The sequence below is a fragment of the Stappia sp. WLB 29 genome (genome assembly GCF_023507705.1).
In the GTDB taxonomy this organism is placed as follows: Bacteria; Pseudomonadota; Alphaproteobacteria; order Rhizobiales; family Stappiaceae; genus Stappia.
The window spans coordinates 280535-336458 of sequence record NZ_JALBGD010000003.1 but is presented as its reverse complement, the minus strand read 5'-3'; the positions used below and the strand labels follow the sequence as shown (position 1 = coordinate 336458).

Genomic DNA, 55924 nt, shown 5'->3' with positions numbered 1-55924 from the left:
CCGCACAGGGCGACGCCTTCATCGCCGCCATCATCGGCGCCTGGCCGCCGCCCGGCGACACGGCGGCAACGCGCCTCTTCGCCCGCCTGACGAAAGGCGAGGCAGCCCTTGCGCGCGGGGGGTGGACCTATGCGCTGGCGCTTGCAGCTTCCGCCGCCGCCTGGGGCCTGCCGGCCGGGCCGGTCGCCACCGCCTTCCTGCATGCCTTTGCCGCCAACCTCGTCTCGGCGGCCGTGCGCGCCGTGCCGCTCGGCCAGACCGACGGCCAGCGGGTCGTCAACGGCCTGGGGACGGACGTCGTCGCCCTTGCCGCCACCGCGCTTCAAGCCCCGCTGGACGATGTCGGCGGCTGCGCCTTTGCCGCCGACATCGCCTCCATGAAGCACGAAACCCAGTACACCCGGCTGTTCCGCTCTTGAGCGGCCTTTCGAAGGAGATCCCCATGCCCTCCCCCAACGGCCCCCTGCGCATCGGCATCGGCGGCCCCGTCGGTTCCGGCAAGACGGCCCTGATGGACGCCCTGTGCAAGCGGCTGCGCGACACCTACGACATCGCCGCCATCACCAACGACATCTACACCCGCGAGGACGCCGAGTTCCTGACCCGCTCCGGCGCGCTGGCGCCCGAGCGCATCCGCGGCGTGGAGACCGGCGGCTGCCCGCACACCGCGATCCGCGAGGACGCCTCGATCAACCTTGCCGCCGTCGCCGAGCTGGAGGCGGCCTTTCCCGCCCTCGACCTGATCCTGATCGAATCGGGCGGCGACAATCTCGCCGCCACCTTCTCGCCGGAGCTCGCCGACCTGACGATCTACGTCATAGATGTCTCCGCCGGCGACAAGATCCCGCGCAAGGGCGGGCCCGGCATCACCCGCTCGGACCTTCTCGTCATCAACAAGACGGATCTCGCGCCGCTGGTCGGCGCCTCACTGGAGGTGATGGACCGGGACTCCCGCCTGATGCGCAAGGAGCGGCCCTTCGTCTTCACCAATGTCAAGGAAGGAAAGGGCGTTTCCGACGTGCTCGACTTCATCGTCGCGCGCGGCGGACTGGCAGCCTCGGCGGTCGCTTGAGGCGGCCGCTCAGCCGGCGGAGAGCTGTGGAGCCATCGACTGGCGCAGGTGCTTGCCCAGCGCTTCCAGCCCATGGTCGCGGATGCCGATCTGCGACAGGTGGTCGACCGTGTTGAGCACATAGTCGGGATTGGCGCCGGACTGGCCGACGGCCCCGCTCACCAGCTCCAGCTGGCGCTCCAGCGACAGCACGCCGGCATATTGCGGATGGCTCCGGTCGACCACATAGGTCAGCGCCGTCACCTGCCGGTCGGCGCGCCCCTCGAGCCGCACCCGGCGATGCGCCTCGCGGTAGACCATGGTCGCCTGCTCGCGCTCGCGCAGATAGGCGATCACCTCGTCCCGCCGGCGGGCGGCAACGCGAAAGGCCAAGCCCCGGCAGGCCCCGCCCCGGTCGAGGCCGAGCACCAGGCCGGGCCGCGTCTCGGTGCCGCGATGGACCCAGGAATAGATGCAGAGCGAACGGTGGGCCCCGTGCAGCACCGCCTGCATTGCCTCCTCGTACTCGAAGCCCGGCCGCCACATCAGCGACCCGTATCCGAACACCCAAAGATCCTGCCTGTCCTGCATGCAACCCTTCCCGTCCCGTCGGGTCAAACGACCTAGCAACAGCGGCCGTCGCTGGCAACTGTGGCGAACGGCCTTGAATCCGCCTCCGACCCGTGCTTTCAGGCATCACGGCGCCCGTTCGGGGCGCAAAACCGCAGGACAGCTGACATGACCGACGACACGCCCCGCTCCCCGCTTACCCCAGGCACGCCTGCGCGCAAGGCTGGGTCGCGGCGCGGCTACATCCTGCTGGCGACGCTGGTGGTGCTGGTGATCGCCCTGTGGAGCGGCTACTGGACGGTTGCCCGCGGCATGGTCTCGGACCTCTTCACCACCATGCGTCTGGCGGCACAGGCGGAAGGCGGCGAGATCGCCTGCACCGACCAGGACCTCGGCGGCTTTCCGTTCCGCTTCGAGCTGTCCTGCCAGCCGCTGAGCGTCGCGGGCCTTCGCGGCGAGCGCGCCAGCTTCGAGGGCTTCCGCGCCGTCGCCCTCGCCTACAATCCCTGGCATGTGATCGTCGACGCCGACAGCCCGGCCAATGTGGAAGCGGAAGGACTCGTCCCCGGCCTCAAGGCCGCCTGGACCACCGCCCGCGCCAGCCTGCGCCTCGGCAACAGCGACCTTAACCGCGGCGATGTGGAGATCGTCGCCCCCCGGTTCAGCCTCGCCGACGACAGCCTCTCGGCCTCCGCCGGCCTTGCCAACCTGCACCTGCGCAAGTCGCCGGACATGGACGGCGCGGCCGACGCCGCCCTGCGGCTCGACGCGCTCGCCCTGCCGGGAACGGCGGCGCCTGTCGATGTTCTGGCCGATGTGCGGCTCGCCGGCGGCGCGGCGCTGCTCGCCCCGCGCGGGGCAGACCTGATCGCGCTGCTGAAGGATGAGGGCGCGCTCAGCATCCGCGAGCTGCGCCTCGCCTCGGGCGGGGTCACCCTGTCGGCCAGCGGCAGCCTCTGGCTGGACGAGGCCGGACGGCTCAACGGCACGCTGCCGCTCACCGTTGCCGGGGCCGCCGGCCTGCCGCCGCTGCTCGCCCCGTTCTTCCCTGAAGGCTCCAACGTGCCGACCAGCCTCGCCGGGGCGCTCGCCGCCTTCGGTCAGCCGGCCACCCTCGACGGAGAGCCCGCCGTCGCCGTGCCGCTCGCCTTTGCCGGCGGCACCGCACGCGTCGGCTTCATTCCCGTCGGCACGCTGCCGCCGATGCGCTGAGGCTGCGAGCAGGCGCGATGTCGGAGGACCGTGGGCCTCAGTTGCTGCCGCGGTCGATGGCCAGGATATAGCCCTTCCAGTCCGCCGGCTCGGCGATCTGGTCGTAGAGCGCCACGGCCGGGGCATTCTTGCCCGGCACGATCCAGCGCAGTTCGTACCAGCCGCGCTGTCCGCCCTCGCCCACCAGCCACTCGATCATCCGCCGCGCCACGCCGTTGTTGCGGGCGTCCGGATGCACGTAGATCTCGTCCAGCTGGCCGGTGCGCAGGCCGGAAATGATCTCCGGCAGGTCGAAATAGATGGCAAAGCCCACCAGGCGCCCCTCGAACTCGGCGCCGATCACTTCCGCCGTCCGGTCGCCGAGGATGCGCTCGGCGTAAAACTGGTCGGGCCGGCGCGGTGCGCCGCGCTTCAGCGCCTGCGCATATTCGGCGATCAGCGGGGCCAGTGCCGGCGCGTCGTCCGGGCCGAGCTTCTTGATGGCGATGGTGCTCATGAACACTCCGAGACAATTCAGGACTTGCCGGACGATGCCGGACCGGGTCGCCACCTTGCCCCGAATGACGCGGCGATTTCAACTGCCTGATGCGCCGCAGGGCAACAACCCGTACGCGCGCGATTGACGCCGCCGCACCCGGCTGCGAATAGTCGTCGACCTGCCGTCTTCCATCCGGAACCCGCCCGATGTCCGAGCCCAGCCTCGCCGCCTCCGGTCGCCTGCGCGCCACCCTGATCGGCCTCACCGCCGTGTTGATGTGGTCGACCCTCGGCCTGTTCGGCGCCGCCTCCGGCAAGGTGCCGCCCTTCCTGCTCAACGCCCTGTGCTTCGGCCTGTCCGGCCTTGCCGCGATGGTCTGGCTGGGCCTGACCGGCCGCCTCGCGCGGATCCGCCAGCCCCTCGGGGTCATGGCCTTCGGCACGCTCGGCCTCTTCGGCTTCCACTTCTTCTACTTCACCGCCATCCGCAACGCCCCGCCGGTCGACGCCAATCTGATCAACTACACCTGGCCGCTGCTGATCGTCGTGTTCTCGGCGCTGCTGCCGGGGGAAAAGCTGAAGGCCCACCACGTCCTCGGCACGCTGCTCGGCCTTTCCGGCGCCGCGCTGCTGGTCACCGGCGGCAAGGGCCTGACGCTCGACCCCGCCCATGTGCCGGGTTATCTCGCCGCCTGCGCCTCGGCCCTGTTCTGGTCGAGCTACTCGGTGCTCTCCCGCCGCCTCGGCAAGGTGCCGACGGAAGCCGTCGCCGGCTTCTGCCTCGGTACCTCGGCCCTATCGCTCGCCGCCCATCTCGCCTTCGAGACCACCGTCTGGCCGGCGAGTGCCGGCGAATGGGGCGCGGTGCTGGCGCTCGCCGCCTTTCCCGTCGGCCTTGCCTTCTTCGTCTGGGACATCGGCGTCAAGCACGGCGACATCCAGGTGCTGGGCGCCGGTGCCTATGCCGCGCCGGTCCTGTCGACGCTGCTGCTGATCGCCTTCGGCTTCGGCGCCTTCACCCTGGTGGTGGCGCTCGCCTGCGGTCTCGTCACCGTCGGCGCGCTGGTCGCGGCAAAGGACATGATCTTCCGTTCTCCGACGAAAAGACGGCTGGCGGAGAACGAGCCGAGCGCCTAGACGAAAGGCTCGCCCCGGACACCTACAGCAGACGAGGCCCCGATGACCGCACCCGCCACGATCCGCCCCCGCCGCAGCGTCCTCTACATGCCCGGCTCCAACGCCCGCGCGCTGGAAAAGGCCCGCAGCCTCGACGTCGATGCGCTGATCCTGGATCTCGAGGACGCGGTCGCGCCCGACGCCAAGGAGACCGGACGCGAACAGATCCGCGCGGCGCTGACCCAGGGCGGCTACGGCCACCGCGAGGTGGTGATCCGCATCAACGGCCTGTCGACGCCCTGGGGGCCGGCCGATCTCGACATGGCGATCGCCGCTCGGCCGGATGCGATCCTGCTGCCCAAGGTGTCCTCCCCGGCAGATCTGGAGCGGGTCGCGCACAAGCTCAACGCGGCGCGCGTGCCAGCAAGCGTCCGGCTCTGGGCGATGATGGAAACCCCGCTCGCCATGCTGAACGCCGCCGCCATCGCCGCCGCGGCCGCAAATCCCGAGACGCGCCTTGCCTGCTTCGTCATGGGCACCAACGATCTCGCCAAGGAAACCCGCGCCGCCTTGGTGCCGGGCCGCGCGCCGATGCGCCCCTGGCTGATGACCTGCGTCGCCGCCGCCAGGGCCTATGGCATCGACATCGTCGACGGCGTCTACAACACGCTCGACGACGACGCCGGCTTTGCCGCCGAATGCCGCGAGGGCGCGGAAATGGGCATGGACGGCAAGACGCTGATCCACCCGAAGCAGGCCGCCCCCTGCAATGCCGCCTTCACCCCGGCGGAGGCCGACATCGCCTGGGCCCGCCGCATCATCGCCGAGTTCGAACGGCCGGAAAACGCCGCCAAGGGCGCGATCCAGGTCGAGGGCCGCATGGTCGAGCGGCTCCACGCCGAAATGGGCGCCCGCCTCGTCGCCATCGCCGACGCCATCGCCGCGCGCGCTTCCTGATCCAGCAGCAAGGAACACCCCCATGAAACTCTACCGCTTCATCACCGGCCCCGACGACAGCGCCTTCTGCCACCGGGTCACCGCCGCCCTCAACAAGGGCTGGCAGCTTCAGGGCTCGCCGCAGCTTTCCTTCGACGCGGTGCGCGGCCTGACGATCTGCGGCCAGGCCGTGGTCAAGGAGGTCGAGGGCGTCGACTACGAGCCGGACATGAAGCTCGGCGACTACTGAGTCCTGCCGCTCTCGCAAGACTATCTTTGCAAATCCCGTGTACCGATGAGGCGCCCATAAGAGGCCTCATCGGGGACCGGATATCATGCAGCTTGCCCGCCTGTTGCCCTGCCGCGCGCTCGCCGTCCTGGCGTTCGTGCTCGGCAGTGCCCTTGCCGCACCCAGCGTCGGCGCCCAGCAATCGGCGGCCGCGCCGCTCGAACCTCCCGTCGAGATCAGCTCCACCGTCAGCTACCAGCTGGTCGGCCGGCTCGACACGGACGCGCTCAACACCATCCTGACGGTCGACACGCCGAAATTCTTCGGCGTCGACGTCGCCTACACGCCGGCGACCAACGCCGTGCGTCTCTACCGGATCACCTATGGCTCGGTCATCCCCGAACAGGGCAACCGTCCGACCCTCGCCAGCGGCCTGCTGGCGGTGCCGGAGGTCGAGGCGACCCGCCTGCCGCTGGTCTCCTACCAGCACGGCACGGTCTACGGAAAGGAGCAGGTGCCCTCCTTCGCCGACCAGTCGCCGGAAACCCAGTTGATGATCGCCCAGTTCGCCGGTCAGGGCTATCTGTTGATCGGCGCGGATTATTTCGGCCTCGGCACCTCGGCCGAGCCGGAAGGCTACATGGTCAAGGCCAGCCACCAGCAGGCGACCCAGGACATGCTGACCGCCGCCCGCGCGGTGATCGCCCATCTCGGCCTTGCCGACGACGGGCTCTATCTCGGCGGCTGGTCGCAGGGCGGCTTCGTCACCCTCGCCATGCTGGAGCGGCTGGAGCAGTCCGGCACCTTGGTCGAGGCGACCGCCACCGCCAGCGCGCCGATCGACGTCTTCGCCGCGCTCAACGGCTTCCTCAGCTATCCGCGCGCCAACGATGCCGACTGGGTCAACAGCCTGTTCATCCTCTCCGCCTTTTCCTTCGAGAACTATTACGGCGTGCCGGGCCTTGCCCGTTCGCTGATCAAGGACGAACATTACGAGTTGGCGCGCAAGGCCTATGCCCGCGAGCCCGTCGATCCGTCGAAGATCCCGACCGACTTGCACGAACTGCTGAACGCGGACTATTTCGATGCCCGCTTCTTCGCCGCCTCGGCCTATGGCCGGCTGGTCGCGGAAACGCAGGTCTATCGCTGGCTCTACCAGACGCCGGTGCGCACCTATTACGGCGAGGCGGACGAGGCCATCGCGACCGGTCTCGGCCGGCTGGCGATGACCTATCAGCAGGCGATGGGCGCCGGCAATGCCAACGTGGAGGCAGTCACCACAGGCCCCACCTCGCATCGCGGCACCTTCGCCAGCGCGGTGCCGGAATGGAAGATCTGGTTCGACAGCCTGAACTGACGGCGGACGAGGCCGCCGCCGGCGTTTTCAGCCGGCGCGGTCCGTGTCGTCCTCCAGCGTGTGACGCTGGATCAGCGGCAGCTGGAACAGGGTGAAGGCGATGGTGATCGGCATCACGCCGAACACCTTGAACGACACCCAAAAGTCGGTGGAAAAGCTTCGCCAGACCACTTCGTTGAGGGCAGCCAGGAAGAAGAAGAACACGCCCCAGCGGAAGGTCAGCTTGCGCCAGCCCTCGTCGTCGAGGTGGAACACGCTGTCGAACACGTAGCCAAGCAGCGACTTGCCGAACAGCAGCCCGCCGAGCAGCACCGAGCCGAACAGCGCATTGACGATGGTCGGCTTGAGCTTGATGAACAGCTCGTCGTGCAGCCACAGGGTCAGCGCGCCGAACACCAGCACCACGATGCCGGAGACGACCGGCATCACCGGCAGGCGCCGCGTCAGCACATAGGAGACGGCGAGCGAGGCGGTGATCGCCACCATGAACACGGCGGTGGCGAGAAAGATCGGATCGCCCAGCGCCGCCAGCCCGGGAAACAGGTCGTAGAGCACGTCCCCGCGCGCATTGGCGAAGAAGAAGAGGCCCAGCGGACCCAGTTCGAGCACCAGCTTGAGGAGCGGCGACAGCTCCTTGCGGTCCGGCGCGTTGGGTCCCTGTTCGAATTCCATCAGTGCTCCGTATGCTTTCCGGCAATGGCGGAGGCAAAGTCCTCCGCGGTGAACGGCTCGAGGTCGTCGATGCCCTCGCCGACGCCGATGAAATGCACCGGCAGGGCGTGCTTGGCGGCGATGGCGACGAGAATGCCGCCGCGCGCGGTCCCGTCGAGCTTGGTCATCACGAGGCCGGTGACCCCGGCCGTGCGACCGAAGATCTCGACCTGGTTCATGGCGTTCTGGCCGGTGGTCGCGTCGAGCGTCAGCAGCACGCTGTGCGGGGCGGAGGGATCGTGCTTGCGGATCACCCGCACCACCTTCTCCAGCTCGGCCATCAGCTCGGCGCGGTTCTGCAGCCGTCCGGCCGTGTCGATCAAGAGCACGTCGCTGCCCGCGTCGCGCGCCGCCTGCATGGCGTCGAACACGAGGCCGGCCGCATCCGCGCCGGTGTCGCGGGCAACCACCGGCGCGCCGGTGCGCGCGCCCCAGATCTTCAGCTGCTCCACCGCCGCGGCGCGGAACGTGTCGCCGGCCGCCAGCATCACCTTGCGCCCCTCGGCCGACAGTTTCGCCGCCAGCTTGCCGATGGTCGTGGTCTTGCCGGTGCCGTTGACGCCGACCACCAGCACCACATGCGGCTTGTGCCCGGTGTCGAGCACGAGCGGCTGCGCCACCGGCGCCAGCACCTTGGTCACTTCCTCGGCCAGGATCCGGCGCACCTCGTCCGGCGAGATCTGCTTGTTGAACCGCCCTTCGGCAATGCGCTCGGTGATCGCCATCGCCGTCTCGACGCCGAGATCGGCCTGGATCAGAAGGTCCTCCAGCTCTTCCAGCGTCGCCGCATCGAGCTTGCGCTTGGTGAAGAGCGAGGAAATGCCGCCGGTCAGCGAGGCGGAGGAGCGCGACAGGCCCGCCGTCAGCCGCGACAGCCAGGAGCGGCGCGGCGCCTCCTCGGAGGAGGTCTCTTCCGGCCCCCCTGCAACGGGCTCCTCGACCGGCTCTGCGACCCGCTCTTCAGCAAGGTCTTCGGAAGACTGTTCGACGGAGGCCTCTGCCGCCGGCGCCGGATCAGGCTCGGAAACAGGGACTTCGGTCAGCTTCGCTTCCACGGTCTCGGGCGCCGTCGGCTCCACGGACAGGCTAGAGACCTCTTCCGGCACCGAGGTCTCGGCCGTCTCGCCGGAAGGCTCTGCCTCGACGGGCTCGCGCGCAGTCGGTTCGCCCTGCGGCGCGCCGCTGCCCGCAGCATCCGTATCCCGGGCGTCCGTTTCCGGCGCGTGGGTCTCCGGCGTTTCTTGCGTCGTCTCGGGCGTTTCCGGCGTCTCGGGACGCGCCGGGGCCTGCCGGCCCCCGAACAGGCGTCCGAGGAATCCGCGTTTTTGCTCGCTCATGCCGTCATGCCGCCTGTCGACCGGTGGTTACGCCCAGTAGGTGCCGCCCGGTATGCCCGGCAATGCGCAGCGTGACAAGGTCGCCGGCCTCCTTGCCGGCCGCGGCCTCGGGCGAGAACTCCACCTGGGTGAACTGTTCGCTGCGTCCCAGGCCCTCGCGCTCGATCAGCACCTGCCGCTCGCGGCCCTGCTCGGCTTCCAGATGCGCCAGCAGCGCCGCCTCGCCCTTTTCGCGCAGCCGCGCGGCGCGTTCCTTCACCACCTGGCGCGGCAGCTGCGGCATGCGCGCCGCCGGCGTGCCCTTGCGCGGCGAGAAGGGGAAGACATGCAGATGCGTCAGTCCGCAATCGTCGACGATGGCGAGCGAGTTGGCGAACATCGCCTCGGTCTCGGTCGGGAAGCCGGCGATGATGTCGGCGCCGAACACCACGTCCGGGCGCAGCCGGCGCACCTCCTCGCAAAAGCCGATCGTGTCGGCGCGCAGATGCCGCCGCTTCATCCGCTTGAGGATCATGTCGTCGCCGGCCTGCAGCGACAGGTGCAGATGCGGCATCAAGCGCTCTTCCTCGGCGATTGCGCGCATCAAGGCCGGGTCCGCCTCGATGGAATCGATGGAGGACAGCCGCAGCCGGTCGAGCCCCGGCACCAGCTTGAGGATCTTGGCGACGAGGTCGCCGAGCTTCGGCGCGCCCGGCAGGTCCGCGCCGTAGCTGGTGATGTCGACGCCGGTCAGCACCACTTCCCGGTAGCCGTTGTCGGCAAGCCTTGCGATCTGGTCGACCACGACGCCCATCGGCACCGAGCGCGAATTGCCGCGTCCGAACGGGATGATGCAGAAGGTGCAGCGATGGTCGCAGCCGTTCTGCACCTGCACGAAGGCGCGGGCACGGCCCTCCAGCCCGTCGATCAGGTGCTCGGCCGTCTCGCGCACGCTCATGATGTCGTTGACGCGAATCTTCTCGCTGTCGTCGAGGCCGAACTGCGCGACGCGGCCGTAGGAGGCACGCTCCAGCTTCTCCGAATTGCCGAGGACGAGGTCGACCTCCTCCATCCCGGCGAAGGTCTCCGCCTCGGTCTGGGCGGCGCAGCCGGTGACGATGATGCGCGCGCCCGGATTGTCGCGCCGCGCCTTGCGGATCGACTGGCGCGCCTGGCGCACCGCTTCCGCCGTCACCGCGCAGGTGTTGATCAGGATCGCGTCCTTGAGGCCGGCGGCCTCCGCCTCGCGCTTCATCACCTCGGATTCGTAGGCGTTGAGGCGGCAGCCGAATGTGACGACGTCGATGCTCACCGGACCACCTCGAGGATCGGCCGGTCGCCGGGCGCGGTCTTCTCGAAGGTCAGCGTCTCCGGGTCCAGCAGCCCCTCGAACTCCACCTCGGTGTCGCCGGTCATCAGGATGTGGTCGTCGCTCTCGCGCCACTCGATGTCGAGCGGCCCGCCCGGCAGGTGCACCCGTACCTTGCGCCCCGTGCGCCGGTCGCGCGCGGCGGCGACGCCGACGGCGCAGGCCGCCGTGCCGCAGGCCTGCGTCAGCCCGACGCCGCGCTCCCACACCCGGACCTCGACCTCGTCGCCCGACAGGACATGGGCGAGCGAGATGTTCGCCCGCTCCGGGAACATCGGATGGTTCTCCAGCATCGGCCCGATGCGCGAAAGGTCGTAGGCGTCGAGATCGCGCACCCAGAAGATCGCATGCGGATTGCCGACATTGACCACCGAGGGCGTATGCAGGATCGGTGCATCGATCGGCCCGATCTGCAGCTCGATCGCCCGCGTGTCGTGGAACTCCTCGGCCAGCGGGATCTCGTTCCAGGCAAAGCGCGGGCGGCCCATGTCCACCGTGACCCGGCGCGCATCCCCCGTCGCCGAGGCCTTCAGCAGCCCCGCATTGGTCTCGATGGTCGCCGCCGCGTTGCCGCTTTCCTCCATCAGGAGCCGACCGATGCAACGCGTGGCGTTGCCGCAGGCATCCACCTCGCCGCCGTCCCGGTTGTGGATCCGCATGAAGGCATCCGCCCCGCCGGGGCTGCGTTCCACCGTGATCATCTGGTCGAAGCCGATGCCGCCGTCCCGCGCGCCGATCCGGCGGATCGCTTGCCGGTCGAGGCGCACGGGGGCCTCACGGGCATCCCAGACAACGAAATCGTTGCCCAGCCCGTTCATCTTCAGAAAGGGAATCCTGCGCTCGCTCATCGCGAAAATCGTCCATCTCGCCGCCCGCCGCCTGTCGCGCGGGGCTGGCCATCTGCGGCGCGCGCCTCGATATCGAGGAAGGCGCGACCGGCCGTTTCCCGTCTATATGGCGGAAAAGGGCGCGCGGTTCCAGTGCTCGCGTGTTTTGCTGCGCTGGCAGGCGGCGGACCGCCGGGGCGAACGGACGGTCCGGCCGGGCGGACCTGCCGCCCGGCCGGGTTCCTCAGCGCCCCGTTCAGCGCCGGGCGCCCTCGCGGATGAAGGTGCCCTTCTGCAGCTCGCTCACCGCCTGGATCAGCTCCTGGCGGGTGTTCATGACGATGGGCCCGTGCCAGGCCACCGGCTCGCGGATCGGCGCGCCGGAGACCAGCAGGAAGCGGATGCCGTTCGGCCCGGCGGTCACGGTCACCTCGTCGCCGGTGCCGAAGCGCACCAGGGTGCGGTCGCCGCTCTGGTCGCGCACATGCACCTCCTCGCCGTCGACCTCCTTCTCCAGCAGCACGCCGAAGGGCTGCGAGGCGTCGCGGAACGTGCCCGATCCCTCGAAGATATAGGCGAAGGCCTTGCGGTAGGTGTCGACCTTGAACCGCTTGGTGCGCCCGGCCGGCACGAAGATGTCGGCATAGCTGGGGTCCGCGGCGATGCCGTCGACCGGGCCGCGCTTGCCCCAGAACTCGCCGCAGATGACGCGCACATGGGTGCCGTCGTCGTCGGTGATTTCCGGGATCTCGGTCGAGGGCACGTCCTGGTAGCGCGGGCTCGTCATCTTCAGCGAGGACGGCAGGTTGGCCCACAGCTGGAAACCGTGCATCCGCCCCCTGGCATCGCCCTTCGGCATCTCCTGGTGCATGATGCCGCTGCCGGCGGTCATCCACTGGATGTCGCCCGCGCCCAGCGTGCCCTGGTTGCCGAGGCTGTCGCCGTGGTCGACGGTGCCGGCCAGCACATAGGTGATGGTCTCGATGCCGCGATGCGGGTGCCAGGGAAAGCCGGCCTTGTAGTCCTGCGGCCGCTCGTTGCGGAAATCGTCGAACAGCAGGAACGGATCGAGCGCGGTCGGATCGCCGAAGCCGAAGGCGCGGTGCAGCTTCACGCCGGCGCCTTCCAGCGTCGGCTTCGCCGTTTCCAGATGGGTCACGGGTCTGACGGACATGGGACTTCGCCTTTCTCCCGCCCTCGATGAGGCGGGCTGTTACACGTCGTTTCGTCAAAGATAGGCGCCCCGCCCCGCCGCACCAAGGCGCGCCCGCTGGACGCAGTGTTCAATGCAGGCGCGACAATCTCATCGCGGCGTTCAACCGACCTCGATGGCAGCGCCCGGACCGCAGGCGGAAAGCAGCAGCTCCATGTCCGCCCGCGCCACCGCCACGCAGCCTTCCGTCGGCGTGTAGCCGGGCCGCGCCAGATGGAAGAAAATGGCGCTGCCGAGCCCCGGCACCGCCGGATGGAGGTTGCAGTCGAGCACCACGACGATGTCGTAGAGGGGATCGTCCCGCCACAGTACCTCGTGCGAGGCGGCAAAGGGCAGCGGCACCAGCCGGTTGTAGCGCGGATGGCCGGGCGCATCGCACCAGCCGGCGCGCGGCAGCGGCGCAACCGGCAGGGCCGAGCGCGGCCGCGCGCCCCGGTCGGAGCGATAGTAGACCTGCAGCAGCTCGAAGCGCCCGGCCGGCGTTGCCCCGTCGCCCTCGCGCTTGAACCGGGAAATCCCGCCGCGACCGATCGCACACGCCGCCGTGAAGGCGCCGAGCTGCAGCACGCCGCGCGTCGCACCCGCCGAAATCGCCCGGACCCTCAGGGTTTCGCCTCCCTCTTCCTCGACAGGCAAGGCCGGCCGGCGGCGCGGTGCGACAAGATCCAGCGTCATGGCGGCGGCGTCCTCACCCGGGGCTCAAGGTTGCGTGAGCAAGATTTGTTGGCGCAAGGCGGGCTTTGCGTCAATGCGCCCTCGCGCAATCGTGTCCGCTTGCTTATGTCAGGAAAACAGGTGCAGATTCCACGCCATGCCCTTCGGTCAGGAAAGGACACGACCATGCCCGCACGCAAAATCCTCATCGTCGACGACGACGACGATCTTCGCGAGGCGCTGGTCGAGCAACTGTCGCTCTACGACGAGTTCGAGACCCAGGAGGCGCCGAACGCCGCCGCCGGCATCAAGCTCGCCGAGGAAGGCCATACCGACCTTCTCCTGATGGATGTCGGCCTGCCGGACATCGACGGCCGCGAGGCTGTGAAGCTGCTGCGCAAGAAGGGCTTCAAGGCGCCGATCATCATGCTGACCGGCCACGACACCGACAGCGACACGATCCTGGGGCTCGAGGCCGGCGCCAACGACTACGTCGCCAAGCCGTTCAAGTTCGCCGTGCTGCTCGCCCGTCTCAGGGCGCATCTGCGCAGCCACGAGCAGAGCGAGGACGCGGTCTTCACCATCGGCCGCTACTCCTTCCGCCCGGCGCAGAAGCTGATGACCGACGAGTCCGGCGCCAAGATCCGCTTGACGGAAAAGGAAACCTCGATCCTCAAGTTCCTCTACCGGGCGGGCGAGAAGCCGGTCACACGCGATGTGCTGCTGACCAAGGTCTGGGGTTACAATTCGGGCGTCACCACCCACACGCTCGAGACCCATATCTACCGCTTGCGGCAGAAGGTCGAGCGCGACCCGTCCAATGCCGAACTGCTGGTCACCGAGGCCGGCGGCTACAAGCTCGTTCCCTGATCCCTCCGGCCGGCCGGGGACGAACTGTCCACCGGCAGTCGGCCCGCCGGCCCGCGCAAACGGTTTCCGGGCTTGTGCAAATCGCCGCCTTCGGCGTAATGCTCAAGGCATGAGTCTCGTCCGGGATATGGAATTGTTGCGCCAGGTGCCCTTGCTCGCCGAGTTCCCGGACGAGCAGATGCGCCTGCTCGCCTTCTCGGCCGAGAACGTCTCCTATCGCGACGGCGAGGTACTGTTCATCGCGGGCGAGCGCGCCGATGCCGGCCTTGTGGTCGCCAGCGGCGAGGTGCTGCTGGAAGGCGCCGATGAGGAGCGCAAGGAACTCGGCACCTTCGGCCCCGGCAGCCTGATCGGCGAGACCGCGCTGCTGGTCGAGACGCGCCGCCCGGCCCGTGCCGTCGCCGTCGGCCCGACCGAGGTGATCCGCATCCGCCGGGCGCTGTTCAAGCGCATGCTGCAGGAATTCCCCGATATCGCCACCCGCCTGTTCGAATCGCGGGCGGGCCGCTTCCGCGCCACCGTCGGCGCACTTGCCCGTGTCGGCACCGTGCTGGAGCAGCTGGAGCGCGAGCACGTCGCCTTTCGCGAGTCCCGCCGCCGCGCCGTCCCGCAGGACGACGGCGGCGACGAGAGCTGAGGGCAAGGTCGGAAAAACCCGACCACGGCTCCGGGCGGGGCCGTTTCAGGCCCCGGTCGTGGAGCGTCCGGCCTTACTTCACGTTCAGAGTGACCGGGATGTTGCCGCGCGTTGCGTGCGAATAGGGGCACACCACATGCGCCTTTTCCACCAGCGTCTGCGCCTCGGTCCTGTCGAGGCCCGGCACGGTGATGTTCAGCGTCACGGCGATGCCGAAGCCGGTGCCGTCGTCGCGCGGGCCGATGCCCACATCCGCGGCGACCTGCGTCTCTTCCGACAGCTTCAGCTTCTGCTGGCCGGCGACGAACTTCATCGCGCCCAGGAAACAGGCCGAATAGCCGGCCGCAAACAGCTGCTCCGGATTGGTGCCGGCACCGCCGTCGCCGCCGAGTTCCTTCGGCGTCGAAAGGGTCACCTCGAGGCGGTTGTCGTCGGACTTGGCGTTGCCGGTGCGCCCGCCGGTGGCGGAGGCGTGAGCGGTGTAGAGAATGGCCATGTCGATCTCCTTTGCATGTGCGTCGGTGCGTTGCCGAGTATGGCTCGGTGCCGACCCCTATATAGGCGTAAGTTAGATCGCGCACAATATAATTGTGTGCGATTTATTTTTGTCGCCCGATCCGTCGCAAAGCCTTTCCGGGAAAAATGGCGGAAATCTGCCGCTGGAGCGGATCAGCCGCGCCCTGCCGCGCCTTGGGCGGCCGCCTGCCGCGCGCGGGAGCCGAGCCTCAAGACCAGCGGCAGGGCGGCAATAGTGAGCATCACGCCGAACACCCACCAGGCCGGGCGGATCGAGTAGCGGAAGTCGAGATTGGCGGCGAGCACCCGCTCGGCCGGCACCCCGGTCGCCAGCGCGTACCACAGGTACTCGATGCCGGCGGTGGCGAGGCCGGCGAAGACGGCGATCCCTGCCAGCACCAGCGGCGAGGCCAGCCTCAGGCCGATCTTCTGGACGATGCGGCAGGCGAACAGCGCCATCAGGAAACCGGCCATCAGCACCGCCTCGGTCACGTCCGCCTTCGATTGCAGGAAGAAGTGGACCGCCGCCAGCACCGCGATAGCGTAGGTCAGCCGGTGCAGCCGGTGCCAGGTCTGGCCCATCCGGCGGATCGCCCCGTCGGTCGAGGTCGCGGCAAGCGCCAGCAGGCCGACGAGCGCGACGAAGCCGATGGTGAGATAAACCCGCAGCACGATCTCGCTCGCGACCTTGGCAAGGTCGAAGGACTGGTCGACGACATAGAGGCCGAGATGCGCCAGCGCGTAGCCGGCCGCGGCAAGGCCCAGCATGCGGCGGATGCCGATGAGCTTGCCCCAGCCCGACACCCGCCGCAGCGGGCTCACCAGCAGCGACAGCAGCAGGAAGCGGATCGCCCAGTCGCCGGTGCCGTGCAGCACTTCCGTGACCGGTTTGGCGCCGAGCGTACCGGCAAGAAGCCCGTAGGCGAGATGCGCGCCGGGCGCCAGGATCGCAAGGAACACGGCAAGCCCGAGCGGCGAGAACCGCCCATTGCGCTCCCGCCACGGGATATAGGCCCGATAGGCCGGGGTTCTGGTTCCGGATACCTGCATTTCGCCGTCCATTCGCTCGGCCCCGCCCATGCGGCGGGCACCCGTCACCGGACACATAGTCCTTCGCAAGGTGCAGGTCGCGGCACGCCTGTTCAAGCCTTGGTGAGGCCGCCGTGCACCGGCGTGAGGAAAAGCCCCGTTTGCGCCGGCGGGCGAACCTCCAAGGGAAGGCGCGCCCCGCCTCCCCTCCGCCGTAAACCCCATCCGCAGGATGTCATCCCGGTTTCGGCGAAGCCGAAGACCGGGAACCAGTAACCCCGAACGATTGAGCCCGCGCCGCAGCGGTGCCGCGGATGACCCTCGCCAAGGCTCCTTCGCGCCGTCCCCCGCCCCGGCGGATACTGGATACCTGCCTGCGCAGGTATGACGGCGGAGGGTGGAACACGCGTCGCCCGCCTCACACCCACTGAGGGCACCAATGGTTCCGGTTCTGCGCTGCGCTGGACCGGGATGACCTCCGAGAGGATAGCAGCACCTCACATCCTCTCGGCCGTCACCCCGGCCAAGGCGAAGCCGCGCGCCGGGGCCCATTCGTTCCCAGAGCGGTGGCGACGACGCGCACCCTCCCGTCTTCCTCCCAGACGCACACCTCTCCCGGCGTCCTCCCGGGCAAGCGAAGCGCGACCCGGGACCGGCGAGCCGAGGGCCTCTCGACAGCGCTCCCCCAACAGACCCCCAAAACAAAAGGGCCGACGCAAGCGCCAGCTCTTCACAACAAAAGGGCCGGCGCACGCGCCGGCCCTTTCTTATGAAAAACGCTCCGCCCTCAGATCCAGGGGCGCTCGCCCTCGACCTTGGTCTCGAAGGCGCCGATGGACTGGGCCTTTTCCATCGTCAGGCCGATGTCGTCGAGACCGTTCATCAGGCAGTGCTTGCGGAACGGGTCGATGTCGAAGCCGATGGAGCCGCCGTCCGGGCCGCGGATCTCCTGGGCTTCCAGGTCGACCGTCAGCGTCGCGTTGGCACCGCGCTTGGCGTCGTCCATCAGCTTGTCGAGGTCTTCCTGGCTCACCACGATCGGCAGAATGCCGTTCTTGAAGCAGTTATTGTAGAAAATGTCGGCGAAGCTCGTCGAGATCACGCAGCGGATGCCGAAGTCGAGCAGCGCCCACGGCGCGTGCTCGCGGCTCGAGCCGCAGCCGAAATTGTCGCCGGCAACCAGGATCTGCGCCTTGCGATAGGCCGGCTGGTTCAGCACGAAATCCGGGTTCTCGGCGCCGTCGTCCAGCGTCCGCATCTCGTGGAACAGCGCCGAACCGAGGCCGGTGCGCTTGATCGTCTTGAGGAACTGCTTCGGGATGATCATGTCCGTGTCGATGTTGATGATCGGCAGCGGCGCGGCGACCCCGGTCAGCGTGGTGAATTTCTCCATGGGCGTTTCTCCTGCGAAAACGGACGCGATCAGGCGGCGAGGCTCGTGGCGGCGTCGACACCGAGCATCAGGTTGAGATTCTGCACGGCGGCACCCGAGGCGCCCTTGCCGAGATTGTCGTAAACGGCCATCAGCACCACCTGCGCCCGCGCGTCGTTGGCGAAGACATGCAGGCGCATCCGGTTGGTGCCGTTGAAGGTCTCCGGGTCGAGGTCCGGCGCCTTGTCGGAGCCGCTGAGCGGCGCGACATCGACGAAGGAGTCCTGCAGCGCGCCGTAATGCACCTCCAGCGCGGCGTGGATCTCGGCCCCCGTCGGCGCCTTGGCGAGGCCTTCAAGGCGCAGCGGCACCGCCGTCACCATGCCTTGCGCGAAATTGCCGACCGCCGGCACGAAGATCGGCGTTGCGGCAAGCCCGGCAAAGCGCGTCATCTCCGGCAGGTGCTTGTGGTTGAGGCTCAGCGCGTAAGGCAGGAAGGCCGGCTTGGCCGCCCCTTCCGCCTCGTAGGCCTCGATCATCTGCCGCCCGCCGCCGGAATAGCCGGAGATGGCGTTGACCGTCACCGGATAATCGGCCGGCAGCAGCCCGGCATCGATCAGCGGCCGCAGGCAGGCGATCACCCCTTGCGGATAGCAGCCCGGATTGGCGACGCGCTTCGAGGCGGCGATCGCCGCGCCCTGCCCGGCCGTCATCTCGGCGAAGCCGTAGTCCCAGCCCTCGGCCACCCGGTGCGCCGTCGAGGCGTCGATCACCCGCGTGGTGTCGTTCTCGATCAGGGCGACGCTCTCGCGCGCCGCATCGTCCGGCAGGCAGAGGATCGTCACGTCGCAGGCGTTGAGCAGTTCGGCGCGCGCGCCAAGGTCCTTGCGCCGCTCCGGCGCGATGGACAGCAGCTCAAGGTCGCGGCGACGGGCAAGGCGCTCGCGGATCTGCAGACCCGTCGTGCCGGCTTCGCCGTCGATGAACACTTTCGCGACCATGGCTCGTCTCCTTGAAAAGAAAGACCCTGCCGACCCGCGGAAAAGCTCCGCCGGCCGGCACGGGCTTGCGTTCTACACCAGGGCGGTGCCCCTTGTCATGTGGCAGGGCGCATGTCGGCGCGATCTGCGCGCGCCGATTGCCTCACGCCTTCGCCGGCTGGCGCGCCATCGCGTGATAGTCCGGATTTGGACGCATGTCGGTTGCCGATGCCATCCGGTTCGACATGTTGAAGAAGGAGGCGACCGCCGCAATGTCCCAGATGTCCCGGTCGGAAAAGCCGGCATCGCGCAAGCCCTGCCGGTCGTCCTCCAGGATCTCGGCCGGCCGCTCGGTCAGCTTCACCGAAAAGTCGAGCATCGCCCGGTGCCGCGGCGACAGCTCGGCGACGCGGTAGTTCATCACCATCAGCTCGCCCAGCTCCGGATCGCCGGACAGCTGGCGCACCGCCGCGCCATGCGCCGTCAGGCAGTAGAAGCAGCGGTTCACCGCCGACACCGCCACGGCGATCATCTCGCGCTCCAGCTTGCTGAGGCCGCTGTCGGCCAGCATCAAGTCATTGTACATCTGGGTGAAGGCGGAGAGCTTCGCCTCGCTGAACGCATAGGCCGCGAGCACGTTCGGCACCATGCCGAGCTTCTCGCGGCACTTGTCGAAATAAGCGCGCGTCGCCTCGCTGAGCTCGCCCTCGTCCTCGATCGCCAGCGCGATCGGCCGCTCCGTTGCGTTCATGTCATGCTCCTCCCTTACATCTTGCGGCGATCTCGGTAAGCCCTTCCGAATTCGGACACCTTTGACCGATAGCGGTGAATCCGGTTCGGGAAAGGATTCCCTCGCGCTCCTACTCGCTCTAGCATGCCGTGCTACCGGCGGCGACCGCGGGACGCACCCCGCGCCAGCCATGTCCGGTGCAAACACGAGAACCGGGCGCGATCGAACGAGAACCGATCAACATGACCCGGATGGTGGGGGACCAATGCCCGAAGCACGTGAGCAAGCAAAAGCCCGACTGATCGACACGGTGGTCGCGGCGCTCGAGCCCGAGATCGGGGAGTTCGCGCGCGCCCTGTTCGCCCGGGGCGCGGCCGAGGATGTCGTCAGCTATCCGGCGGCGGACCTCGTCGCCCTCGCCCGCACCGCCTGGGCCGAGATGGCGACCCATCCGCTCGGCACCCACCGCATCCACATCTACAACCCCGCCTCCGCCGGCGAGGACAGCCGCGCCGACGAGATCACCGTCGTCGAGATCTTCAACGACAACATGCCGTTCCTGGTCGATTCGGTGATGGGTGAGCTGCAGGCGAACGGCCTGGAGGCCCGCCTCGTGCTGCACCCGATCCTCGCGGTCGAGCGCGACGCCGACGGCCGCCTCCTCGCCTGCCGCGGCACGGCCAAGGCGAAGACCGAGGGCGAGCGCCGCGAGAGCGTCATCCACATCCATGTCGGGCGGATCGATGCCAGCATCGAGCGCGAGCAGCTGGCCGAGCGCCTCGATCAGGTGATGAAGGACGTGCGCGCCGCCGTCACCGACTGGAAGCCGATGCGCGAGCGCCTCGCCGCCGCCATCGCCACCTACAAGAACACCCCGCCGCCGGTGCCGGTCGACGAGCTCGCCGAGGCGATCCAGTTCCTGGAATGGCTCGCCGCCGACAACTTCACCCTGCTCGGCATGCGCGAATATTATTTCGAGGGCGGCGTCGCGGAGGGCGAGCTGTCGCACCGCCGCGGCTCGGGCCTCGGCCTGCTCGCCGATCCGGCCGTGCGCGTCCTGCGCCGCGGCTCGGAATTCGTCGTCATCACGCCGGAAATCCGCGAGTTCCTGATGAAGCCGGAGCCGCTGATCGTCTCCAAAGCCAACGTCAAGAGCCGGGTCCACCGCCGCGTCCATATGGACTATGTCGGCGTCAAGCTGTTCGACGACAGCGGCGAGCTCGCCGGCGAGCTGCGCATCGTCGGCCTGCTCACCGCCACCGCCTATACCCTCACCACCGGCAGCATTCCCTTCCTGCGGCGCAAGGTCGACAGCGTGCTGGCGCGGGCCGGCTACGATCCGGAGAGCCATTCGGGCCGCGCGCTGACCAACGTGCTGGAGAGCTATCCGCGCGACGAGCTGTTCCAGATCGACCCGGACCTGCTCTACCATTTCGCCCTCGCCATCCTGCAGCTGGACGAGCGCCCGCGCATCCGCGTGCTCGCCCGCCGCGACCGCTTCGACCGGTTCGTGTCGATCCTGTGCTACGTGCCGCGCGACCGCTACACGACCGAGGTGCGCCTGAAGATCGGCGCCTATCTCGCCAAGGTCTATGACGGCCGCCTCTCGGCCTGGTACGTCACCTATCCCGAAGGCCCGCTCGCCCGCGTCCACTTCATCGTCGGCCGCGACAGCGGCGAGACGCCCGATCCGTCCCAGGAGGATCTGGAGCAGGCGGTCGCCGGCATCGTCCGCACCTGGGCCGACGGCTTCCGCGAGGCGCTGCGCACGGCCTATGGCGGCAACAAGGCGCTGGAAAAGGCCGCCCGCTATGCGGATGCCTTCCAGGCCGGCTACCGTGAGGTCTATGGCGGCGAGACGGCGCTGGAGGACATCCGCATCGTCGAGAAGCTGAGCGAGGCGTCCGACACCGCCCTCGCCTTCTCCCGCCGGCCGCAGGACGCGCCCAACCGCGTCGTGCTCAAGGTCTATCACCACCTGGTGCCGATCCCGCTGTCGGCCCGCGTGCCGATCCTGGAGAACATCGGCTTCAAGGTGATCAACGAGCGCACCTACCGCATCACCCCGGCGGACCGGCCGCTCGCCTATCTGCACGAGCTGTCGCTGGAGCCGGCGGGCGGCGGCGACATCGACCTCACCGACGACCTGCGCGGCCGGCTGGAGGCGATCTTCCTGGCGATCTGGCGCGGCCAGGCGGAGTCCGACGGCTACAACGCATTGGTGCTCAATGCCGGGCTCGCCTGGCGCGACATCGCCATGCTGCGCGCCCTGTCGCGCTACCTGCGCCAGGCCGGCATCCGTTTTTCCGAGGACTACATGTGGCGGACGCTGAACCGCTACAGCGATGTCGCCGCCCGGCTGGTCGGGCTGTTCCACCTGCGCTTCGATCCCGACCTCGACAGCGCCGATCGCTCGTTGGGCGCGGCCCGGGTCGAGCAGGAGATCACCGACGCGCTCGACAAGGTCGACAGCCTCGACGACGACCGCATCCTGCGCCGCTTCGGCAATGTCATCGCTGCGATGCTGCGCACCAACTTCTTCCAGCTCGACGCCCATGGCCAGCCGAAGCCGACCTTCGCCTTCAAGCTGGATCCGCAGCGCATCGAGGAACTGCCGCTGCCGCGGCCCTTCCGCGAGATCTTCGTCTACAGCCCGCGGGTCGAGGGCGTGCACCTGCGCTTCGGCAAGGTGGCGCGCGGCGGCCTGCGCTGGTCCGACCGGGCGCAGGACTTCCGCACCGAGGTGCTGGGCCTCGTCAAGGCGCAGCAGGTGAAGAACGCGGTGATCGTGCCGGTCGGCGCCAAGGGCGGCTTCGTGCCCAAGCTGCTCCCCGAGGGCGGCAGCCGCGACGAGGTCTTCGCCGAAGGCACCAAGGCCTACAAGATCTTCATCTCCTCGCTGCTCGACGTCACCGACAACCTGTCGGGCGACAAGGTCTGGGCGCCCGAGCGCGTGGTACGCCACGACGAGGACGACCCCTATCTGGTCGTCGCCGCCGACAAGGGCACCGCGACCTTCTCCGACACCGCCAACGGCATCTCGGAGAGCCGCAACTTCTGGCTGGGCGATGCCTTCGCCTCCGGCGGCTCGGCCGGCTACGACCACAAGAAGATGGCGATCACCGCGCGCGGCGCCTGGGAAGCGGTCAAGCGGCACTTCCGCGAGATGAACCGCGACATCCAGAACGAGCCCTTCACCGTCGCCGGCGTCGGCGACATGTCGGGCGACGTCTTCGGCAACGGCATGCTGCTGTCGAAGCAGATCCGCCTGGTCGCCGCCTTCGACCATCGCGACATCTTCCTCGATCCCGATCCGGATGCGGCCGCGAGCTGGGAGGAGCGCAAGCGCGTCTTCGACCTCGGCCGCTCCTCGTGGAACGACTACAACGCCGCCCTGATCTCGGAAGGCGGCGGCATCTTCTCGCGCCAGGCCAAGTCGATCCCGCTGTCGCCGCAGGCGCAGGAGATGCTCGGCCTTTCCAAGGCCAAGGCGACGCCCCAGGAGGTGATGAACGCCATCCTGAAGATGAAGGTCGACCTGCTGTGGTTCGGCGGCATCGGCACCTATATCCGCTCCGCGCAGGAGAGCGATGCGGATGTCGGCGACCGGGCCAACGACGCGATCCGCGTCACCGCCGACCAGGTCGGGGCCAGGGTCATCGGCGAGGGCGCCAATCTCGGCATGACCCAGCTCGCCCGCATCGCCTTCAACCGGCGCGGCGGCCGCAGCAACTCCGACGCCATCGACAACTCCGCCGGCGTCAACTCCTCCGACATGGAGGTCAACATCAAGATCGCGCTCGGCGCCGCCGTGCGGGCAAACCGCCTGTCCGTCGCCGATCGCAACGTGCTGCTGGCGGCGATGACCGACGAGGTCGCCGACCTGGTGCTGCGCAACAACTACCTGCAGACGCTGGCGATCAGCCTGACGGAAGCGCGCGGCATGGAGGATTTCGGCTACCAGCGGCGGATGATGCGCCAGCTCGAGCAGGCCGGCCTGCTCGACCGCACGGTCGAGCAGCTGCCCGACGAGGCGGCCCTCGACGAACTCGCCGCCAGCGAGGCCGGGCTCACCCGCGCCGAGATCGGCGTGCTGCTCGCCTATGCCAAGATCACCCTGTTCGACCGGCTGCTCGACAGTTCGGTGCCGGACGACAGCTATCTCGCCCGCGAGCTCTTCCGCTACTTCCCGCCCGAAATGCAGGACGCCTATGCGGCGGAGATCGAGGGGCACCGGCTGCGGCGCGAGATCATCTCGACGATGCTCGCCAACTCGATGATCAACCGCGGCGGGCCGACCTTTCTCACCCGCATCGCCGACCAGACCGGAGCCGACCCGGCGCAGATCGCCCAGGCCTTCGCCGCCGTGCGCGACGCCTACGGCCTCACCGCCCTCAACGGCGAGATCGACGCGCTCGACACCCTGGTCGACGGCCAGATCCAGCTCGGCCTCTACCGCGCGGTGCAGGACCTGGTGCTGGAACAGACCGTCTGGTTCCTGCGCAACGTCACCTTCGAGGGCGGGCTGCAGTCCATCGTCACCCGCTTCGGCAGCGGCATCGACACGCTGGCGCCGGTGCTGGCCGGCGTGGTGCAGCCGGCGCTCAAGGCCGAGATCGAGGCGGAGACGCAGCGCCTGTGCAATGCTGGAGTTCCCGATCCGCTGGCCGCCCGCATCGCCCGCCTGCCGGTCGAGGCCGAGCTGCCGGACATCGTGCTGATCGCCGAGCAGACCGGGCGCGAGCTCACCGATGTCGCCGAGGTGTTCTTCCGCGTCGCCGGCCACTTCCGCCTCGGCGCCATGGAGGCCAAGGCGCGCAGCCTGAAGATCTCCGACTACTATGACGGTCTGGCGCTCGACCGGGCCCGGGCGACGCTGGCCGGCGCCCATCGCGACGTTACCGGCGAGGCGCTGGCCGCCGGCGGCTTCGACGCCTGGCTCGCCGCCAACGAGGCGCGCGTTGCGCGCACCGCACGGGCGGCCGGCGAGATCATCGAGGGGGACCTCTCCGTGTCGAAATTCTCCGTCGCCGCGGGCCTGCTCGCCGAGCTCGCCGGATGAGCGCATCGCCTGCCGCCGCCGAACTGGCCGGGGATGCGCACGCCGCGCGCCCCGGCAAGGGCGCCCTGTTGCCGCCGCGCCGGGGCGCGGTCGCCAGCTGGCTGTTCTTCGACTGGGCGGCCCAGCCCTTCTTCACGCTGGTCACCACCTTCGTCTTCGCCCCCTATTTCGCCTCCGCGCTCGCCGCAACGCCGGCGCAAGGCCAGGCGCTGTGGGGCTATGCCACCGCAGCGGCCGGGCTCTCCATCGCCCTGCTCGCGCCCGTGCTCGGCGCCATCGCCGACCGCACCGGCGCACGCAAGCCGTGGATCGCCGCTTTCTCGCTGCCGCTGCTCGTCGGCTCCGCCGCCCTGTGGTTCGCCGTGCCGGGCGAGCCCTGGGCCATCGCCATCGCGCTTGTCGGCTTCGCCGTCGCGACGCTGGGCGTCGAATTCGCCACCGTCTTCACCAATGCGATGATGCCGGACCTGGTGCCCCGCGCCCGGCTCGGCCGGCTGTCGGGCAACGGCTGGGCGCTCGGCTATGCCGGCGGCCTCGTCTCGCTGGTCATCGCCCTCGGTCTGATGGCGTCGAACCCGCAGACCGGATTGACGCTGCTGGGACTGGAGCCGATCTTCGGCCTCGACCCGGCGACCCGCGCCGGCGACCGGGCCTCCGGCCCGTTCTCGGCGCTCTGGTATCTCGTCTTCGTGCTGCCGCTGTTCCTCCTGGTGCCCGACGTGCCGCGGCGGCAGGTCGCGCTGGGCGCCGCCGTGCGCCAGGGCCTTGCCGATCTGGCCGCCACCTTGCGCGAGGCGCGCGCCGACCGCCGCATGGTCCTCTTCCTCGCCGCCAACATGGTCTACAAGGACGGCTTGGTCGCGCTCTTCGCCTTCGGCGGCATCTACGCCGCCGGCGTGCTCGGGTGGTCCTCCATCGAGATCGGCACGTTCGGCATCCTGCTGACCGTCACCGGCACGCTCGGCGCGGTGATCGGCGGCCGGCTCGACGACCGGCTCGGGCCGAAGCGGGTGATCGGCGGCGCCCTTCTCGTCCTGATCCTGTGCGGCCTCGGCCTCGTTTCGGTCGACCGGGACACGGTGTTCTTCGTCGTCGAGGCGAGCCCGGCCGGGCCGGGAGCGGGCCTCTTCTCCAGCCTGCCGGAACAGGTCTTCCTGGTACTCGGCGGCATTCTCGGCGCGGCCGCCGGTCCCTTGCAGGCGGCCTCGCGCACGCTGCTGGTGCATGTCTCGCCGCCCGGCGCGATGACCCGCTATTTCGGTCTCTTCGCGCTCTCGGGCAAGGTGACGAGCTTCCTCGCCCCGCTGCTGGTCGGCCTCGTCACCGCCGCCACCGCCAGCCAGGCGGCCGGCATGGCGGTGATCCTGGTGTTCTTCGCCGCCGGCCTTGCCCTGCTGTCGCGGGTTGCCGACCGGCCGGCCTGACCGTTCCCGAAATGCAAACGGGCGGGGTTTCCCCCGCCCGCTCGAAAGACATCCACTAACCTTGCGACGTATCAGGCGCTCTGCTTGGTCGCCGCACGCTCCGCGCGCTTGCGGTCATGCGGATCGAGCAGCGCCTTGCGCAGGCGGATGGTCTTCGGCGTCACCTCGACCAGCTCGTCGTCGTTGATGTAGGAGAGCGCCGCTTCCAGCGACAGGCGGATCGGCGTCGTCAGCCGCACCGCCTCGTCCTTGCCGGCCGCGCGCACGTTGGAGAGCTGCTTGCCCTTCAGCACGTTGACCTCGAGGTCGTTGCCGCGCGTGTGCTCGCCGATCAGCATGCCGCGATAGACCTTGACGCCCGGATCGATCAGCATCGGGCCGCGGTCTTCCAGGTTGAACAGCGCATAGGCCACCGCCTCGCCGTCGCCGTTGGAGATCAGCACGCCGGTGTGACGGCCGGCGATCTCGCCCTTGTACGGCGCGTAGTCGTGGAACAGGCGGTTGAAGATCGCCGTGCCGCGCGTGTCCGACAGCAGTTCCGACTGGTAGCCGATCAGGCCGCGGGTCGGGGCGTGGAACACCAGCCGGGTGCGGCCGGCGCCCGACGGGCGCATCTCGAGCAGGTCGGCCTTGCGCTCCGACAGCTTCTGCACGACGACGCCGGAATGCTCCTCGTCGACGTCGATGATGACTTCCTCGATCGGCTCCAGCCGCTCGCCGTTCTCGCCGGTGCGGAACACCACGCGCGGACGGCCGACGCACAGCTCGAAGCCCTCGCGGCGCATGTTCTCGATCAGGATCGCCAGCTGCAGTTCGCCGCGGCCCGAGACGATAAAGGCATCGGCCTCGGTGCTGTCCTCGATCTTCAGCGCGACGTTGCCCTCGGCCTCGTCCATCAGCCGCTTGCGGATGACGCGCGACTGCACCTTGTCGCCTTCCGTGCCGGCCAGCGGGCCGTCATTGACGCGGAAGGTCATCGACAGGGTCGGCGGATCGATCGGCTGGGCCGGCAGCGCCTCGGTGTATTCCGGCGCGCAGATCGTGTCGGAAACCGTCGCCTCGCTCAGGCCCGAGATCGAGATGATGTCGCCGGCGACGCCCTTTTCGATCGGCTGGCGCTCCAGGCCGCGGAAGGCCAGCACCTTGGAGATGCGGCCGGTCTCGACCAGCTTGCCGTCGCGCGACAGCGCCTTGACCGCCATGTTCGGCACCGCCTCGCCCGAGACGATGCGCCCCGTGAGAATGCGGCCGAGGAACGGGTTGGCCTGCACCGTCGTCGCCAGCATGCGGAAGGCGCCCGGCTCCGCCTTCGGCGGCTGGATATGGGCGCGGACCAGCTCGAACAGCGGGTCCATGGACTCCTTCGGACCCTCCGGCTCCTTCGCCATCCAGCCCTGCTTGGCCGACCCGTAGAGCACCGGGAAGTCCAGCTGCTCCTCGTTGGCGTCGAGCGCGGCAAAGAGGTCGAACACCTCGTCCAGCACCTCTTCGGCGCGCTGGTCCGGCTTGTCGATCTTGTTGATCGCGACGATCGGGCGAAGGCCGAGCTTCAACGCCTTGCCGAGCACGAACTTGGTCTGCGGCATCGGCCCTTCGGCCGCGTCGACCAGGAGCACCACGCCGTCGACCATGTGCAGGATGCGTTCCACCTCGCCGCCGAAATCGGCGTGGCCGGGCGTGTCGACGATGTTGATGCGGGTGTCGCCGTGGGTCAGCGAGGTGACCTTGGCGAGAATGGTGATGCCACGCTCCCGCTCGAGGTCGTTGGAATCCATCATCCGCTCTTCCGTGCGCTGGTTGTCGCGGAAGGCGCCCGACTGCTTCAGCAGCACGTCGATCAGGGTGGTCTTGCCATGATCGACGTGCGCGATGATGGCGATGTTGCGCAAGTCCATGTTCGGGCTGCTCCGGAAATGACAACGCGGGCCCACCGGGACCCGCGGATTTTCGCGCCCTCTATAACCGCAGAGCCGGATTCTTGCAACGCAGCATTACGCAGGGCCGGCTTGACAGGCGCGCGGGACGAGTGCATTTAATAAGGCAACCATATTATCTGGAAAGCTTATGGAACCCGATCTTCCGACCCGGCCGCTCGGCTTTCTCGTCGGCGACATCGCCCGGCTTTTGCGCCGCCGCTTCGAGAAGGCGCTGGCTGAGGCCGACACCGGCCTCACCGCCGGCGAGGCCCGCACCCTCGCCTTCGTCGAGCACTATCCCGACCAGCGCCAGGGCGCCCTGGCCGAGCGGTTCGGCGTCGAGCCGATGACCATGTGCGGGTTTCTCGACCGGCTGGAAAATGCCGGCCTCGTCGCGCGCCGCCCCGACCCGTCCGACCGGCGGGCCAAGCTCGTCGCGCTGACGGCGGCGGCCGAGCCGGTGCTCGACCGCATCCATGCCGAGGCGGTGGCGATCCGCCGCGCCGCCCTTGCCGGCATGAACCGGCAGGAGATGGACGCCATCTACGCCCTGCTGGAGCGCATGCACGCCAACCTTCACGCCTCGACCGACCAGACGTCCGATCACAAGACAGACCAACCGGAGCGCTCATGAGCAGCACCGCCGCATCCGCCGTTTCCGAGGCGATGGACAAGCTTCCCCCACTCGATCCCGCCCTCGCCCCCGGCGCCCCGCGCGCCCGGACCGGGCGGCCGGCGCCGCCGGAGGGCGGCCCGATCATGAGCGAGATGCGCACCTCGCTGCTCGGCGCCGCGCTCGTCGCCATCGGCCCGATCACCATGGCCCTCTACACCCCGGCCATGCCGGTGCTGGCCGAGGCCTTCGGCACCTCGCAGTCGATGATCAAGCTGACGCTGACCGCCTATTTCGCCGGCTTCGCGCTGACCCAGCTGATCTGCGGGCCCCTGACCGACGCCTTCGGCCGCCGTCCGGTGACCCTGGCCTTCCTGGTGCTCTATCTGGCCTCCACCGTGGTCGCGACCTTCGCCCCCACCATCGAGTGGATGATCGTCGCCCGCACCCTGCAGGGCATCGGCGCCTCGGTCGGCGTCGCCGTCTCGCGCGCCATCGTCCGCGACCAGTTCACCGGCCAGACCTCGGCCCGCATCATGAACACCATCGCCATGATGCTGGCGATCGGCCCGGCGCTCGCCCCCACCATCGGCGGCGTCACGCTGGAGCTGTTCGGCTGGCGCGAGATCTTCTGGGCCATGCTGATCTACGGCTTCGTCCTGCTCGTGGTGACCCAGGTCTCGTTCCGCGAGACCAACCCCTATATCGACCGCGCCAACCTGCGGCCGCGGGTGCTCCTGCACAATTACGCGACGCTGCTGCGCGACCCGCGCTACATGCAGCCCAGCCTGCTGGTCGGCTTCGGCATCGGCACCATCTACACCCTCGCCTCGGTGCTGCCCTTCGTCCTGATCGACCATGTCGGCCTGACGCCCAGCCAGTTCGGCTTCGGCATGATGGTCCAGTCCGGCTCGTTCATCTCCGGCACCATCGTCACCGGCTTCGCCATGCGCCGGGTCGATGCCATGCGCCTGCTGCCCTTCGGCATGACCGGCATGGTCGTCGCCGCCTCGGCCCTGCTCGCCTCGCTGACCCTGATGCCGCCGACCTTCCTCGGGGTGATGCTGCCGGTCGGAGCCTTCGCCTTTTCGCTGGCCATGTCGCTGCCCTCCACCACCAGCGCGGCGCTGCAGGGCTTCCCGCGCATGGCCGGAGCGGCCTCCGCGCTGATGGGCTTCCTGCAGTTCGGCGCCGGCCTGCTCGGCAGCCTGATCATCGCCGCCCTCGGCAATCCGCTGCTCGGCATCATCCTGGTGCCCCCTGCAATGCTGTTCATCGCGGTCGCCTCCTACCTGCTGCTCGGCCGGGTCAATGCCCGCCGGGTTGCCGCCGCCGGCCAGGGCTGAAATCCACCGCGACCCTTGACGCGATTGGGCCTTGACGCGGCGGGGCGAACGGCGCAAGACCGCGGCGGAAACGGTTGTTCCGGTCGCAGTCTCGGCCGTGCGCGGGCCGGGGCATCACGCCAGGCCGGGACACGAGACCGGGGCAGACGAATGACATCACCTCGCGGGGACGCACCCCCTTCGCCGGCCGCCGATGCACGGGCGCCTCGCCTTCTGCGCCACAGCCGCGGCGCGGTGCCGCTCGACCGGCCGCGGGTGATGGGCATCCTCAACATCACGCCGGACTCCTTTTCCGACGGCGGCCGCTTCCTCGCCCGCGACGATGCCCTGTCCAGCGCCCGGCGGATGATCGCCCATGGCGTCGACGTGATCGACATCGGCGCCGAAAGCACCCGGCCGAATGCCGAGCCGGTCTCGGCCGAGGAGGAATGGCGCCGCCTCGCCCCCGTGCTGGCCGACGTCGTCGCCCTCGGTGCGCCGGTCTCCATCGACACCTACAAGGCCGACATCGCCGCCAGGGCCTGCGCCCTCGGCGCCGTCGTCGTCAACGATGTCTGGGGCCTGCAGAAGGATCCGGCGATGGCCGAGACGGTCGCCGAGGCCGGCGCCGCCGTGATCATGATGCACAACCGCGAGCGCGCGGATCCGGATATCGACATCCTCGCCGACATCGACCGCTCCTTCGAGCGCTCCATGGAGATCGCCGCCCGCGCCGGCATCCCGGCGGAGCGGCAGATGCTGGATCCGGGCATCGGCTTCGGCAAGACCCAGGACCAGAGCTACAAGGTGGTCAACCGGCTGGAGCATTTCGCCCGCCACGGCCTGCCGCTGCTGGTCGGCGCCTCGCGCAAGCGCCTGATCGGCGCGGTGCTGGATGTGGACACCGAGGACCGGCTCTACGGGTCCCTTGCCCTGCACACCATCGCCTTCCTCAAGGGCGCGGCCATGGTCCGCGTCCACAATGTCCAGCCGCATGTCGATGCCGCCCGCATCGCCCATGCCACCATGAGCGAGCACGTGGGATGAGCACCGCACAGAGAAAGACCCTGGTGCGCGCCGCGCTCGGCCTGGGGTCCAATGTCGGCGACACGCTGGCCAACCTGGAGGCGGCCCTCGCCGCGCTGGCCGCAACGCCGGGCATCGTCGTGGTCGCCCGCTCCTCCGACTACCGCACCCCGCCCTGGGGTCCTGTGCCGCAGGACGACTACCGCAATGCCTGCGCGGTGATCGAGACCCGGCTGTCGCCGCGCGACCTGCTCGACCGCTGCCTGGAGGTCGAGCGCAGCCTCGGCCGCGTCCGCGACGTCCGCTGGGGGCCGCGCGTCATCGACATCGACGTGCTGATCTACGGCGAGGAGCGGATCGAGGAGGACGGCCTGACCATCCCGCATCCGCGCATGGGCGAACGCGCCTTCGTGTTGGTGCCGCTGGCCGAGATCTGGCCGGACGCGCCGGTCGGCGACGGGCGCACGGCGCGCCAGGCGCTCGCCACCTGCCCGGGCCGCGACGAGATCCGCCCCATTCGCGACTGACCTGCAAAAACCCGTTTACCGCTTGGCGTCGCGGCCGAAGTTCGGCGCGTCGGTCTCCTGGCCCGCCTCGACGATGGACCGGCGGATGCCGCGCGTGCGGGTGAACAGCTCGAACAGCGCCTCGCCGTCGCCCCAGCGCACCGCCCGCTGCAGCGCCGACAGGTCCTCGGAAAAGCGCGACAGCATCTCCAGGATCGCGTCCTTGTTGTGCAGGCACACGTCGCGCCACATGGTCGGGTCGGAGGCCGCCAGCCGCGTGAAGTCGCGGAAGCCCGAGGCGGAATACTTGATGACCTCGGACTTTGTCACCGTCTCCAGGTCGTCGGCGGTGCCGACGATGTTGTAGGCGATGATGTGCGGCACATGCGAGACGATGGCCAGCACCAGGTCGTGATGCTCGGCATCCATCGTGTCGACCATCGAGCCGCAGGCCCGCCAGAAGGCCGACAGCCGCTCCAGCGCCGCCGGATCGGTGCCCGGCACCGGCGTCAGGATGCACCAGCGGTTGCGGAACAGCTCGGCAAAGCCCGCATCCGGCCCCGAATGCTCGGTGCCGGCGATGGGGTGGCCGGGGATGAAATGCACCCCGTCCGGCAGGTGCGGCGCCATCTGCCGCACCACGGAGGCCTTGGTCGAGCCGACATCGGTGACGATGGCGCCGGGCGCGAGCGCCGGAGCGATCCATTTCGCCACCGCCTCGCTCGCGCCCACCGGCACGCACAGGATGACGAGATCGGCACCGTTCACCGCCTCAGCGGCATCAAGATGATAGCTGTCGCCGAGCCCCAGTTCCTCGGCCCGGCGCAGCGTCTGCTCCGAGCGGGTGGAAATGGCGATCTCCTCGGCCAGCCCCTCGCGCCGCGCCGCATGCGCGATGGAGGAACCGATGAGGCCGATGCCGATCAGGGCAAGGCGGCGGAATTTCGGATCTGACATGAAAACGGCCTGACACTTGCGGTTCCCGCGCGCCGTGGCGCGGGACCCGTCGCCGTGGCGCCTCAGCGCCCGGCGAGGAACTCCTTCAGCACCGAGACGACCTCGCGGTTGGCCTCCTCGCTGCCGATCGACATGCGCAGCGCGTTGGGCAGTCCGTAGGCACCCACCGCCCGCAGCACGCATCCGCGCGCGCTCAGATAGGCATCGGCTTCCGCCGCGGTGCGGCCCGGCTCCTCGGGGAAGTGGATCAGCACGAAATTGCCGACGCTCGGCGTGACCTGAAGGCCCAGCGCCGCCACTTCCTGGCTCACCCAGTCCAGCCACTTGTCGTTATGCGCGACGGCGGTCTCCAGGAAGGCGCGGTCGCGCACGGCGGCGATGCCGGCGGCCTGCGAGGCGGCGGAAACGTTGAACGGCCCGCGCACCCGGTTCAGCGCGTCGATCACATGCGCCGGGCCGTAGGCCCAGCCGATGCGCAGCGCCGCCAGACCGTAGATCTTCGAGAAGGTGCGCGTCATCAGCACGTTGTCGGCCGTCGCCGCCAGCTCGACGCCGGCCTCGTAGTCGTTGCGGCGCACATACTCTGCATAGGCCGCATCCAGCACCAGCAGTACGTTGGACGGCAGGCCGGCATGCAGCCGGCGGATCTCGTCGAACGGCAGGTAGGTGCCGGTCGGATTGTTCGGATTGGCGAGGAACACGACCTTGGTGCGCGGGGTCACCCGCGCCAGCAGCGCGTCGACATCCGTCGTCAGGTTCTGTTCCGGCGCGACGACCGGCGTGCCGCCGGCGGCCAGGATGGCGATCTTGTAGACCAGGAAGCCGTATTCGCTGTAGAGGCCCTCGTCGCCCGGGCCGATATAGGCGCGCGCCACCAGCTCCAGGATCTCGTCCGAGCCGTTGCCGCAGATCATCCGCTCCGGGTTCAGGCCGTAGACGTCGGCGATCGCCTCGCGCAGGCCCGTCGAGCCGCCGTCCGGATAGAGCTCCAGATGGCCGGCGCAGGCGCTGAAGGCCTCCACGGCGCGCGGGCTCGGGCCCAGCGGCGTCTCGTTGGAGGACAGCTTGTGGAGCTTCGCACCGCCCGTCGACTTGGTCCGGCCGGGCACGTAGGGAGCGATCTCCATGACGCCGGGGCGCGGCTCGGGACGGGACGGGGAACGGGGATCGGCGGTCGTCAGCATGGCCGAGATTTCCTGACTGCGGCGGTCTTGGCCGGCACACGGGCCGGCCTTGCGGGACTACCGTGTCGGCAACCAGGCCGGCACGGCGGAAGATCGGCCGGCACGCATGCCGGCCTTGCGGAAAAGACGGCCGGCGCCCGCGGAAAAAGGGGCGCCGGCCAGCGCATACTCATAGGCAGTAGGCCTGTCGAAAGCAAAAGAAAACATTGACGTTGCCCGGACGGGCTCCTACGTCTGCTGGTCCCCGCGGGCCGGCCCCCACAAGGGCGGAAACCGGCCCTCGCGAGACAATTTCGACCCCAGGCATCGCCGGCAAACCGCGCGAACGCCGCCAGGAGGATGTCCGGCACCGATGAGCAAGGACACGACCGCCGAAGAGACCCCGCCCGATCAGAGCCCACCGGAGCTGCGGGCAGCGCCGGCCAGCGAGGCCGACAATCCGTCGAGCCGCGTCGAGAGGTTCGGCGGCGACAAGGCGTTGCGGCTCGATTCCGGCACCGTGCTCGATCCCTGGCAGATCGCCTACGAGACCTATGGCACGCTGAACGCGGACCGCAGCAACGCGATCCTCGTCTGCCACGCCTTGACCGGCGACCAGTATGTCGCCTCGCCCAATCCGCTGACCGGCAAGCCCGGCTGGTGGTCGCTGCTCGTCGGCCCGGGCAAGCCGGTCGACACCGACCGCTTCTTCGTCATCTGCGCCAATGTGCTCGGCGGCTGCCTCGGCACCACGGGACCTGCCTCCACCAACCCGGCGACCGGCCGGCGCTGGGGCCTCGACCTGCCGCTGGTGACGATCCGCGACATGGTCCGCGCCCAGGCGGTGCTGCTCGACCATCTCGGCATCGAGACGCTGTTTTCCGTGGTCGGCGGCTCCATGGGCGGCATGCAGGTGCTGCAATGGGCGGTAAGCTATCCCGAGCGGGTGTTCTCCGCCGTGCCCATCGCCGCCGCCGCCCGCCATTCCTCGCAGAACATCGCCTTCCACGAGGTCGGCCGCCAGGCGGTGATGGCCGATCCCAACTGGTGCGGCGGGCGCTATTTCGAGCGTGGCGTGCGCCCGTCCAAGGGGCTCGCAGTGGCGCGCATGGCCGCCCACATCACCTATCTCTCCGACCCGGCGCTGCACCGCAAGTTCGGCCGCAACCTGCAGGACCGCGAGGCGATCACCTTCGGCTTCGACGCCGATTTCCAGATCGAGAGCTACCTGCGCCACCAGGGCATGACCTTCGTCGACCGGTTCGACCCCAACTCCTATCTCTATGTCACCCGGGCGATGGACTATTTCGACCTGGCCGCCGATTTCGGCGGCTCGCTGCCGCGCGCCTTCCTGCATTCGCCGACCCGGTTCTGCGTCATGTCCTTCACCTCCGACTGGCTGTTCCCCACCGCCGAGAGCAAGGCCGTGGTCAAGGCGCTGAACGCGGCCGCCGCCAACGTCTCCTTCGTCGAGGTGGAGAGCGACCGCGGCCACGATGCCTTCCTGCTCGACGAGCCGGAAATGTTCCGCACCGTGCTCGGTTTCCTGACCGGCGCGGCCCACGCCCGCGGGATCGCCCCGCCGGCAGGAGGTGCCGCATGAGCGTGACGACCATCACCACACCCGAGGCCGCGGTGGACGCGCCGCCCGTGCCGACGACCGCGCCGCAGACGGCCGGTGGCAGTGCGCGCGGCGACCACCGTCTCGTCGCCGATCTCGTCGCGCCCGGCTCGCGGGTTCTCGACATCGGCTGCGGCGAGGGCGAGCTGCTCGACCTGCTGATCCGCGAGAAGCAGGTGGACGGGCGCGGGTTGGAACTGTCGCAGGCCGGTGTCAACGCCTGCGTCGCCCGCGGCCTGTCCGTCGTCCAGGGCGACGCCGACCGCGACCTGTCGGACTATCCGGACAACGCCTTCGATTTCGTCATCCTCAGCCAGACCCTGCAGGCGACCTACGCGCCGCGCCGGGTGCTGGAGGAGCTGCTGCGCATCGGCTCCAACGTCATCGTGTCCTTCCCGAATTTCGGCTTCTGGCGCAACCGCCTGCAGCTTCTGTTCGGCGGCCGCATGCCGGTCACCGACTACCTGCCCTATTCCTGGTACGACACGCCGAACATCCACTTCTGCACCATCCGCGACTTCGTGCTCCTGTGCCAGGAGGCCGATGCCCGTATCGTCAAGTCGATGGCGCTGGATGCGGGCGGCCGCCCGGTCGGCTTCACCGCGCCCTGGTGGGTCTGGAACCTGATCGGCGAACAGGCCCTGTTCCTGCTGAAGCGCTCGTAGCAAGACCGGATCGCCCGAGGCCCGACCGCCTGAGGCCCGAGCCGGTGCGCCCATTCATGCCGGGCGCCGCGCCTTCCGGCACGAAGACCGGCCGCAGCGCCTTCATCAGCCGCGTCTCGCCGCCGGCCGGCGCGCCGCGGAACATCTGCTTCTCCGCCTCGATCACCAAGAGCCCGGCGAAGGCCGGCCACAGCCGGCGGCCGATCCGGTCCCAGGCCGGTGCGCTGCGCAGCACCAGCCGCGAGCGGGTCGGCGGCAGGCACAGCGCCTCGTCGCTTCCCGACGGGCGGAACTGGCAGGCGCGCAAGAGGCCCTCGATCTGTCCCCGCGAGAACGGCCGCCCGTAGCCGAAGGGCGAGATTTCCGAGCGCGCCCACAATCCCCGCCGGTTGGCGACGACGACGATCATTCGCCCGCCCGGCACCAGCACCCGCCAGATCTCGCGCAACAGCGCTTCCGCATCACCGCAATGGTCGAGGCAGTGGACGACGAGCACATTGTCGAAGACGTGATCGGGGAACGGCAGTTCGGTCTCGTCGACCAGCGTCGCCGAGTTGCGCCCGCCGCGCGGCCAGGCGACCACGCCCTGCGCCGCCGGCATCGCGGCGATGCACCGCTCCGCCTCCTCCAGATAGGGCCGCATGTACGGCGCGGCATAGCCGACCCCGAGCAGGGCGCGCCCTTTCAGGTCGGGCCAGCGGGCGCGGATCCGCGCGCCGACCAACACCCGCATCATCCGCCCGAGCGGCAGGTCGTAGAAGGTTCGCTGGTGCTGGACGTCGAGATACATGCTGACCCGCCTGAGGCAGACCCCGGCGGGGCGTGCGGGCTGATTGAACCCGTTGCGGCGTTTGGATGCAACAACGCAACTTTTCGGCATTTCGAGACGGAATTTTGCAAAATCCGTCTCAATTTCTGCAATATCCCTCAACGCATTGTAATTAAAGTATTATTTGTCGGAAAACTCATCAAAATCCACGGAAGGAGCGCCAGATCCCGCCCGTTCGATCAACCGCAGCAGGGCCCGGCGCAGCGTCTCGGTTTCCCCCTCGCCGATCGCCTCGACCAGCCGTGCCTGGTGCGCCTGCGCCTCGAGGATAAGTTCGTCGACATGCGCCTCGCCCGCCGGCGTCAGCCGCACCCAGACGCGGCGGCGGTCTTGCCCATCCGCCTGCCGTTCGACCAGCCCCTTGGCGACCAGCTTGTCGACGGTCTTGGAGATCGCCGGCTGGTTGGCAAGGCAGCTCTTCGCCAGCTCGCCGACGGTCAGCCCCTCGCCCGTCCCCTTCAGCGAGGCGAGGATGCGCCACACCGCCACCGGCACGCCGCGGGCCCGCACCTGCTCGTGGAATTCGGCGCTGGCAACGCTCGAGGCCCGCGCCAGCAGGTAGAGCAGATAGCCGTCGACGAAGCGCCCGGCTGCGGCGCCGGAAGCGCCTTCGCTCGGGCTGCCGGGGGACGGGCGGGCAGGTGCCGCAAGATCGGTCATTGCACGCCTCTCATTCGGGCAGGGCGGCCGACGGGCCGGCATAGCTCGGGGTTGCGTAGCGCCCCGAATGATAGAGCAGCGGCTCGCGGTCCGCATGGTCGAACGCCTCGACCCGCCCGAGGAAAACCAGGTGGTCGCCCCCTTCCACCCGGGTCTCGTTGAGGCACTCGAACACGGCGGTTACCCCCGCCAGCACCGGCACGCCGCACTGCCCCGGCTGCCAGGAAACTCCGGCGAAACGGTCCTCCACCGGCCGCGCGAACCGGTCGGACAGCGCCCGCTGATCGGAGGCAAGAATGTTGACCGCATAGTGCCGGGATCGCTCGAAAACGGCGAGATTCTGCGATTTTCGGGCAAGGCTCCACAGCACCATCGGCGGATCGAGCGAGACCGAGTTGAAGGAATTGGCCGTCAATCCGACCGGCCGGCCGGCCTCGTCCAGCGTGGTGACGATGGTGACGCCGGTGACGAACCGCCCGAGGGCGCTGCGGAAGCTGCGGTGATCGCTCATCATGGCCTGTCCTCGTGCCTTCGGCTTGCGGAATGCCGGCGAGCCGCGCCGGCAACAAGTTCATGCCTAAAAATATTCCTTTTCATACAATAACGAAATTGCTACGCTCCTCCAAGTTCTTTTCGCTTGCTGCGAAAATTGACCGCCCGACGCAACAAAACGTCGGACGGCACGGATCGGGCCGTGCCGGACGTCGGCGCGAAGCGATTAGCCGGAGCGGATCGGGAGGAGGATCTGATGCTCGCCGACAGGATCGAGGGAAAGTGGATCGACGCCTTCGCGGCCGTCTTCACCCTCTGCAAGGTGACCCCGGGGGAGAGTGTCGCGATCCTCTCCGAAACCCAGTCGCGCGCCCTCAACGTCCACATCGCGGAACTCGCCCTGCTTCGCCTCGGCGCGAAGGCTTTCCACGTGGTCGTGCCGACACCGCCGCAGGATGCGCCGGTGCAGGTGCGCTCGACGGGTGCCTCGGCTGCGCTCTCCGGACAGGACGCGGCGATTGCCGCGCTCGCCGCCAGCGGCCTCGTCGTCGACCTGACGGTCGAGGGCCTGCTGCATGCGCCGGAGCTGCCGCGCATCATCGCCGGTGGCGCCCGCATGTTGATGATTTCAAACGAACATCCTGACGCGCTCGAGCGCCTGCTGCCGCAGCCGCGCGACAAGGACCGGGTGCGCGAGGCCGTCTCCCGCATTCGTGCGGCGACCGAGATGACAGTCACCTCCGCCGCCGGCACGGATCTCAAGGTCGCCATGAAAGGCGCCTCGACCGTCGGCGTGTGGGGCTGGTGCGACCGGCCGGGCTCCGTCGCCCACTGGCCCGCCGGCCTCGTCGTAAGCTTCCCCGCCGCCCACAGCGTCAACGGCACCCTCGTGCTGGATGCCGGCGACATCAACCTGACCTTCAAGCGCTATCTCGAGCGCCCGGTGCGCCTGACCATCGTCGACGACTATGTGACGGAGATCGAGGGCGAGGGCACCGATGCCGAGCTGACCCGCCGCTATCTCGCCGCCTGGGGCGACAAGGAGGCCTATGCCGTCGCCCATGTCGGCTTCGGCATGAATGCCGCGGCGCGCTACGAGGCGCTGACCATGTACGACCAGCGCGAGACCAACGGAACGGAAGTGCGCGCCTATTCGGGAAATTTCCTCTTCTCGACCGGGGCCAACGAGTTCGCCGGCCGCTTCACCAAGGGCCATTTCGACATCCCGGTGCGCGGCTGCACCATCGCGCTCGACGGCGAGCCGGTGGTGGTGGACGGTGAGCTGATCGAGGCGCTGCGATGAGCCGGCCCGACCACATCCGCAGAACCGGGGGCGAACGCGCCGTCGTGCTGCTGCACGGCATCGGCGCCGGTGCGGAGATGTTCGCGCCGCAGATCGGGGGGCTCGGCCGCGATCATGACGCCATCGGCTGGAACCTTCCCGGCTACGGCGGCACTCCGCTCTTGTCGCCGATGACCTTCCCTGCCCTGTCTGAGGCCCTGCTCGCCTTTCTCGACCGGCTCGGACTCGACCAGGTCGACCTGCTCGGCCATTCCATCGGCGGCATGCTGGCGCAGGACTTCGTCGCCCGCCATCCGAGCCGCGTGCGCACCCTTGTGCTGTCGGCCACCACCGCCGCCTTCGGCAGCCGCGACGGCGAGTTCCAGAAGCGCTTCGTCGCCGAGCGGCTGGCCCCGCTCGATGCCGGCCGCACGATCCCCGAGCTTGCCCGCGAATTCGTGCCGGATCTCGTCGGACCGGCCTCGGACCCGGCTGCCGTATCAGTGGCCACCGCCGCCATGAGCCGGGTCCCGGAGGCGACCTATCGCGAGGCGATCCGCTGCCTTGCCACCTTCGATGCCCGCGACACGCTGGCCGACATCGCTGTGCCGGTGCTGCTTGTCGCCGGCGAGGTCGACCGCAATGCGCCGGCCCCGACCATGCGCCGGATGGGCGAGAAGCTGCGCGATGCCCGCTATGTGGAGCTGCCCGGCACCGGCCATCTGGCGCCGCTGGAATGCCCGCAGGCCTTCGAGGCCGCGCTCCGCGACTTCCTGAACCAGACCGAGACCACACCGCCGCAAGAGGGAGCAGGCCGATGACCGTCGCCGATCTCGAGACGCTCGACATGGACAAGCCGATCTTCGATCCCAAAGCCTTCCGCCTGACCGAGCAGGAGGAGGAACTGACCGCCCTCGCCCGCCGGGTGGCCAAGTTCCGCTTCGCTCCGCGCGCCGAGGCCATCGACCGCGACGCGGTGTTCCCGACGCAGAACTACCGCGACATGCACGAGGCCGGTCTGCTCGGCATCTGCGTGCCCAAGGAGGACGGCGGCCACGGTGCGCCGTTCCGCACCTATATGATGACGGCGGCCGAGATCGGCCGCTATTGCGGCGCGACCGCCCTGACCTGGAACATGCATGTCTGTTCCTGCCTGTGGACCGGCGCGCTGACCGACGATCTGGAAATCGAGGCCGGCGAGCGGGAGTTGCACCGCCAGCGCCGTGCCGTCCACTATAGGCGCATCCTGGAAGACGGGGCTATCTACTCCCAGCCCTTCTCGGAAGGCGGCGCCGCCGCGGCCGGAGCCGCGCCCTTTTCCACCTCCGCCCGCAAGGTCGACGGCGGCTGGATCATCAACGGCAAGAAGATCTTCGCCTCCCTGTCCGGCCATGCCGACTATTACGGTATCCTCTGCGGCGAGATGAAGGAGGGCGAGCGCCCCTCGCGCCGGGACACGATGTATATCGCCGTACCGGCAACGGCCGAGGGCGTCGAGGTGGTCGGTCCCTGGGACCCGCTCGGCATGCGTGGCACCGTCTCGCGCACCCTGCTGTTCAAAGACGTCTTCGTTCCCGAGGACGAGGCATTGATGCCGCGCGGCGTCTACTACCAGGCCGCCAGCCGCTGGCCGCACATGTTCATGACCCTGTCGCCGACCTACATGGGCATCGCCCAGGCGGCCTTCGACTTCACCGTGAAATACCTGCGCGGCGAATGGCCCGGCCTGCCGCCGGTCAAGCGGCGCATGTTCCCCACCAAGCAGATGGGCGTCGCCCAGATGCACCTGATGCTGGAGCAGACCAAGGCCCTGTGGTTCCAGGCGATCACCGAGGCCGGTCCCGATCCCTCGCGCGAGCAGATGCTGCGCGCCTGGGCCGCCCACTACACGGTGATGGAAAACGCCAACGAGATCTGCCAACTCGCCATCCGCACCTGCGGCGGCCAGTCGATGCTGAAGTCCCTGCCGCTGGAGCGCCTGTTCCGCGACAGCCGCTGCGGCGCCCTGATGCTGCCCTGGACGGCCGAGATCTGCCTCGACCGGATCGGCCGGGAAAGCCTCTACCTGCCGGGAGAAACCGACGAGTGACGTCGATCGACCACTGGATCGAGGCGCATGCGCGCTTCACCCCGGAGAAGACGGCGCTGGTCTTCGGCGACGAGCGGATCGACTACGCCGCCCTCGCCGCCCGCATCGGCCGGCTGGCCGGCGCGCTTGCGGCCCGCCACGGCATCAAGCGCGGCGAGCGGATCGCGTATCTCGGCACCAATTCGCCCGACCAGCTGCTGCTGACCTTCGCCGCCGCCCGGCTCGGCGCCATCGTCGTGCCGCTCAACTGGCGCCTTGCCCCGCCCGAGCTTGCGCATGCGCTTGCCGACAGCGGCGCAAGGCTCCTGGTGCACCAGCCCGATTTCGCGGCCACCCTTGCCGCGATGGCGGCCCTTGCCCCGCTTCCAGAGACGCTCATCGCCGATCCGGCAACGGGCGGTCTCGCCCGCCAGACACTGGATGACGCGCCGCTCGGCCATGACGAGGGCGACGGCAGCACGCAGGATCCCCTGCTCATCGTCTACACGTCCGGCACGACCGGCCGGCCGAAAGGTGCCGTCCTGACCCAGGCCGCGGTCGAGGCCAACGCACTGAACGCCCTGCACATGCAGGAGATCACCGCCGCTGACACCGTACTGACGGTGCTGCCGATGTTCCATGTCGGCGGGCTCAACATCCAGACGACGCCGGCGCTCTATGCCGGGGCGACGGTGATCCTGCACGACCGCTTCCACCCGGGCACGACGCTCGCCGCAATCCGCGACGAGCGCCCCGACCTCACCGTGCTGGTGCCGGCAACGCTCGCCGCGCTGATCGCCCATCCCGAGTGGGAGGCGGCGGACCTTTCCTCCCTGCGCCTTGTCGCGACGGGCTCTTCCGACGTGCCGCATGCCTTGATGCGGGCCTTCGTCGACCGCGGCGTGCCGGTCCTGCAGGTCTACGGCGCGACCGAGACCGGCCCAGTCGCGATCTACCAGCGCCGCGAGAACGTCGTCCCGGAATTCGGCGCCATCGGCCGGCCCGGCCTGCACACGAAGGCGCGCATCCGTATCGGCGAGCGCGATGCCCGTCCCGGCGAGATCGGCGAGATCGAGTTGAAGGGCGGCAACATCACGCAAGGCTACTGGAACAACGAGACGGCCACCGCCGACACGTTCCGCGACGGCTGGTTCCGCACCGGCGACCTCGCCCTTCGCGACGAGGCCGGCGTCTTCTGGTTCAAGGACCGCTTGAAGAACGTCATCATCTCCGGCGGCGAGAACATCTATCCGGCCGAACTGGAGCGGGTGCTCGGCGAAATCGCCGGCTTGAGAGAGGCCGCTGTCGTCGGCATTTCCGATCCGCGCTGGGGCGAAAGCCCGGTGGCGGTCGTGGTGGCGGAACCCGGCCGGGAGGTCACCGCCGAGGCGGTGCTGGCGGGGTTCGACGGACGTCTGGCGCGCTACAAGCACCCGAAATCCGTCGTCTTCACGCAGGAGCTGCCGCGCAATGCGCTCGGCAAGATCCAGCTGGAAAGGGTCAGGAAAATAGCCGAGGATGCGCTCAATGCGTCCGGCAAGAAGCAAAGCGCCTGACCGGAACGAAAACCAGACAGAGGGGACTGAAATGCGGAAATTCATCGGGATGCTGACCGCGGTCGCGGCACTTGGCCTCGCCACCGCCGCCTCCGCCGAGACCACCTTGCGCGTATCCAACTGGCTGCCGCCCTCCCATCCCATCGTCAAGGACATCCTGACCCCCTGGGGCGAGCAGGTGGCCAAGGCGACCGACGGGCGCGTCACGGTCGAGATCATGGCCGCGCCGATCGGCAAGCCGCCGGCGCAGTTCGACCTGATCCGCTCGGGCGCGGCCGATATCGGCTTCGGCGTCCACGGCTACACGCCGGGCCGCTTCAAGCTGACGCCGCTGGTCGAGGGACCGTTCCTGTCCGACAGCGCCGAGGCGCTGTCCGTCGCCTACTGGAAGGTGCAGGAGGCGATGCTTTCCAAGGCCGACGAGCACGAGGGCGTCAAGCTGCTCACCGTCTTCACCCATGGTCCCGGCGGCATCTACACCACCACCAAGAAAGTCGCCTCGGTCGACGATCTCGCAGGCCTGAAGATGCGCATCGGCGGCGGCATCGTCGCCGAGATCGCCTCGCGGCTCGGCATGGTCGGCGTGCAGGCGCCTTCGCCGCAGGTCTACGAGATTCTCGCCAACGGCGTTGCCGACGGCATCCTGTTCCCACCGGAGTCCGTGCCCTTCTTCCGCATCGACGAGGTGATCCGCAACGGCGTTTCGGTGCCGGGCGGCCTCTACAACACCTCGTTCTTCGTGGTGATGAACCGCGGCGCCTGGGACAAGCTCTCGGACGAGGACAAGGCCGCCATCGACAGCGTGTCGGGCGAGGCCATGGCCCGCATGGCTGGCCAGGCCTGGGATGCGGCCGACGCGGCCGGCGTCAAGGTGATGGAGGAAAAGGGCGTCGCCCAGACCACCGCCGACGAGGCCATGACCGCCGCCATCGCCGAGAAACTCGCCGGTGTCGAGAAGGGCTTCCTCGATGCGGCCTCCGCCGCCGGCATCGATGGCCAGGCCGCCATCGACATGCTCAAGGCCGAGATCGCCGCAGCGAAATGACCGGCGAGCCCCGCGACGGCGCGACCGGCGGGGGTGCAAGCCCCTTCCGGCCGCTCGCCGCGGCGACGCGCCTCCTCCAGCTCGTCGCCGCGCTGCTGCTGCTGGTGATGATGGCGGTGACCTTCGTCGACGTCATCGGCCGCTACGTGTTCAACAGTCCGCTGCCCGGCGCCTTCGAGCTGACCGAGGTGCTGCTGGCGCTGGTCGTCTTCGTCGGCCTGCCGATCGTCACGGCACGGCGGGAGCATGTCACCGTCGACCTCCTCACCGGCCGGCTTCCGGGCCGTCTCCGACAGGGCCTTGCCCGGGCAGCGCTCGCGGTGACCGCCAGCGTGCTGGCGGTGTTCGCCTGGCGGCTCGCGCTTCTGGGCCGCGACTACAGCTCCTATGGCGATGCCACGGTCTATCTGGGCATTCCGCTCGGGCCCGTCGCCGTCGCGATGGCGGTGCTGGCCGGGATCTCCGCGCTCGTCGCCGCCGTTCTCATCCTGCGCCGGCAGCCCTGAGCGGGCCGCCTCGTCCACCTCCCGAGGGACCTTCGCAAGACCATGGAAACCTGGCTTCCCGGCCTCGTCATTCTCGTCGTCGTGATGTTCACAGGCGTGCCGATCGCCGTCGCCATGGCCGCCGTCGGCGGCCTCGGCCTGACGATGATCCTCGGCTTCGCCCCGGCCATGGCGATGGTCGGACAGACCACGTTCGACACCGGCCTCTCCTACCCGCTCTCGGTGGTGCCGCTCTTCGTGCTGATGGGCAATCTCGTCACCCGGGCGGGGCTGTCCGACGAGCTCTACGCCGCCTGCCACGCCTGGCTCGGCCATCGCCGCGGCGGCCTTGCCATGGCGACCGCCGTTGCCTGCGGCGGCTTCTCCGCGGTCTGCGGCTCTTCGCTCGCCACCGCCGCGACCATGGGCAAGGTCGCCCTGCCGCAGATGCGCCGCTACAAGTACGACGACGGGCTGGCGAGCGGGGTGATCGCCGCCGGCGGCACGCTCGGCATCCTGATCCCGCCCTCCGTGATCCTGGTGCTCTACGGCGTCACCGCCCAGCAGGACATCGCCAAGCTGTTCATCGCCGGCATCATTCCCGGCATTCTCGGCGTTCTCGGCTACATGGCCGCCGTCTGGCTGGTCTGCTGGCGGCGCCCCGAAGCCGGGCCCCCGGCCGAGCGCCTGCCCTACCGCGAGCGCTTCCGCGCGCTTGCCGGCGTTGCCGGCATCACCGCACTTTTCGCGCTGGTGATCGGCGGCATCTATGCCGGCGTCTTCACCGCAACGGAAGCCGCCGGCATCGGCGCCAGCGGCGCGTTCCTGATCGCGCTCGCCCGCCGCCGGCTGACCCTCGCCACCCTGCTGGAGACGCTGAGCGATACGGCCGCCACCACAACGATGATGTTCATGGTGCTGATCGGCGCGCTGATCTTCTCCAACTTCGTCAACATCGCCGGACTGCCGGCGGCGCTTTCAAGCATGGCAGCCGCCTCCGACCTGCCTCCCTGGGCGATCCTGCTCGCTGTCCTCGGCGTCTATCTCTGCCTCGGCATGGTACTGGAAAGCCTCTCCATGGTGCTGCTCACCGTGCCGATCTTCGCACCGATGATGGCGGCCCTTGGCTACGACCTGGTCTGGTTCGGTATCGTCGTCGTCGTGGTCACCGAAATCAGCCTGATCACCCCGCCCGTCGGCCTCAACGTCTTCGTGTTGAAGACGGTGATGCCGGACGTCCCGCTGGAACGGATCTTCCGCGGCATCGTGCCGTTCATCCTGGCCGACATCGTCCGCCTGGCGCTGATCGTCGCCGTGCCCTCACTGGTGCTGCTGCTGCCGGGCCTGATGCGCTGACGCCGTCGCACCGGCCTGCCGAGAGCCTCTCGCAGGCAACTGCGGCCTTGACCCGGCAAGGCAATCGGCGCAAATGAAAGGGAACGGGCACGACATCGGCAGGCGAGGCTCCTTGGAACCGGGCGCCGCCGAGCAGTGTGGCCCGTTGTCGATCGACATGCCGGCCGCCGCCCAGGGCGGAGAGGGACTCGGCAGCGTCGGAAGCTGGAGCCGCTGGAGACCATGCCGGTCGCATCGTGTGACAGGACGCCCGCGCCGCCGCGCGGCAGGACATTGCAGCCGGGCGGCATCGTCCGGGTTGTGCAGGCCTGTACGCGTCCGCGCCCGACCCGCACCCGCCGCTGGCAGCGTATCGAGATCGGCGACCGCCGCCGCCTGCCCGCGCGCTTTCACGCCCTCTTCGCCTCTCCCAGTGATCCCGGCCTTACCACCGGCCTCGCACCGGCTGGCTGTGCTGCCGGCTGAGAGGCCCGCACCTTTTCCTCAATTACGCCATTCGCCGCATCTTGTGCGGCACACGGACGGAGGCCCGACAGGGTCCGTCCCCAAGCTTCAGACTATCAGGAGAGACAGATGAACGCTCCGCGCACGCTCTACGACAAGATCTGGGACGACCACGTCGTCGAGACCCAGGAGGACGGCACCGCCCTGCTCTATATCGACCGCCATCTGGTGCATGAGGTGACCAGCCCGCAGGCCTTCGAGGGTCTGCGCATGACCGGCCGCAAGGTCCGCCAGCCGCAGCGCACGCTGGCGGTGGTCGACCACAACGTGCCGACCACCGACCGCAGCCACGGCATCGACGATCCCGAATCCGCCCTGCAGGTCGACACGCTGGCGAAGAATGCCGCCGAGTTCGGCGTCGAGTATTACAGCGAGACGGACCTGCGCCAGGGCATCGTCCACATCGTCGGCCCCGAGCAGGGCTTTACCCTGCCCGGCATGACCATCGTCTGCGGCGACAGCCACACCTCGACCCACGGCGCCTTCGGCGCGCTCGCCCATGGCATCGGCACCTCGGAGGTCGAGCACGTGCTCGCCACCCAGACGCTGATCCAGAAGAAGGCGAAGAACATGCGGGTGACCGTCGACGGCATCCTGCCGGACGGCGTCACCGCCAAGGACATCATCCTGGCGATCATCGGCGAGATCGGAACGGCCGGCGGCACCGGCCATGTCATCGAATATGCCGGCGAGGCGATCCGCGCGCTGTCGATGGAAGGCCGCATGACCGTTTGCAACATGTCGATCGAGGGCGGCGCCCGCGCCGGCCTGATCGCCGCGGACGAGAAGACCTTCGACTACATCAAGGGCCGCCCGAAGGCCCCGCAGGGCGCCGACTGGGACAAGGCCGTCGCCTACTGGCAGACACTCTTCACCGACGAAGGCGCCCATTTCGACGCCGAGATCCGCCTCGATGCGGCCAACCTGCCGCCGATCGTCACCTGGGGCTCCAGTCCCGAGGACGTGATCTCCGTGACCGGCCGGGTGCCGGATCCGGAGGAGATCGAGGACGAGAACCGCCGCGCCTCCAAGCGCCGCGCGCTGCAGTACATGGGCCTGACCGCGGGCACTCCGATCACCGACATCGCCGTCGACCGGGTGTTCATCGGCTCGTGCACCAACGGCCGCATCGAGGATCTGCGCGCTGCAGCATCCGTCATCCGCGGCCACAAGGTGCGCGAGAGCGTCAACGCCATGGTGGTGCCGGGTTCGGGCCTGGTGAAGGCCCAGGCCGAGGCCGAAGGCCTCGACAAGGTGTTCCGCGACGCCGGTTTCGACTGGCGCGAGCCGGGCTGCTCCATGTGCCTTGCCATGAACGCCGACAAGCTGTCGCCGGGCGAACGCTGCGCCTCCACCTCGAACCGCAATTTCGAGGGCCGCCAGGGCTTCAAGGGCCGCACCCATCTGGTGTCGCCGACCATGGCGGCGGCCGCTGCGATCGCCGGCCATTTCGTCGACATCCGCGAGTGGCCGCACGGCTGAGAGCCGTATCTGAGCTGACCGAGACGATGAACGCGGGCCTTCGGGCCCGCGTTTTTTTGCCCGCAAGTCCCTGGCGCCGAAGACCGAGCCATGCGCTTTGTCGGGCTTCACAAGACTGTCACTGTGGCTCTACACTATGCCCGCGTTCGGTCGACCGGCCGGGGAAGCGAATCGCGGTTGCGATGCGCCTTCGCCGGGCCGGCGAGCAGGCATGAGGAGCGAAGGTGTGACACTCGCCGTCTCTCCAGGTGCTCACCCGGCCCTGGTGCTCAATGCTGACTACCGCCCGCTGGCGTATTATCCGCTGTCGCTGTGGGCGTGGCAGGATGCGGTGAAGGCCGTGTTCCTCGACAGGGTCAATATTGTCTCCGAATACGACATCACGGTCCGAAGTCCGAGCAGCGAGTTCAGACTTCCCAGCGTCGTCTCGCTGAAAAGCTACGTAAAACCGAGCCGCCACCCCGCCTTCACCCGCTTCAACGTCTTCCTGCGCGACCGGTTCCAATGCCAGTATTGCGGCTCGCGGGAGGAACTGACCTTCGACCACCTTGTCCCACGCTCGAAAGGCGGGCAGACCACCTGGGACAACGTGATTACGGCCTGCTCGCCCTGCAACCTCCGCAAAGCCAACAAGTCCTGCGCCGATATCGGCATGTGGCCGATGCATTTGCCCTTCCCCCCGACCGTCCAGGACCTGCACAACAACGGTCGCCTGTTCCCGCCGAACTACCTGCACGACAGCTGGCTCGACTTCCTCTACTGGGACACCGAGCTGGAGCCGTGAACCCATCGGCCCCCGTCGTTCGCCGCCGGTTCGTGCCCCGCAGGACACCGTCCGCAGGGTCGGCACTTTTACCCTTCGTCAACTGACTCGTCGAAACCCCCGTCTTTCGCAGATCGGTTTAACCAACCGGTCGCTCCTTCCTGCCACTGTCCCGGCCAAAGGCACGTGCCGCATCGGCGCGGGAGTGGGAAAAGATGCTGTCTCGTAATTCCGGCAAGAAGCTCGGTGCCGCCATGCACCACGCGCGGCGCTTCGGCAACGACCGCAGCGGAGCGATCCTGCCGCTCTTCGCGATCGTTGCGATCTTCGCGATCGTCGCCGGCGGCGCCGGTCTCGACTTCGCCCGCGCCATCAACCAGCGTCAGAGCATTGCCCGCGGCCTCGACGCGGCGATGCTGGCTGTGGCCCGCGAGCTGTCGATCCGCAACATGACCTCGGAAGAGATCCAGTCCTATCTCGACGCCAATTACGAGGCCTATTTCGGGGCCAACACCAAGGGCTCGAGCGCCGGCAACGAGATCATCATCGACGCGCCGAAAATCGACACCGAAGCGCGGGTGATCGAGGTCTCGGCACGCTCGCGCGTACCTACCTACTTCATCCATCTCGCAGGGTTCGGTCCGACGGAACTGAACGTCGCCGTCAATGCCGAGGCCGTGTACCCGAAGAGCGTCGAGGCGACGCTGGTGCTCGACGTCACCGGCTCGATGGGCGGCAGCAAGATCTCCGCGCTGCGCAATGCCGCTGCGAGCTTCATCAACACGCTGGTGCCACCGGACATCGCGCCGATCAACGAGAAGGTGCGGATCGCCGTCGTCCCCTATGCCTCCGGCGTCAACATCGGCTCCGCGCGCGCGACGCTCGCCACCAAGGGAGCGAACGCGACGCGCAGCTCCTATACCGGTTGCGTATCCGAACGCATAGGCGCGCAGGCCTATACGGATGCCAGCTACATCACCGCCTCGGTCGGACCTGGCACCGCCCAGGCCGGCTACAACAGCGGCTATTACTGGAACGGCTCGCGGGCCTACAGCTCCTCCGGCTTCGTCTGCCCCAATGCCGAGGTCGTGCCCCTGACGCTCGATCCCGGCTCCTCGTCCAAGGCGGGAACGCCGCTCTACACGATCTCCCGGCTTTCGGCGAGCGGCAACACCGCCGGCCAGACGGGCGTCGCCTGGGGCTGGTACACGCTGTCGCCCAACTGGTCGACGCTGTGGCCGTCGGACAGCAAGCCTGCCGCCTATTCGGACGAGCGCGTGCTGAAATACATGCTGCTGATGACCGATGGCGAGTTCAACACCTGGTTCGACGGACCGGTGAGGCTAGACAAGACGAACTACGACTGGATCGCACGGCTCGACCAGGGTTCGAACTCGACCAACCGTGCCCTCGCCCTGTGCGATGCGATCAAGAAGAGCGGCATCCGGGTCATCACCGTCGGCTTCCAGATCGGTAGCAATTCGCAAGCGAAGAAGGTGATGAGCGACTGCGCCTCTTCGTCCGGCGACTACTATCTCGCCGACAACGAGGCCGAACTCAACGGGCGGTTTCAGGCAATCGCCAACCAGATCAAGTCGACATACCTGTCGCGCTGAAGCAGGTGCCGACGGGGCCTGCGAAAGCGGGGATGGCGGGCGCAAAGCCTCTTGCGCACCGCTCGCTTGTCCGCTATCACACCGCCACCTGACGGACCGGTCGTCCGACATCACCCTTCCCGTGGCATCGCCCTTGAGGCTCTGCCGAAGCGGAACAGGGCGCTTGCCGAAAAGACAGACCGCCCCGCGGGCAACCGGTCCGGCCTCGTGCCGCCGGTTCTGGCGGGAACCCGCCACATGCCCCGGGGCACTCCGCCCCGGTCCGGTACGCCGCTGTAGCTCAGTTGGTAGAGCACGTCATTCGTAATGATGGGGTCGGGGGTTCGAGTCCCTTCAGCGGCACCACTTCCCTTTCCTCCCGGCTATCGACCCATTTCCCTCGCCCTGGAGGCGCGGATCGCATTTCGTTGCGCCCGGACCATTTCCGCGCACCGCAAGCTGGCGATATCTGCCAGAATGCTCCGGCGAGGCCCCCTGTCTTCCCGCCGTGCATTTGTGCTGGCGAGAGTTCACGATACGTTCTATCATCGCAGCATGACCGGACCCGTTGCAACCCTGCCGGCCGGCACGACCGCGGAAGACGGCGGGACTGCCGGAACGGAGCATCGCCTGCCTTCCTCTGCTCGGCCCTCCGCCGCGAGGGGCGAAGCCGGTCTGCATGGCACTGCATCAGCCGATGCAAAGACGGCGCAGCCTGCGGGCAACCCCGTCGGCGACGGCATGGACCTGCTGACTGCATCGCCCGTGGAAACCCCGATCGCACAGGAAGAAACGCAGGCGCCGACGGATGAGTCCGTTCCAGCGCAGGCGGGCGCACCGCGCGCGGCCGAGGCGCTTGGCCTCGGCGACCGTTACCGCTATCTCTCCGGAGCCTCGGGCCGACGCTACCTGTTTTCCGGCGTCGATCTCGACGCGCTGGAGGACTTTCGCAACGCGGTGGTGGTGATCGGTCTCGGCGAGGGGCGCCCGGAGAGCGGCCACGCCCGCCGGGTGTGGATCGGCGAGATCGACCGCGACGGCATCCGCCGCGGCCCGGCCCTGCCTCGTGCGCTGTCCCGTGCGGCGGAAGAGGCGCACGGAACCGTGCTGGTTCACCTGCTGGCGGGCCATGCGGCGGAACGGCGCGAGGCGCTGGAGGATCTTGCCGCCGGCCTTGCCCGCGCCGGACTGGAAACGCTGAGCGCCTGAACGGCGAAAATTGGGGACGGATCAGGCTGATGATGTTCGACGGGATCGATCTTCTCGCCGTTCTGGCGGCGGCGGTGGCCTCCTTTGCCGCAGGGGCGGTTTGGTACGGATCGCTCGGGAAGGTGTGGATGCGCGCCGCGCGCCTGGAAAAGGCCGACATCCGGCCGCGCCCGCTTTTGTTCATCGGCAGCTTCGTTTGCCAATTGGTGATGGCGCTGATCTTCGCCGGCATCATCTACCATGCCGGCCCGATGACGGTCGCCAACGGCGTCCTGTCCGCCGTGCTGGTATGGACCGGATTTCTCGCCACCACCCTCATCGTCAACCACCGTTTCCAGGGCGCCTCCTGGGCGCTCACTCTGATCGATGGCGGCCACTGGCTGGCGGTTCTGATCGTGCAGGGCATCGTTCTCGGCCTGATAGGCTGATGCAGTGCGGGCTGACGCAACGTCCTGCACGGCCTACGAAAGAACGATTGCAGCGAAGTGGACGGCCCCGGCCGCGATCCTCATAATGCGCGGCGACAACGAGGGGCACGCCCGCGTCATGCGCGCGCCTTGAGATACTGGGAGGATCCGTATGTCCGAAAATCTCTATCCGGTTCCGGCTGCGATTGCCGCATCCGCCCTGATCGACGATGCGAAATATCAGGAGATGTATGCTGCGTCGGTTTCCGATCCGGAGGCGTTCTGGGCCGAGCACGGCAAGCGGATCGACTGGATAAAGCCCTATACCCGAGTCAAGAACACCTCCTACGATCCGCACAATGTCTCGATCAAATGGTTCGAGGACGGCACGCTGAACGTCGCAGCCAATTGCGTCGACCGGCACCTGGCCGCGCGCGGCGACAAGCCGGCGATCATCTGGGAAGGCGACGACCCGTCCGAGCACAAGGTGATCACCTACCGGGAGCTTGCCGGCGAGGTGAATCGCTTCGCCAACGTGCTGAAGGATCTCGGCGTCGCCAAAGGCGACAGGGTCACCATCTACCTGCCGATGATCCCGGAAGCGGCCTATGCGATGCTGGCCTGCGCCCGGCTGGGCGCCATCCATTCGGTGGTCTTCGGCGGCTTCTCGCCCGACAGCCTGTCGCAGCGGATCGCCGGCTGCGAGAGCAAAGTGGTGATCACCGCCGACGAGGGCCTGCGCGGCGGGCGCAAGGTGCCGCTCAAGGCCAATGTCGACAAGGCCGCCGACAAGGCGCCGGTCGACAAGGTGCTGGTCGTGCGGCGCACCGGCGGCAACGTCGCCATGAAGGACGGCCGCGACGTGTGGTACCACGAGGCGCGCGAGCGCGTGTCCGACACCTGCCCGCCGGCCGAGGTGAACGCGGAAGACCCGCTCTTCATCCTCTACACCTCCGGCTCGACCGGTCAGCCCAAGGGCGTGCTGCACACTTCCGGCGGCTATCTCGTCTATGCCTCGATGACCCACCAATACGTTTTCGACTGCAAGGACGAAGACATCTACTGGTGCACGGCCGATGTGGGCTGGGTGACCGGCCACTCCTACATCGTCTATGGCCCACTGGCCAACGGCGCGACCACGCTGATGTTCGAGGGCATCCCGACCTATCCCTCCCCCGCCCGTTTCTGGGAGGTGATCGACAAGCACAAGGTGACGATCTTCTACACCGCGCCGACGGCGATCCGCTCGCTGATGGGCGCGGGCACCGACCATGTGAAGAAGACCTCGCGTGCCTCTCTCCGCATCCTCGGCTCGGTCGGCGAGCCGATCAATCCCGAAGCCTGGATCTGGTATTACGAGAATGTCGGCGACAGCCGCTGCCCCATCGTCGACACCTGGTGGCAGACGGAGACCGGCGGCATCCTGATCACGCCGCTGCCCGGCGCCACGGCGCTGAAGCCCGGCTCGGCGACACGCCCCTTCTTCGGCGTGCAACCGGCGCTGGTCGACGCGGAAGGCGCGATCCTGGAGGGCGCAGCCGAGGGCAATCTCGTGATCACCGACAGCTGGCCGGGACAGATGCGCACGGTCTACGGCGACCACGAGCGCTTCGTGCAGACCTACTTCTCCACCTACAAGGGAATGTATTTCACCGGCGACGGCTGCCGGCGGGACGAGGATGGCTACTACTGGATTACCGGCCGCGTCGACGACGTCATCAACGTTTCCGGCCACCGCATGGGCACCGCCGAGGTGGAATCGGCACTGGTCGCCCATCCCAAGGTGTCCGAGGCCGCGGTTGTGGGCTACCCGCACGACCTCAAGGGCCAGGGCATCTACGTCTATGTGACGCTGATGGCCGGCGAGCAGCCGAGCGAGGAACTCGCCAAGGAACTGCGCGCCTGGGTACGCCAGGAGATCGGGCCGATTGCCTCGCCCGACCTGATCCAGTTCGCACCGGGCCTGCCCAAGACCCGCTCGGGCAAGATCATGCGCCGCATCCTGCGGAAGATCGCCGAGGACAGCTTCGAGAACCTCGGCGACACCTCGACGCTGGCCGATCCGGCCGTGGTCGACGACCTGATCGAGAACCGCCAGAACCGCGGCGCCTGACGCACCACGGATGACACAACACGAAAAGGGGCGCGGGATCATCTCCCGCGCCCCTTTTTCGTTCTGGTCTCTCGCCTCTTTCAGTTGAAGAAGCGGTAGCCCGGCTTCTTCGGCGGTTCCTCGTCGTCGCCGCCATCCGGGCCCGGATCGTCCGGCATGTGTTTCAGCGGAAACTCGATCGGCCGCGACAGATCCTTGTCCTTCGCGTCCTTTACCGCCGGTTTCGCGTCGCCCTCGCCCTTGGCCGGCGCGGCAGCGACCGGCGCGGCGGTGGCCGGTGCGACGGTGGCCGGTGCGACGGTGGCCGGTGCGGAAGCCTCCTTGCCGTTGCCGGCAGCCGGCACTGCGAGCGTCGCGACAGGCTTGGCCGTCCCTTTTTCCGAAAGGTCCTTCCCGGTAGCAACCGCCTCGGCCGGCTTTGCTGTCGGGGCGGGCGCAGGCTTCGCCTCGGCCCCGGGCTTCCCCGAAGCCGTCTCTGATGCCTTCTCAGGCGCCTTCTCCGGGCCCTTCTCTTCGGTTTCGGCAATAACCACCGGCGTGTCGGCGGGCTTCGGCGCGGCTGCGGGTGCAGCCCTCGTCATCTCCACCAAGGGCCCGTCATCGAGCGCAGCGATCTCCTCCGGCCGGGCCGGGATCGAGGCCGCAACTGCCGGCAGCGCCTCGAACATCGCCTCGTCCAAGGCCTCAAGCGAGGTGTCCTGATGATCGAGGGCGGCCGGCGGCGAGGTCCACACGAAGGCATCCAGCCGGCCGTCGACCGGCGACACGGGCGCCCAGCTCTCGCTGACGACGCCGTCGGCGACCCAGGCCGGATCGGCCGGCGCACGCACGGCGCGGGCAAGCCATTCGCGCACCCGGCCGCGGTCGCCGTGCTGGGTTTCCTCCAGCTCCGCCATCAGCAGGAAGGCCCGGCGGGTCGGCTCCAGCGTCATCGCCGCCTTGAGCTGAGCGCGGGCAAGCGTGTAGTCGGAGGCTTCGAGCGCGGCGCGGGCAAGCGCCAGCGCGCCTTCCGCATTGTGGGCGCGCAGTGCGGCCAGGGCCTTGATCCGCTTCAGCCGGTCCAGGGCGGAATCGCCGGTACGCGCATGGGCATAAGCGTCCGCCAAATCGGGATGGGGGGAGAGCTTCCAGGTGGTCTCCACCACCTTCAGCGCCTTGCGGATGTCGCCGCGCCGGGTGGCGAGCCGCGCCGCGACGACCGCTGCCGGCACCAGGTCGGGCGCCAGCCCGTGCGCCTCGGAGGCCAGTCCCTTGGCCTGGTCGGGATCGCGGTCTTCCAGCTCCAGTGCCTGCGCGGTCAGCAGCACAGCCTTATGACGACGGAAGGACTTCTTGTCGACCAGCTTGGCTGCGTAATTGCGCTCCAGCGAACGGATCGCCTCGGCCCAGTCGCCGGCAACCGCCTGATAGCCGAGCACCGCATGGCCGGCCCAGGCAAGGCCCGGCACCAGCTTTGCCGCTTCTTCGGCATAGTGACGCGCGGCGACCGGCTCGCCGACCCGCTCCGCCTCCACATAAAGCCCGTGCAGGCCGACCGGCTTGAGCTTGGGATCCTCCAGCATCGCCTCGAAGCGGCCGCGCGCCTCCTCATGACGGCCGGCCAGCTGCGCGCTCTGGGCAAGGAGCAGGGAGGTCGCCGGCTCGTGACCGAGCAGCTTCGCCGCCTCCCCGCCATAGCGCGAGGCGCTGCTGGCATCGCCGACGCCCAGCGCCAGCATGCCCTTGGACAGCGCGTCGTAGCCGCGGTCGCGGCGGCGGCGGCGAAAGAAGCGCCCGACCAGGCCCGGCGAGCGCATCAGGAACAGCGCCAGGTTCCACAGGAAGATGCCGACGGCCAGCAGCGCCGCCAGCGCCACAGCCGCGGTCATCAGCCCGGTCTCGATCCGGTAGCCCTGCCAGTCCAGCGTGACGAGGCCGGGCCGGTCGGCGATCCAGGCCATGCCGAGCGCAGCGGCAAAGACCAGGGCGATGAAAATCAGCAAGCGGATCATGTCGTCTCTACTCCCGGCGGCTCGTTACCCGGCGGTTGGTGCGCAACTGGCGCGGCGGTCGTCAGTTCGAGGCGGCAGGCGTCGCCGCCCCGCCCATCGATTTCAGCACGTCGCCGGTCACCCGGTCCATCAACTCGTCCGCTGCGAGCCGCGCCCTCGCATCAGCCACCCAGTCCGCACCGGCGGCACGCACCGCCTCGGGTAGCTCCTCGTAGGCGGCAAGCGCACCGGCGAGATCGCCGCTGTCGACCCGCGCCTCCATGCGGCCAAGCGCAGCCTCGGGGGTTGCCGCATCGCTTTCCCCGGGCTGGCGAACCGAGACCAGCGAGCGGGCATTTGCGAGCAGGCTGCCGACCAGATCCCCGTCGGCCGGCGCATCGATCTGTGCGGCCATGGCGCGCGCGGCGACGGCAAAGTCGGCCCGCAATGCAGTGCGGGTCGGGACGCCGCTTTCCGCGCGTGCGGCAAGGGCGGAAATGTCCGTCCCCTCCGGCAGGGCCGAGGACACCGCGGCCAGTTCGGTCGCGTAGGGCGCGCCCCGGTCCATCGCCGCGCGCAGCGACGAGACGGCAACGGCGCGTGCCGCGGTTTCCCGCGCGCTGACATCGCCCATCTGCGCCTCGACCGGCGACAGCCG

General features: G+C 68.8%; 51 protein-coding genes and 1 tRNA gene (2 of these 52 cut by a window edge). 31 read left to right on the top strand and 21 right to left on the bottom strand.

All coding sequences use genetic code 11. The features are described 5' to 3' along the window. Both MNI96_RS07880 and ureG read left to right on the top strand, forming a co-directional pair. A protein-coding gene (locus MNI96_RS07880) for an urease accessory protein UreF (RefSeq protein ID WP_249691897.1) crosses the window boundary here: on the top strand, positions 1 to 419 show its 3' portion. The gene continues 328 nt to the left of window position 1, outside the view; the window shows 419 of its 747 coding nt (coding positions 329–747); the start codon falls outside the window, past its left edge; the stop codon is at positions 417 to 419. A gap of 23 nt (positions 420 to 442) precedes the next feature. Next, a complete protein-coding gene (ureG, locus tag MNI96_RS07875) occupies positions 443 to 1072 on the top strand; it encodes an urease accessory protein UreG (protein WP_249691894.1) in 630 nt (209 codons plus the stop codon). A 9-nt stretch (positions 1073 to 1081) separates the two neighbouring features. Here ureG and MNI96_RS07870 read toward each other — a convergent pair whose 3' ends face one another. Continuing rightward, positions 1082 to 1642 carry a gamma-glutamylcyclotransferase gene (locus tag MNI96_RS07870; RefSeq protein ID WP_249691893.1) on the bottom strand — a complete coding sequence of 187 codons (561 nt, stop codon included), beginning with the start codon at positions 1640 to 1642 and terminating at the stop codon, positions 1082 to 1084. A 147-nt stretch (positions 1643 to 1789) separates the two neighbouring features. Here MNI96_RS07870 and MNI96_RS07865 point away from each other — a divergent pair, with 147 nt between their 5' ends. Further along, on the top strand, positions 1790 to 2833 hold the full coding sequence (locus tag MNI96_RS07865; protein WP_249691890.1) for a DUF2125 domain-containing protein: 1044 nt from the start codon (positions 1790 to 1792) through the stop codon (positions 2831 to 2833). Between the two features lie 37 nt (positions 2834 to 2870). On the opposite strand, the gene MNI96_RS07860 is transcribed toward MNI96_RS07865, so the two are convergent. Further along, positions 2871 to 3329, bottom strand: a complete 459-nt coding sequence (locus MNI96_RS07860) for a GNAT family N-acetyltransferase (protein WP_249691888.1) — start codon at positions 3327 to 3329, stop codon at positions 2871 to 2873. A gap of 188 nt (positions 3330 to 3517) precedes the next feature. On the opposite strand from MNI96_RS07860, the gene yddG reads away from it, so the two are divergent. The 4 genes from yddG to MNI96_RS07840 all read left to right on the top strand — a co-directional run bounded on the left by yddG (position 3518) and on the right by MNI96_RS07840 (position 6948). Then, the gene (gene yddG, locus MNI96_RS07855; RefSeq protein ID WP_249691886.1) at positions 3518 to 4447 is read left to right on the top strand and encodes an aromatic amino acid exporter YddG; all 930 of its coding nucleotides are present in this window, start codon (positions 3518 to 3520) and stop codon (positions 4445 to 4447) included. Between the two features lie 42 nt (positions 4448 to 4489). Beyond that, positions 4490 to 5383 (top strand): HpcH/HpaI aldolase/citrate lyase family protein, encoded by an 894-nt coding sequence (locus MNI96_RS07850; protein ID WP_249691883.1) that lies wholly within the window; start codon positions 4490 to 4492, stop codon positions 5381 to 5383. 22 nt (positions 5384 to 5405) lie between these two features. Then, entirely contained in the window at positions 5406 to 5612 is a 207-nt protein-coding gene (locus MNI96_RS07845) for a DUF1737 domain-containing protein (RefSeq protein ID WP_249691881.1), read from the top strand. Positions 5613 to 5697: 85 nt separating this feature from the next. Then, positions 5698 to 6948, top strand: coding sequence for an alpha/beta hydrolase family protein (locus MNI96_RS07840; protein WP_249691879.1), 1251 nt, complete (start codon positions 5698 to 5700; stop codon positions 6946 to 6948). Positions 6949 to 6975: 27 nt separating this feature from the next. Here MNI96_RS07840 and MNI96_RS07835 read toward each other — a convergent pair whose 3' ends face one another. From MNI96_RS07835 to MNI96_RS07810, 6 genes are all read right to left on the bottom strand, one after another. Beyond that, positions 6976 to 7620, bottom strand: coding sequence for a septation protein A (locus MNI96_RS07835; RefSeq protein ID WP_249691877.1), 645 nt, complete (start codon positions 7618 to 7620; stop codon positions 6976 to 6978). After that, positions 7620 to 8996, bottom strand: a complete 1377-nt coding sequence (ftsY, locus tag MNI96_RS07830; protein ID WP_249691875.1) for a signal recognition particle-docking protein FtsY — start codon at positions 8994 to 8996, stop codon at positions 7620 to 7622. The genes MNI96_RS07835 and ftsY overlap by 1 nt, the downstream gene beginning before the upstream one ends. 4 nt (positions 8997 to 9000) lie before the next feature. Then, positions 9001 to 10287 carry a tRNA (N(6)-L-threonylcarbamoyladenosine(37)-C(2))-methylthiotransferase MtaB gene (mtaB, locus tag MNI96_RS07825; RefSeq protein ID WP_249691873.1) on the bottom strand — a complete coding sequence of 429 codons (1287 nt, stop codon included), beginning with the start codon at positions 10285 to 10287 and terminating at the stop codon, positions 9001 to 9003. Further along, on the bottom strand, positions 10284 to 11192 hold the full coding sequence (gene dapF, locus MNI96_RS07820; RefSeq protein WP_249691871.1) for a diaminopimelate epimerase: 909 nt from the start codon (positions 11190 to 11192) through the stop codon (positions 10284 to 10286). The genes mtaB and dapF overlap by 4 nt, the downstream gene beginning before the upstream one ends. Positions 11193 to 11427: 235 nt before the next feature. Then, entirely contained in the window at positions 11428 to 12345 is a 918-nt protein-coding gene (locus tag MNI96_RS07815; protein ID WP_249691869.1) for a pirin family protein, read from the bottom strand. Between the two features lie 141 nt (positions 12346 to 12486). Then, positions 12487 to 13059 carry a L,D-transpeptidase family protein gene (locus MNI96_RS07810; protein ID WP_349629139.1) on the bottom strand — a complete coding sequence of 191 codons (573 nt, stop codon included), beginning with the start codon at positions 13057 to 13059 and terminating at the stop codon, positions 12487 to 12489. 165 nt (positions 13060 to 13224) lie between these two features. Between MNI96_RS07810 and MNI96_RS07805 the strand changes: the two genes are divergently transcribed. Together MNI96_RS07805 and MNI96_RS07800 are read left to right on the top strand one after the other, a co-directional pair. Continuing rightward, the gene (locus MNI96_RS07805; RefSeq protein ID WP_249691867.1) at positions 13225 to 13908 is read left to right on the top strand and encodes a response regulator transcription factor; all 684 of its coding nucleotides are present in this window, start codon (positions 13225 to 13227) and stop codon (positions 13906 to 13908) included. Between the two features lie 127 nt (positions 13909 to 14035). Beyond that, on the top strand, positions 14036 to 14545 hold the full coding sequence (locus tag MNI96_RS07800) for a cyclic nucleotide-binding domain-containing protein (RefSeq protein ID WP_249691865.1): 510 nt from the start codon (positions 14036 to 14038) through the stop codon (positions 14543 to 14545). 73 nt (positions 14546 to 14618) lie between these two features. Here the strand turns inward: MNI96_RS07800 and MNI96_RS07795 are convergent, their stop codons facing one another. The 5 genes from MNI96_RS07795 to MNI96_RS07775 form a co-directional block, all read right to left on the bottom strand. After that, on the bottom strand, positions 14619 to 15041 hold the full coding sequence (locus tag MNI96_RS07795) for an organic hydroperoxide resistance protein (protein WP_249691863.1): 423 nt from the start codon (positions 15039 to 15041) through the stop codon (positions 14619 to 14621). Positions 15042 to 15214: 173 nt separating this feature from the next. Further along, a complete protein-coding gene (gene msrQ, locus MNI96_RS07790) occupies positions 15215 to 16111 on the bottom strand; it encodes a protein-methionine-sulfoxide reductase heme-binding subunit MsrQ (protein WP_249691861.1) in 897 nt (298 codons plus the stop codon). A 766-nt stretch (positions 16112 to 16877) separates the two neighbouring features. Then, positions 16878 to 17483 (bottom strand): 3-isopropylmalate dehydratase small subunit, encoded by a 606-nt coding sequence (gene leuD, locus MNI96_RS07785; RefSeq protein WP_249691859.1) that lies wholly within the window; start codon positions 17481 to 17483, stop codon positions 16878 to 16880. A gap of 29 nt (positions 17484 to 17512) precedes the next feature. Then, entirely contained in the window at positions 17513 to 18463 is a 951-nt protein-coding gene (argC, locus tag MNI96_RS07780; RefSeq protein ID WP_249691857.1) for an N-acetyl-gamma-glutamyl-phosphate reductase, read from the bottom strand. Between the two features lie 142 nt (positions 18464 to 18605). After that, a complete protein-coding gene (locus MNI96_RS07775; RefSeq protein WP_249691855.1) occupies positions 18606 to 19193 on the bottom strand; it encodes a peroxidase-related enzyme in 588 nt (195 codons plus the stop codon). Between the two features lie 244 nt (positions 19194 to 19437). Between MNI96_RS07775 and MNI96_RS07770 the strand changes: the two genes are divergently transcribed. Beyond that, positions 19438 to 24234, top strand: coding sequence for an NAD-glutamate dehydrogenase (locus MNI96_RS07770; RefSeq protein WP_249691853.1), 4797 nt, complete (start codon positions 19438 to 19440; stop codon positions 24232 to 24234). Then, positions 24231 to 25658, top strand: a complete 1428-nt coding sequence (locus MNI96_RS07765) for an MFS transporter (protein ID WP_249691851.1) — start codon at positions 24231 to 24233, stop codon at positions 25656 to 25658. Before MNI96_RS07770 ends, MNI96_RS07765 begins: the two co-directional genes overlap by 4 nt. Positions 25659 to 25729: 71 nt before the next feature. Here the strand turns inward: MNI96_RS07765 and typA are convergent, their stop codons facing one another. Beyond that, a complete protein-coding gene (typA, locus tag MNI96_RS07760; RefSeq protein ID WP_249691849.1) occupies positions 25730 to 27553 on the bottom strand; it encodes a translational GTPase TypA in 1824 nt (607 codons plus the stop codon). 169 nt (positions 27554 to 27722) lie between these two features. On the opposite strand from typA, the gene MNI96_RS07755 reads away from it, so the two are divergent. The 4 genes from MNI96_RS07755 (at position 27723) to folK (ending at position 31065) form a co-directional block, all read left to right on the top strand. Further along, positions 27723 to 28208 carry a MarR family winged helix-turn-helix transcriptional regulator gene (locus MNI96_RS07755; protein WP_249691848.1) on the top strand — a complete coding sequence of 162 codons (486 nt, stop codon included), beginning with the start codon at positions 27723 to 27725 and terminating at the stop codon, positions 28206 to 28208. Beyond that, positions 28205 to 29533, top strand: coding sequence for a multidrug effflux MFS transporter (locus MNI96_RS07750; protein WP_249691847.1), 1329 nt, complete (start codon positions 28205 to 28207; stop codon positions 29531 to 29533). Before MNI96_RS07755 ends, MNI96_RS07750 begins: the two co-directional genes overlap by 4 nt. A 150-nt stretch (positions 29534 to 29683) precedes the next feature. After that, the gene (gene folP / locus MNI96_RS07745; protein WP_249691846.1) at positions 29684 to 30559 is read left to right on the top strand and encodes a dihydropteroate synthase; all 876 of its coding nucleotides are present in this window, start codon (positions 29684 to 29686) and stop codon (positions 30557 to 30559) included. Next, a complete protein-coding gene (gene folK / locus MNI96_RS07740; RefSeq protein ID WP_249691844.1) occupies positions 30556 to 31065 on the top strand; it encodes a 2-amino-4-hydroxy-6-hydroxymethyldihydropteridine diphosphokinase in 510 nt (169 codons plus the stop codon). Before folP ends, folK begins: the two co-directional genes overlap by 4 nt. 15 nt (positions 31066 to 31080) lie before the next feature. Here the strand turns inward: folK and MNI96_RS07735 are convergent, their stop codons facing one another. Further along, positions 31081 to 32001 (bottom strand): prephenate/arogenate dehydrogenase family protein, encoded by a 921-nt coding sequence (locus MNI96_RS07735; RefSeq protein ID WP_249691842.1) that lies wholly within the window; start codon positions 31999 to 32001, stop codon positions 31081 to 31083. A gap of 62 nt (positions 32002 to 32063) precedes the next feature. After that, on the bottom strand, positions 32064 to 33185 hold the full coding sequence (gene hisC, locus MNI96_RS07730; protein WP_249691840.1) for a histidinol-phosphate transaminase: 1122 nt from the start codon (positions 33183 to 33185) through the stop codon (positions 32064 to 32066). A gap of 352 nt (positions 33186 to 33537) precedes the next feature. On the opposite strand from hisC, the gene metX reads away from it, so the two are divergent. Next, the gene (gene metX, locus MNI96_RS07725) at positions 33538 to 34767 is read left to right on the top strand and encodes a homoserine O-acetyltransferase MetX (RefSeq protein WP_249691838.1); all 1230 of its coding nucleotides are present in this window, start codon (positions 33538 to 33540) and stop codon (positions 34765 to 34767) included. After that, the gene (gene metW, locus MNI96_RS07720; protein WP_249691835.1) at positions 34764 to 35450 is read left to right on the top strand and encodes a methionine biosynthesis protein MetW; all 687 of its coding nucleotides are present in this window, start codon (positions 34764 to 34766) and stop codon (positions 35448 to 35450) included. The genes metX and metW overlap by 4 nt, the downstream gene beginning before the upstream one ends. Here metW and MNI96_RS07715 read toward each other — a convergent pair. From MNI96_RS07715 to MNI96_RS07705, 3 genes are all read right to left on the bottom strand, one after another. Further along, a complete protein-coding gene (locus tag MNI96_RS07715; RefSeq protein WP_249691833.1) occupies positions 35383 to 36240 on the bottom strand; it encodes a class I SAM-dependent methyltransferase in 858 nt (285 codons plus the stop codon). The two genes, metW and MNI96_RS07715, sit on opposite strands and share 68 nt — an antisense overlap. A 159-nt stretch (positions 36241 to 36399) precedes the next feature. Then, the gene (locus MNI96_RS07710) at positions 36400 to 36939 is read right to left on the bottom strand and encodes a MarR family winged helix-turn-helix transcriptional regulator (protein ID WP_249691831.1); all 540 of its coding nucleotides are present in this window, start codon (positions 36937 to 36939) and stop codon (positions 36400 to 36402) included. Between the two features lie 10 nt (positions 36940 to 36949). After that, a complete protein-coding gene (locus MNI96_RS07705) occupies positions 36950 to 37453 on the bottom strand; it encodes a flavin reductase family protein (protein WP_249691829.1) in 504 nt (167 codons plus the stop codon). 234 nt (positions 37454 to 37687) lie between these two features. Between MNI96_RS07705 and MNI96_RS07700 the strand changes: the two genes are divergently transcribed. The 14 genes from MNI96_RS07700 to acs all read left to right on the top strand — a co-directional run bounded on the left by MNI96_RS07700 (position 37688) and on the right by acs (position 53296). Continuing rightward, the gene (locus MNI96_RS07700; protein ID WP_249691827.1) at positions 37688 to 38734 is read left to right on the top strand and encodes a 2,5-dihydroxypyridine 5,6-dioxygenase NicX family protein; all 1047 of its coding nucleotides are present in this window, start codon (positions 37688 to 37690) and stop codon (positions 38732 to 38734) included. Beyond that, a complete protein-coding gene (locus MNI96_RS07695) occupies positions 38731 to 39534 on the top strand; it encodes an alpha/beta fold hydrolase (protein WP_249691825.1) in 804 nt (267 codons plus the stop codon). The genes MNI96_RS07700 and MNI96_RS07695 overlap by 4 nt, the downstream gene beginning before the upstream one ends. Beyond that, complete coding sequence (locus MNI96_RS07690; RefSeq protein WP_249691823.1) at positions 39531 to 40802, top strand: acyl-CoA dehydrogenase family protein; 1272 nt, start codon at positions 39531 to 39533, stop codon at positions 40800 to 40802. The genes MNI96_RS07695 and MNI96_RS07690 overlap by 4 nt, the downstream gene beginning before the upstream one ends. After that, complete coding sequence (locus MNI96_RS07685; protein WP_249691821.1) at positions 40799 to 42337, top strand: class I adenylate-forming enzyme family protein; 1539 nt, start codon at positions 40799 to 40801, stop codon at positions 42335 to 42337. The genes MNI96_RS07690 and MNI96_RS07685 overlap by 4 nt, the downstream gene beginning before the upstream one ends. 31 nt (positions 42338 to 42368) lie before the next feature. Next, positions 42369 to 43382, top strand: coding sequence for a TRAP transporter substrate-binding protein (locus MNI96_RS07680; RefSeq protein ID WP_249691819.1), 1014 nt, complete (start codon positions 42369 to 42371; stop codon positions 43380 to 43382). Continuing rightward, a complete protein-coding gene (locus MNI96_RS07675) occupies positions 43379 to 43888 on the top strand; it encodes a TRAP transporter small permease (RefSeq protein WP_249691818.1) in 510 nt (169 codons plus the stop codon). Before MNI96_RS07680 ends, MNI96_RS07675 begins: the two co-directional genes overlap by 4 nt. A 42-nt stretch (positions 43889 to 43930) precedes the next feature. Further along, on the top strand, positions 43931 to 45223 hold the full coding sequence (locus MNI96_RS07670; RefSeq protein ID WP_249691816.1) for a TRAP transporter large permease: 1293 nt from the start codon (positions 43931 to 43933) through the stop codon (positions 45221 to 45223). Positions 45224 to 45796: 573 nt separating this feature from the next. Next, positions 45797 to 47209 carry a 3-isopropylmalate dehydratase large subunit gene (gene leuC, locus MNI96_RS07665; RefSeq protein WP_249691814.1) on the top strand — a complete coding sequence of 471 codons (1413 nt, stop codon included), beginning with the start codon at positions 45797 to 45799 and terminating at the stop codon, positions 47207 to 47209. Between the two features lie 211 nt (positions 47210 to 47420). After that, the gene (locus MNI96_RS07660; protein WP_249691813.1) at positions 47421 to 47993 is read left to right on the top strand and encodes an HNH endonuclease; all 573 of its coding nucleotides are present in this window, start codon (positions 47421 to 47423) and stop codon (positions 47991 to 47993) included. 194 nt (positions 47994 to 48187) lie between these two features. After that, a complete protein-coding gene (locus MNI96_RS07655) occupies positions 48188 to 49588 on the top strand; it encodes a pilus assembly protein TadG-related protein (RefSeq protein ID WP_249691812.1) in 1401 nt (466 codons plus the stop codon). A 269-nt stretch (positions 49589 to 49857) separates the two neighbouring features. Further along, positions 49858 to 49933, top strand: a tRNA-Thr gene (locus MNI96_RS07650). Between the two features lie 375 nt (positions 49934 to 50308). Then, positions 50309 to 50776 (top strand): hypothetical protein, encoded by a 468-nt coding sequence (locus MNI96_RS07645; protein WP_249691811.1) that lies wholly within the window; start codon positions 50309 to 50311, stop codon positions 50774 to 50776. Between the two features lie 29 nt (positions 50777 to 50805). Beyond that, a complete protein-coding gene (locus MNI96_RS07640; RefSeq protein ID WP_249691810.1) occupies positions 50806 to 51204 on the top strand; it encodes a DUF1761 domain-containing protein in 399 nt (132 codons plus the stop codon). Positions 51205 to 51355: 151 nt separating this feature from the next. Next, a complete protein-coding gene (acs, locus tag MNI96_RS07635; RefSeq protein WP_249691809.1) occupies positions 51356 to 53296 on the top strand; it encodes an acetate--CoA ligase in 1941 nt (646 codons plus the stop codon). Between the two features lie 80 nt (positions 53297 to 53376). Here the strand turns inward: acs and MNI96_RS07630 are convergent, their stop codons facing one another. Further along, positions 53377 to 55287, bottom strand: coding sequence for a heme biosynthesis protein HemY (locus MNI96_RS07630; RefSeq protein WP_249691808.1), 1911 nt, complete (start codon positions 55285 to 55287; stop codon positions 53377 to 53379). Positions 55288 to 55348: 61 nt separating this feature from the next. Beyond that, positions 55349 to 55924, bottom strand: partial view of a COG4223 family protein gene (locus MNI96_RS07625; RefSeq protein ID WP_249691806.1) — the 3' portion only. Its footprint extends 489 nt past the window's final position; only the last 576 of its 1065 coding nucleotides appear in the window; its start codon lies off the right edge, out of view; its stop codon occupies positions 55349 to 55351.

Excerpts from the sequence above, each read along its gene's own strand:
- MNI96_RS07735 (WP_249691842.1), bottom strand. The coding sequence starts at position 32,001 with ATGTCAGATCCGAAATTCCGCCGCCTTGCCCTGATCGGCATCGGCCTC.
- MNI96_RS07770 (WP_249691853.1), top strand. The coding sequence starts at position 19,438 with ATGCCCGAAGCACGTGAGCAAGCAAAAGCCCGACTGATCGACACGGTG.
- ftsY (WP_249691875.1), bottom strand. The coding sequence starts at position 8,996 with ATGAGCGAGCAAAAACGCGGATTCCTCGGACGCCTGTTCGGGGGCCGG.
- metX (WP_249691838.1), top strand. The coding sequence starts at position 33,538 with ATGAGCAAGGACACGACCGCCGAAGAGACCCCGCCCGATCAGAGCCCA.
- MNI96_RS07705 (WP_249691829.1), bottom strand. The coding sequence starts at position 37,453 with ATGATGAGCGATCACCGCAGCTTCCGCAGCGCCCTCGGGCGGTTCGTC.
- acs (WP_249691809.1), top strand. The coding sequence starts at position 51,356 with ATGTCCGAAAATCTCTATCCGGTTCCGGCTGCGATTGCCGCATCCGCC.
- MNI96_RS07695 (WP_249691825.1), top strand. The coding sequence starts at position 38,731 with ATGAGCCGGCCCGACCACATCCGCAGAACCGGGGGCGAACGCGCCGTC.
- MNI96_RS07630 (WP_249691808.1), bottom strand. The coding sequence starts at position 55,287 with ATGATCCGCTTGCTGATTTTCATCGCCCTGGTCTTTGCCGCTGCGCTC.
- MNI96_RS07835 (WP_249691877.1), bottom strand. The coding sequence starts at position 7,620 with ATGGAATTCGAACAGGGACCCAACGCGCCGGACCGCAAGGAGCTGTCG.
- MNI96_RS07700 (WP_249691827.1), top strand. The coding sequence starts at position 37,688 with ATGCTCGCCGACAGGATCGAGGGAAAGTGGATCGACGCCTTCGCGGCC.
- MNI96_RS07865 (WP_249691890.1), top strand. The coding sequence starts at position 1,790 with ATGACCGACGACACGCCCCGCTCCCCGCTTACCCCAGGCACGCCTGCG.
- MNI96_RS07800 (WP_249691865.1), top strand. The coding sequence starts at position 14,036 with ATGGAATTGTTGCGCCAGGTGCCCTTGCTCGCCGAGTTCCCGGACGAG.
- metW (WP_249691835.1), top strand. The coding sequence starts at position 34,764 with ATGAGCGTGACGACCATCACCACACCCGAGGCCGCGGTGGACGCGCCG.
- MNI96_RS07645 (WP_249691811.1), top strand. The coding sequence starts at position 50,309 with ATGGACCTGCTGACTGCATCGCCCGTGGAAACCCCGATCGCACAGGAA.
- ureG (WP_249691894.1), top strand. The coding sequence starts at position 443 with ATGCCCTCCCCCAACGGCCCCCTGCGCATCGGCATCGGCGGCCCCGTC.
- MNI96_RS07755 (WP_249691848.1), top strand. The coding sequence starts at position 27,723 with ATGGAACCCGATCTTCCGACCCGGCCGCTCGGCTTTCTCGTCGGCGAC.
- MNI96_RS07765 (WP_249691851.1), top strand. The coding sequence starts at position 24,231 with ATGAGCGCATCGCCTGCCGCCGCCGAACTGGCCGGGGATGCGCACGCC.
- MNI96_RS07690 (WP_249691823.1), top strand. The coding sequence starts at position 39,531 with ATGACCGTCGCCGATCTCGAGACGCTCGACATGGACAAGCCGATCTTC.
- dapF (WP_249691871.1), bottom strand. The coding sequence starts at position 11,192 with ATGAGCGAGCGCAGGATTCCCTTTCTGAAGATGAACGGGCTGGGCAAC.
- hisC (WP_249691840.1), bottom strand. The coding sequence starts at position 33,185 with ATGCTGACGACCGCCGATCCCCGTTCCCCGTCCCGTCCCGAGCCGCGC.
- MNI96_RS07680 (WP_249691819.1), top strand. The coding sequence starts at position 42,369 with ATGCGGAAATTCATCGGGATGCTGACCGCGGTCGCGGCACTTGGCCTC.
- typA (WP_249691849.1), bottom strand. The coding sequence starts at position 27,553 with ATGGACTTGCGCAACATCGCCATCATCGCGCACGTCGATCATGGCAAG.
- MNI96_RS07675 (WP_249691818.1), top strand. The coding sequence starts at position 43,379 with ATGACCGGCGAGCCCCGCGACGGCGCGACCGGCGGGGGTGCAAGCCCC.
- MNI96_RS07775 (WP_249691855.1), bottom strand. The coding sequence starts at position 19,193 with ATGAACGCAACGGAGCGGCCGATCGCGCTGGCGATCGAGGACGAGGGC.
- MNI96_RS07670 (WP_249691816.1), top strand. The coding sequence starts at position 43,931 with ATGGAAACCTGGCTTCCCGGCCTCGTCATTCTCGTCGTCGTGATGTTC.
- MNI96_RS07860 (WP_249691888.1), bottom strand. The coding sequence starts at position 3,329 with ATGAGCACCATCGCCATCAAGAAGCTCGGCCCGGACGACGCGCCGGCA.
- leuD (WP_249691859.1), bottom strand. The coding sequence starts at position 17,483 with ATGGAGAAATTCACCACGCTGACCGGGGTCGCCGCGCCGCTGCCGATC.
- yddG (WP_249691886.1), top strand. The coding sequence starts at position 3,518 with ATGTCCGAGCCCAGCCTCGCCGCCTCCGGTCGCCTGCGCGCCACCCTG.
- MNI96_RS07710 (WP_249691831.1), bottom strand. The coding sequence starts at position 36,939 with ATGACCGATCTTGCGGCACCTGCCCGCCCGTCCCCCGGCAGCCCGAGC.
- MNI96_RS07805 (WP_249691867.1), top strand. The coding sequence starts at position 13,225 with ATGCCCGCACGCAAAATCCTCATCGTCGACGACGACGACGATCTTCGC.
- MNI96_RS07640 (WP_249691810.1), top strand. The coding sequence starts at position 50,806 with ATGATGTTCGACGGGATCGATCTTCTCGCCGTTCTGGCGGCGGCGGTG.
- MNI96_RS07840 (WP_249691879.1), top strand. The coding sequence starts at position 5,698 with ATGCAGCTTGCCCGCCTGTTGCCCTGCCGCGCGCTCGCCGTCCTGGCG.
- MNI96_RS07660 (WP_249691813.1), top strand. The coding sequence starts at position 47,421 with ATGAGGAGCGAAGGTGTGACACTCGCCGTCTCTCCAGGTGCTCACCCG.
- MNI96_RS07795 (WP_249691863.1), bottom strand. The coding sequence starts at position 15,041 with ATGGCCATTCTCTACACCGCTCACGCCTCCGCCACCGGCGGGCGCACC.
- msrQ (WP_249691861.1), bottom strand. The coding sequence starts at position 16,111 with ATGCAGGTATCCGGAACCAGAACCCCGGCCTATCGGGCCTATATCCCG.
- MNI96_RS07750 (WP_249691847.1), top strand. The coding sequence starts at position 28,205 with ATGAGCAGCACCGCCGCATCCGCCGTTTCCGAGGCGATGGACAAGCTT.
- MNI96_RS07810 (WP_349629139.1), bottom strand. The coding sequence starts at position 13,059 with ATGACGCTGGATCTTGTCGCACCGCGCCGCCGGCCGGCCTTGCCTGTC.
- folP (WP_249691846.1), top strand. The coding sequence starts at position 29,684 with ATGACATCACCTCGCGGGGACGCACCCCCTTCGCCGGCCGCCGATGCA.
- MNI96_RS07715 (WP_249691833.1), bottom strand. The coding sequence starts at position 36,240 with ATGTATCTCGACGTCCAGCACCAGCGAACCTTCTACGACCTGCCGCTC.
- MNI96_RS07655 (WP_249691812.1), top strand. The coding sequence starts at position 48,188 with ATGCTGTCTCGTAATTCCGGCAAGAAGCTCGGTGCCGCCATGCACCAC.
- MNI96_RS07850 (WP_249691883.1), top strand. The coding sequence starts at position 4,490 with ATGACCGCACCCGCCACGATCCGCCCCCGCCGCAGCGTCCTCTACATG.
- leuC (WP_249691814.1), top strand. The coding sequence starts at position 45,797 with ATGAACGCTCCGCGCACGCTCTACGACAAGATCTGGGACGACCACGTC.
- MNI96_RS07845 (WP_249691881.1), top strand. The coding sequence starts at position 5,406 with ATGAAACTCTACCGCTTCATCACCGGCCCCGACGACAGCGCCTTCTGC.
- argC (WP_249691857.1), bottom strand. The coding sequence starts at position 18,463 with ATGGTCGCGAAAGTGTTCATCGACGGCGAAGCCGGCACGACGGGTCTG.
- MNI96_RS07815 (WP_249691869.1), bottom strand. The coding sequence starts at position 12,345 with ATGTCCGTCAGACCCGTGACCCATCTGGAAACGGCGAAGCCGACGCTG.
- MNI96_RS07870 (WP_249691893.1), bottom strand. The coding sequence starts at position 1,642 with ATGCAGGACAGGCAGGATCTTTGGGTGTTCGGATACGGGTCGCTGATG.
- folK (WP_249691844.1), top strand. The coding sequence starts at position 30,556 with ATGAGCACCGCACAGAGAAAGACCCTGGTGCGCGCCGCGCTCGGCCTG.